The following is a 54,872-nucleotide window of genomic DNA, read 5'->3' as shown; positions in this document are numbered from 1 at the left end:
CTGGCCGAGGAGGCCGTCGGTGAGGTTCAGCAGCCGTGACAGCGCCTGCCCGGCGGTGTGCCGGGCCTCGCCGCGGATCAACTCGTCGCAGTCCTCCAGCAACAGCAGCCGCCAGCGGCTCTTCGCGGTGCCCTCGTCCTCGCCGATCGCGATGTCCATGAGGTAGCCGATGTCGTTGAACAGCCGCTCCGGGTCCAGTACGCAGTCCACCTGGCACCAGTCCCGCCAGGACCGGGCGAGCGTGCGCAGGGCGGAGGTCTTCCCGGTGCCCGGAGGACCGTGCAGCAGGAGCAGCCGGCCGGCGATGTCGTCCGGGGTGACCTTCATCAGCCGGTCCATCGCCCCGGCCACCGGAGCCGTGTAGTTGGGCCGCACCTCTTCCCAGGTGCCGGCCGCGATCTGCCGGGTCGTGCGGTAGGGGCCGCGGCGCGGGGAGACGTACCAGAACCCCATCGCGACGCTCGTAGGCTGCGGTTCGGGCTCGTCCTGCGCGCCTTCCGTGGCCTCGCCGAGCACACCGGCGGCGAGTTCCTCGCTGACCGCCGTCACCGTGACGTCCGCGCCGCGGCTCCAGCGGGAGACGAGCATGGTCCAGCCCTCGCCCTCGGCGAGCGTCGCGCTGCGGTCGCTGTCGCGGGCGGAGCGCAACACGGTTGCCCCGGACGGCAGCAGGGTCGCTCCCGGCTTGACCCGGTCGATCGACACGCTGTGCGAGTGGGGCTGCTCGCCGGACGCGAAGCGGCCGAGGAACAGCGCGTCGACGACGTCCGACGGGGAGTCGCTGTCGTCGACGTTGAGCCGGATCGGCAGCGCGTCTTGGGGGTTGGCTGGCATGGCGCCCATGATCCGGCACGAACTGCCCTCATGCACCCGTGTTTCGCCGGATCGGGTGGCGGGATTCCCTCTTCAAACGCCATGCGGGTGAAGATTCGCGCCGCATGTCCGCCCCGAACATTCTTGGCATGGACACTTCCAGCCGACCTCGGTTCCTTGTACCACGGACTCAGGAGTAACTCCGGAGTAACCCCCCACAAGGAGCCGCACACATGAGCATGAGAATGCCTCGTTTCGCCGCCTTGGCCTCTGCCCTGTTACTCGCCGCGGGCGCAGCCCTGTTCGGAGCCGGTCAGGCATCCGCCGCCGCCGACTTCGGCTACGTCGCCCTCGGCGACTCCTACTCCTCCGGCGTCGGCGCCGGCAACTACGACAGCGCAAGCGGGAACTGCAAGCGCACCACCCGCGCCTACCCGGCCCTCTGGGCCGCCGCACACGCCCCCCAGACCTTCTCCTTCGTCGCCTGCTCGGGTGCTCGTACGGGTGACGTGATGAGCGGCCAGCTCGCACCGCTGAACGCCGGCACCGACCTCGTCAGCATCACCATCGGCGGCAACGACGCCGGGTTCGCCGACGTCATGACCACCTGCGTCCTCCAGTCCGAATCCACCTGCGTGAGCCGCGTCAACCAGGCCAAGGCCTACGTCGACTCCACCCTCCCCGGCCAGCTCGACCAGGTCTACAACGCCATCCACAGCCGTTCCCCGGGCGCCCGCGTGGTCGTCATCGGCTATCCCCGCTTCTACAAGCTGAACGGCACCTGCGTGGCCGGGCTGTCGGAGGGCGAGCGCACCGCCATCAACGGCGCCTCCGACTACCTCAACGCCGCCATCGCCAAACGCGCCGCCAACCACGGCTTCGCCTTCGCCTCGGTCGCCGGCGCCTTCACCGGGCACGAGATCTGCTCCGGCAGCGCCTGGCTGCACAGCCTCAACTGGCTGAACATCGGCGAGTCCTACCACCCGACCGCCGCCGGACAGTCCGGCGGCTACTTGCCCGTCTTCACCGGCGCGGCCTGACGCGTCACGGACCGGCCGTCGGACCCGGGTTCGGTGACGGGGACGCGGTCGGTCCGGAAGTGCTCGGGGAGGAGGCCCCGCCCGTCGGGGTCTCCTCCTCGCACGTCACCGAGAACTCCAGCCAGGCCGAAGCCGCTTCCGAAGGCGCCCTGACCTCCAGCCGCACCGCGTCCTCGAAGGTGGCGTCCGGATAGTGCGTCAGCTCCGTGTGCTCCAGCCGTACGCTCCGCGGCCCGCCCGCCGGGTACGCGAGGGTCTGCCAGCCGGGGCTCGTGGTCTGCCCGCTGCGCGTGGCCCAGCGGTACTCCACCACCGCCGGGGTGCGGTCCACCGCGACGGTGGCGGTGAAGGCGGGCGCCTCGGCGGCGGGCGCCGGGCAGTTCCCGCTGTGGGTGTCCCGGACGGCCCGGACGGCGGACACCGTGATGCCGGCCGGCGGCGTGACCGAAGGGGAGGGTGAGGAAGAGGGGGAAGGGGAGGGCGAGGGGGAGCCGCTCGGGGAGGGCGTCGGGGAGGGCGAAAGGCTCTGCGTGACGGTCGGGGCGGGCGTCGCCCCGTCTCCGCCGTCTCCGCCCGTGTCGCGGTCCTTCAGCAGCAGCCACCCCAGCAGGACCACCACCGCGAGCAGGACGACGATCCCGCCGGTCAGCACCAGCCCGGCCCCGTTCCGCTCGGGCTCCTGGGGATGGGCCGGTGCCGGTCCGGCCCCGGGTCCGGGCGCCGGCAGCGGCGGGGTGGGGTGGCCGTACCGGTGCTGCGCCACGGAGGTCGGGCCGTCCGCCCCCGCCGCCCCCGCCGTCGGACCCGCTGCGGGACCCGACACCGGGCCGCCGGACGCCCGTACGGTCCCGCCCGCGCCGACGATGCGCAGCATCCGGGCCGCCTCCGTCGCGGACAGCCGTTCCTCGGGGTCCTTGACCAGCAGCCCGTCCAGGACGGGCGTCAGCGGCCCGGCCCGCAGCGGTGGCGGGAACTCCTCCTCCACCACCGCCCGCAGCGTGGCCACCGGGGACTCCCGGCGGAAGGGCGAAACCCCCTCCACGGCCAGGTACAGCGTCACCCCGAGCGCCCACAGATCCGACGCGGGGCCCGGCTCGCGCCCCAACGCCCGCTCGGGCGGCAGGAATTCGGGCGAGCCGATCACCTCGCCCGTCATGGTGATGGCGGTGGAGCCCTCCAGGCTCGCGATCCCGAAGTCGCCGAGCACCACCCGGCCGTCGTTGGCGATCAGCACGTTGCCCGGTTTGACGTCCCGGTGCAGCACCCCCGCCTCGTGCGCGGAGCGCAGCGCCGCCAGCACCTGCTCGCCGATGTGCGCGGTCCGCTGCGGGGTGAGCGGGCCGTCGCCCTCCAGGACCTCCGCGAGCGAGAGTCCCCGTACGATCTCCATCACGATCCAGGGCCGGCCGTCCTCGGTGGCCACGTCGTAGACGGTGACCACGCCCCGGTGCGAGACGCGGGCCGCGGCCCAGGCCTCCCGCTCGAGGCGCTGGTACATCCTGGCCACCTCGGCCTCGTCCATTCCGGCCGGTGCGCGCACTTCCTTGATGGCGACCTCGCGCCCCAGGACCTCGTCCCGGGCCCGCCACACCACGCCCATGCCGCCGCGGCCGAGCGGGCCCAGCAGGCGGTAGCGTCCGGCGATGACGCGGTCGCCGGCCCCGTCCCCGTTCGACGCGGACTCAGTCACCGAAAGCCTCATTCACGCGCGCCCCCAAGAGCGTTACCGGACGATCACTCCAAGTTAGCGCAGAGCGTGCGCCGTGGCTCCGGTCGCGATAGGAGTCACGCAGTCGGCGCCGATGCGGTTCCATGTCCCGCACGCCTCGCCGGATTTCGCGGAGAGTGACGATCGACTCCGCTGAGTAATCGTCAACTCCCGCTCGCCACAGGGGCAATTCACACGACCGGGATACCCGTGCGCGACGTGGGGACGATAGGGTTACCCTGCCCGGTGGGCCGGGTGCCCTCGTACGGGTGGGGAGAGACATGGAACAGATAGCAATGCGCAGCAGGCCGCCTCGCGTGCCTGCCATCACTTGCGGGAGCGGTGCGACCAGTTCGCGCCTCGACCGCCACCTCGCCGTGCTGGGCGGTCCCGCCGTCCCGCACCGCGAGACCGCCGAGGCGACGCTGCTCATGCGTGAGCTGACCTCGCGCGACCACACGCACCGGCTGCGGAGCCGGAGCGCGCGCGTTTCGCTCTTCGCGCCGCTGCGGAGGCTGCGGCGCACCCTTTTCGGCAGCCGCCGCTCGTAACCGTCCCCGTCCGGTTCCGGTCCCAGCAGCGCCGCCGCTTCGTCCCCGGCCTGATCAACCCTGCCCAGTCAGCGAACCACACCGTCCCGGCGCAGTGCCGTGATCTGTTCGCCCGTCATCCCCAGGGCGAGCAGCAGGGCTTCGGTGTGTTCGCCGAGCGCGGGCACCGCACCCATGTGCGGTGCCGCGCCGCCGGGCAGCCCGATCGGCGGCAGCAGGGCCCGCAGCGGGCCCGCGGGTGAGCCCACCTCCCGCCAGCGGTCCCGGGCCTCCAGTTGCGGGTGCGCGGCGAGCTGTGCCACCGAGTTCAGCCGTGCGCAGGCGATCCCCGCGGCCTCCAGCCGCTCGATGGCCGTGTCCGCGCGGAGCCGGCCCAGCGCTTCGGCGACCACCGCGTCGGTCTTCTCCCGGTTCGCGGTGCGCGCCGCGTTCGTCGCGTACCCCGAATCCTCGGCCAACTCCGGCTGCTCCAGCACCTGTTCGGCGAGCCGTCGCCACTCCCGGTCGTTCTGCACCGACAGCAGCACGCGGTCCCCGTCGGCCGTCGCGTAGGCGTCGTAGGGCGCGATCACGGCGTGCGCGAGGCCCGTCCGCACCGGCTGCTCCCCGCCGTGCATGGTGTGGTGCAGCGGATGCCCCATCCACTCGGCGAGCGCGTCGAGCATCGACACCTCCACCCTGCCGCCGCGCCCGGTGATCCCGCGCCGCAGCAGGGCCGCGAGCACGCCCGAGAAGGCGTACATGGCCGCCGCGATGTCCGCCGCCGGGATCCCCGCCTTCACCGGCTGCTCCGGGGTGCCGGTCACCGAGACCAGGCCGGCCTCGCACTGGACGAGCATGTCGTAGGCGCGCTTGTGGGCGTACGGCCCTTCGGGCCCGTAGCCGGAGACGTCCACGGCGACCAGCCGGGGGTAGCGGGCGCACAGCGCGGCGGAGTCGAGCCCGAGCCGGGCGGCGGCCCCCTGGGCGAGGTTCTGCACGAACACGTCGGCCCCGTCGAGCAGCCCGTGCAGGACCTCCCGGCCGCGCGGGTCCTTGAGGTCGAGCGCGATCGACTCCTTCCCCCGGTTGGCCCACACGAAGTGCGAGGCGAGACCGTGCGCGGCGGTGTCGTAGCCGCGCGCGAAGTCCCCGCCGTCGGGCCGCTCGACCTTGATCACCCGGGCGCCGAGGTCGGCGAGCTGACGGGTGGCGAAGGGTGCGGAGACGGCCTGCTCGACGGAGACGACGGTGATGCCGTCGAGGGGGAGGGGTTCGGCGGCGGGCGTGTCGTTCGTGTCGGGTTCCATGACGGCCTGCCTACCCGCCCCGGGCGGATCTGTCCACGATCTTCGGGTCCGGCCCGTCCGCCCACCCGTCCCGGACTCAGCCGAGGCCACGCGCGAACCGGCGCGTGGCGGCCGGCGCGAAGAGGGCCAGCAGGGCCAGGGACCACAGGAGCGCCCCGGCGACCGGGTGTGCGACCGGCCACGCGGCGCCCGCCACGGCCTCGCCTCCGGCGTTGCCGCACAGGGCGCGCACGGCGGTGGCGACGGCGCTGATCGGGTTCCACTCGGCGAGCGTGCGCAGCCACCCGGGCAGCCCGGCCGTCGGCAGGTACGCGCTGGAGAGCATCGGCAGGATGAAGGTGGCGCTGGCGAGCTGCCCCGCCGCCTCCTCGCTCTTGCTCAGCAGCCCCAGGTACGTCCCCACCCACGCGGTGGCGAAGCGGAACAGCAGCAGGACGCCGAAGGCCCCCAGCGCCCCCGGGAGCCCGTTCTCCGCCCGCCAGCCCATCGCCAGCCCCACCAGGATCAGCGGCACCATCGAGATGCCGGTGGTCAGCAGGTCCGCGGCCGTCTGCCCGAGCGGCACCGCGCTCCGGCTCATCGGCAGGGTCCGGAAGCGGTCCATCACCCCGCGGTGCGCATCCTGGGCGGCCGTGAACATGCCGGTCATCAGGCCGTTCGCGGCGGTGGCGGCGAGCAGTCCCGGGACCAGGAACTGCCGGTACTCGGAGCCCGGCATGGCGAGCGCGCTGCCGAAGACGTACCCGAAGAACAGCAGCATGGTGACGGGCATGGTCTGGGTGAGGATGAGCAGGGCCGGGGCGTGCCGGGCCTTTTGCAGCTGGCGGGTGAAGACGGCGCCGCCGTCGGACAGCAGGGTGCTCATACGGCCTTCTCCTTCTGGTCGTCGGCCACGGCGGGGTTCTCGGATGCCCGGGGGGCTCCGACGAGGCGCCGGAAGACCTCGTCGAGGGTGGGCGGGCGCAGGCTCGCGTCGGTGACGGCTATGCCGGCCGCGTCGAGCGCCCGGACGATCCGCGGCAGCGTGAGCCCGGGGTCGAGGGCGGTCGCGCCGACGGTGAGGCGCTCCCGGTCCAGGGTGGGCAGACCCCCGGTCAGCTGGTCGAGCACGGCGGCCGCGCCCTCGAGGGCGGCGGCCGTGTCGACGCAGACCTCGGCGTAGGAGCCGATCCGGGCCTTGAGTTCGGCCGGAGTGCCGGTGGCGGCGGCCCGGCCGTGGTCCACGACCACGATGTCGTCGGCGAGCCGGTCGGCCTCCTCCAGGTACTGGGTGGTGAGCAGCACGCTGGTGCCCTCGCGCGCGAGGGCGCGTACGGCCGTCCAGATCTGCTCGCGGGCTGTCGGATCCAGGCCGGTGGTGGGTTCGTCGAGGAACAGCACGCGGGGCCGGGTGACCAGTCCGGCGGCCAGGTCCAGCCGCCGGCGCATACCGCCCGACCAGGTGCTCGCCACCCGGCCGGCCGCCTCGGTGAGGCTGAAGGCGTCCAGTAGTTCGTCGGCGCGGTCCCTGGCCGCCCGGCCGCGCAGACCGGCGAGGCGGGCGAAGAGCCGGAGGTTCTCGGCGCCGGTCAGGTCCCCGTCGACCGAGGCGTATTGGCCGGTGGCCCCGATGGTGCGGCGGACGGCGGCCGGGTCCCGGGCGACGTCGTGTCCGGCGACGAGGGCGCGGCCGGCGGTGGGTGCGGTGAGGGTGGTGAAGATCCGGACGGCGGTGGTCTTGCCCGCGCCGTTGGGGCCGAGGAGGCCGCAGACGGTGCCCTCCGGGACGGTGAGATCCAGACCGCGCAGGGCGCGGACCTCGCCGTAACTCTTCTCCAGACCCTCACTAAGTACGGCGTACGTAGTAGTCATGCGGTCACCCTACCTCACTACGTACGCCGTACGTAACTACGATGGTGGGGATGGACGAGGTGATGAGTGATGACACCCAGCGGCCGCTCCGCTGAACCCGAAGTGATCTGGGCCCGCCCGCCGCGGGCCGGCCGCGGCCCCCGGCCCGCCCACAGTCGCGACTCCATCGCCGCCGAGGCGGTGCGGATCGCCGACGAGGAGGGGGTCGACGCCGTCTCGATGCGGCGCGTGGCGGCCGGGATCGGCGCGGGGACCATGTCCCTCTACAACTACGTGCCGCGCAAGGAGGACCTGTACGAGCTGATGGTCGACGCGGTCAGCGGGGAGTACGATTTCGCGCCGCCGGCCGGCGACTGGCGGGCCGACCAGCTCGCGCTGGCCCGCCAGACCCGGGCCGTCATGCACCGGCACCCCTGGCTGCCCCGGCTGCTGAGCCCCGTCTACGGATTCGGCCCGAACGCCCTGCGCTACCTCGAGCACAGCCTGGCGTGCCTGGCGCCGCTCGACGCTCCGGGCGGGGAGAAGCTGGAACTGATCGCCGCGATCAACGGCACGGTGGCCACGTTCGTCGCGGGTGAACTGGCCCTGGCCGAACGGGCCCGCCAACTCCCCTGGAGCGAGGCCGAAGAACAGGCCGTACGGGCGTCCTGGCTCGGCTCCCGACTGGCGACGGGGGAGTACCCGCTGCTGGCGGACGTGCTCGCGACCGCGCCGGGAGTCCCGGGCGAACTGCCCGACCCGGCGGCGGTCTTCGACCGCTCGATGTCGCGCCTGCTGGGGGCGTGGGGCCCCTGACCGCCCGCGCGGCCGCCGGGGCCAGGGGGCCGGCCGGCGCGGCACCGCCGCCGGGCTCCGCCCCCGACCCCGCGCCTCAAACGCCGGCGGGGCGGGATCTTGGGTCTGACGCCAGTCCCACCCCCCGGCCAATCCCAGCCTCGCCGGCGTTTGAGGCGCGGGGGCGGGGTCGGGGGCGGAGCCCCAGAGGGGTCCGGGCGGAGCCTGGTACCCCTTCCAGCCCGTCCGGCGTTTGAGGACCGGGTCAGGGCGGAGCCCTGGGAACGGTGGAAGGGTGGGTAGGGGACTTCGCCCCGCAGGGCCGAGCCAGCCGCACCATCGCGCCCACGCCCGCCCACGCCCGCCCGTGGGCGGCCCGCCACAGGACAGGCCCTGCCCAGGCGGGCCCTGCCCAGGCGGGCCCTGCCCAGGCGGGCCCCGCCCAGGCAGGCCCCGCCCAGGCGGGCCCCGCTCCGGGAGGCCCCGGCCCAAGGCGGGCCGCCCCCGTGAGGCCCCCGCGCCTCAGAGCAGCGCGAACTGCCCGCCCGGCCCCTCCTCCTGGTGATCCAGGACCGAGGCCGGCCGCCGGGCCCACCCGGGCGCCGGCAACACCCCGCCCGCACGCAGCTCCGCAGCGACCAGCACCGGCCCCACCTCGAACGCGGCCCGCTCCGGCTCCAGTTCGGCAAGCAGCGCCAGGGTCGTCACCAAACCGAGCAGCTCCGAGGTCCAGCCCTGCGGCCACTCCGCCGGCCCCACCGCGTCCAACCCCTCGGCCTCCGGGTCCCGGTGCGCGAGCCGTGCGGCGAACCAGGACTCCAGGACGCGCACGCCCTGGGCCTCGTACGCCCACGCCCCGGCCGGTACGGGCGACACGGTGCCGCTGCCCCCGCTCCCGGCCCCGCTCCCGGCCCCGGCCCCGGCCCCGGCCCCGGCGCCGATGGTCAGGGTCTCGCTCTCCGGGTCGTACGAGAGCTCGCTCGGCCACGCCGGCAGTGCCGAGCGGACGTACGGCCGGCGCCCGCCGGGCAGCCGGGGCGCCTCCCCGCCGCGGGCCCCGCGCAGCCGGACGGAGAGCAGCCGGTGGCCCAGCTCCAGCCCGGCCCGCCAGCGCGCGGCGTCGGCGGTGAGGGGGACCTCGTACCCCCGGGGGCCGGGGCGCCCGGCGGCGAGGATCCAGCAGACCACGTCCTCGGGGGTGACCCAGGTGCCGTAGCGCTCGCCGAGCAGGTGCTGCAGCCCGGGGGCGAGATTGGGCTCGGCGCCGCCCGGGCGGCGGTGCAGCGGGCGGATCCGGCCGAGCCGCCCGGCCGGCAGGTGCGCGGTGACCTGCAGCGCCGCCGGCTGCGCGTGCTCCACGACGAACAGCTGGTGCTCGTCCAGCACCCGCCACAGCTCCGGGCGGGCCAGGTCGATGAGCCGCTGATCGGGCAGCAGCCACTGCTCGTCGAAGGGCTCGCGCAGGATCCGTACGGGGTCGGGGCGCGGCCCGGGCACGTCCGCGAAGCGGGCCGTGGAACCGGCGCGCTGGCCCGGCAGCGCCGCCGCCCCGGCGCCCGTGGTGCGCGCCCGGGTCGGGCGGAACAACCGCTCCCGCTCGGGGCCCTCGGCGGCGGCCAGGGCGGCCCACCGGGCGCGCAGGGTGGCCGGATCGGGGGCCGCGACCCAGGACCGGCCCAGGCGCAGGGAGCCCACGGCCCAGGGCATCAGATCGTCCAGCAGCGGGTTCTGCGGGGATGCGTCAGCGCTCACCCGGCCGATGGTAGCGACGCCAACCGGTGACCGGGCCGCGTCCAGGCCGGAGAGTTAGGCTCGCTATGTAGGGATCTGCCCGGATCCGGACGGAGCCGGGCCGAACCGGGTGACCCGGGAGGCGGACATGAGCCAGTACGACGAGTACTCGACCCCGTCGCAGGCCGAGGGGGAACGGCTCGACGAGGACCTGGACGAGAAGCAGAAGAAGCTCCGCCACGTCCAGACGCAGCGGACCACGCCCTCCCAGGCGGAGGGCGAGCGCGGAACGGAGGACGACCAGAAGTAGCGGTCGAGCGGGAAGAAGCAGAGGCCGCCCGGAAGTCAGTGCGCGTCGACGGTGACGGTGAAGGAGAACCGGTCCCCGCGGTACCGGATCCGCGCCACGTCGACGACCCGGCCGGAGGCGTCGTACGTGACGCCCGTGTAGTGCAGGATCGGGCTCAGCAGGGGCACTTGGAGCAGCTCGGCCGTGAGCGGGTCGGCGAGCCGCGCCTCCACCGTGTCGGTGATCCGGCTGATGTCGACCTTCACGATGTCCCGCAGCACCTTGGTCATCGGCCAACGCTCCAGATCCGCCAGGTCGATGGAGTCGGCGAGCTCCGGACGCACCGCGTTCTCCGCCCAGTTGGTCGGCTCGCCGCTCTCGCTGTCGCGGCGGAGCCTGCGGTACGTGACCACCTCGGCGGTGTCCGGGAAGTGCTCCAGCAGCTCCCCGGGCACCGCCGTCCGCTCGTGCCCCAGGATCGTCGTACGGTCGCCCGACTGCTGCGCCACGATCGCGTCGACCGAGCCGAGCAGCTGGACGGGGGCCCCGCGCAGCGCCGTCGGCTCGATGAAGGTCCCGCGCCGCCGGTGGCGGCTGATGAGGCCCTCGGTCTCCAGCTCCTTGAGCGCCTGCCGCATGGTCAGCACGCTCACCCCGTAGTGCTCGGCGAGCTGCTCCTCGGTGGGCAGGCGCAGCGACGCCTCCGCGGTGCGCCCGAGTATGGAGGCGCGCAGCGACTGGGAGACCTGGTACCAGAGCGGCAGCTTCCGGTTCAGTACCAGCGAGTCGGGGGCGAAGGCGGTCACGGGTGGTTCTCCGTAGGACGGGGTGGGCGCCGCGGCGGCGCCGTGCGGCATGCTCGTGATGTTAGGCGCGGAAGTGGCGCTCGAGACCCTGCCAGACGTCGTCGTATCCGCCCTGGAGGTGCTCCGCGCCGGCCGCCTGGGCGGTCGCGGTGATCGGCCAGCGGGTCTCGAACATGAAGGCCAGGCCGTCGTCGATCTTCTGCGGCTTCAGTTCCGCGGCGCTCGCCCGGTCGAAGGTCTCCCGGTCGGGGCCGTGCGCGGACATCATGTTGTGCAGCGAGCCGCCGCCGGGCACGAAGCCTTCGGCCTTGGCGTCGTAGGCGCCGTCGATGAGCCCCATGTACTCGCTCATCACGTTCCGGTGGAAGTACGGCGGGCGGAAGGTGTCCTCGCCGACCAGCCAGCGCGGTGCGAAGACCACGAAGTCCACGCCCGCCAGGCCCGCCGTGTCGGAGGGCGAGGTCAGCACCGTGAAGATGGACGGGTCGGGGTGGTCGTAGCTGATCGAGCCCAGGACGTTGAAACTGCGCAGGTCGTAGACGTACGGGACGTGCGTGCCGTGCCAGGCGACCACGTCGAGCGGTGAGTGGTCGTAGGTGGCCGTCCAGAGGTTGCCGCAGAACTTGTTGACGACCTCGGTCGGACGCTCGGCGTCCTCGTACGAGGCCACCGGTGCGCGGAAATCGCGGGCGGCGGCGAGCCCGTTGGCGCCGATGGGGCCCAGGTCGGGGAGCTCGAAGGGCCGGCCGTAGTTCTCGCAGACGTACCCGCGGGCGGCCTCGTCCTGGAGCTCCACGCGGAAGCGGACCCCGCGCGGGATCAGCGCCATCTCGCCGGGACGGGCGCTCAGCAGGCCGAACTCGGTGCGCAGGAGCAGGCCGCCGCGCTCGGGGACGATCAGCAGCTCGCCGTCGGAGTCGCTGAACACCCGGTCGGTCATGTCGGCGTTCGCGGAGTAGAGGTGGATGGCCATCCCGGAGCGCTGGGTGGCGTCGCCGTTGCCGCCGAGGGTCCACAGGCCCGCCAGGAAGTCCGTGCCGGGGGCCGGGTCGGGCAGCGGGTTCCAGCGGAGCCGGTTCGGGTCGGCCGGGGCCTCCGTGAAGGGCGCGGAGCGCAGGGCGCCGTTGCCGGTCCGGGTGAAGGGCGGGTGCGCGGCGGAGGGGCGGATCCGGTAGAGCCAGGAGCGCCGGTTGTGGGAACGCGGCTCGGTGAACGCGCTGCCGCTGAGCTGCTCCGCGTAGAGGCCGAGGGGGGAGCGCTGGGGCGAGTTCCGCCCGATCGGCAGTGCACCGGGGACCGCCTCCGAGCTGTGCTCATTGCCGAAGCCGGTGAGGTACTCCAGTGCCTCCGCCGTCTTCCTGGCCTGCTCGCTGCCGCCGCTCATTGCACGCTCCCGGTCTGCCGAAGGAATCCTATGCCTGACAGTAGGATTCCTGGGCCCACGCGTCAACGGGGGATTCCGGTCGGTCGGCCGACAGGCCTGTCAGCGGTCTATTGCTGCGCGAGGGGATCCCAAAAGATGAACATTGCTCTACTCTCACGCGCATGTCGTGGACCCGCAGGTTTCCTGCCGTGCCGGCGGCGCTCCTCGCCGCCCTCCTGGCGCTTTTGTCACTCCTCGTCGCCGCGCCCGCCGCGAGCGCGCACGAGGAGCGCCCCGTCGAGCTCCCCGACGGCACCGGCTCCGTACCCGCCTACCGTGCGGGCGAGCCCGACCTGATCGTCTGCAAGACCGACCGCCCCGCCTTCGAGCGCCGGATATCCGCCTTCCCCGACGCCCTCAAGCAGCGCAACCTCGCCCTGTACGAGCGCTGCGAGAAGAACGGCTTCCGCGACCTCCAGGCGGCCGTCGACGCCGTGGACCGCCCGGGCATGAACATCGCGATCCTCCCCGGCCTCTACGAGGAGGAGCCCTCGCTCCCCGCGCCGACCGGGGAGTGCGCCTCGCTCAAGGCGCCCAACTCCTCGCTCGGCTACCAGATCCTCACGTACGAGCAGCAGGTGGCCTGCCGCCACAACCAGAACCTGGTCGCCATCCTCGGCAAGACCGACCTCCAGATCGAAGGCACCGGAGCCTCCCGCCAGGACGTGGTCATCGACGCCAAGTACCAGAAGCTGAACGCGATCCGCGCCGACAAATCCGACGGCGTCTACTTCCGGAACTTCACCGCCCAGCGCACCACCTTCAACTCGCTGTACGTCCTCGCGGCCGACGGCTTCGTCATCGACGACGTCCTGACCCGCTGGAACGACGAGTACGGCTTCCTGACCTTCGCCAGCGACCACGGGCTCTACAAGAACTGCGAGTCCTACGGCAACGGCGACTCCGGCATCTACCCCGGCAGCGCCTCCGACATCAACGAGGACCGCGGCTACGACGTCCCCCGCTACTCCATCGAGATCACCGGCTGCCGCAGCCACCACAACATGGTCGGCTACTCCGGCACCGCGGGCGACTCGGTGTGGGTGCACGACAACGAGTTCGACCAGAACATGGGCGGCGCCTCGATGGACAGCGCCTTCCCCGGCCACCCGGGCCTCCCGCAGAACCACGCCTTCTTCGAGCGCAACCTGATCCACGACAACAACGCCGACTACTACCACTACGTGGCGGACGGCACCTGCGCCAAACCGCCCGCCGAACGCGGCTACGAGCAGGGGGTGGTCTGCCCGCAGATCTCCATGCCCCCCGGCACCGGCATCATCACCGCCGGCGGCAACTGGAACCTCTACGAGGACAACTGGGTGTACGGGCACCAGCGCGCGGGCTTCTTCCTCTCGGCCGTGCCCGCCTTCATCCGCGGCGAGGAGGAGCTGTCCAAGCAGACCGACACCTCCCACCACAACCGCTACGCCGGCAACATCCTGGGCAAGGACAAGTCCGGTGCCTCCCGCCCCAACGGCATGGACGTCTGGTGGGACGGCCAGGGCCGGGGAAACTGCTGGCAGCAGGGCCCGGACGGCTCCACCCCGGGCACGCTCCCGCAGTGCGGCGAGCGCCGCGGCGCGGTCTCCGGTGCCTCGGCCCGGCTGGCCGGTGAACCGGTGAAGCTGGCCCAGCTCCTCGTCTGCGCCGACTACAGCGTCCAGGCGCGCAAACTCCCGGCCGGCTGCGACTGGTACGGCTCCCGGGGCCTCCAGCGGGTGGAGACCCAGCTCGCCCTCGCCGTCGCGGCGGTCCTCCTCCTGGTCGGCGGCCTCCTGTGGTGGCGCCGCCTGCGCGGCTCCCGCCCGGCTACGGTGGCCGCCCTGCTCGGCCTCGCGGGCCTGGCCCTGGACGTGGCCGGCTCCACGATGGGCCTGATCGGCACCTTCGTCCCGGCGCTGGCCCTGCTCTGCCTCGGCCTGTGGTGGACCGGCACCGGCCTCGCCCTGCGCCCCACCCGGCCCTGGCTGGCCCGCCTGACCCTGCTGCTGGGCGCGCTCACCCTCCTCGACGCCTTCGACAAGGCCGTCCTGATGATCCCCTGGGTCCCGCTCAGCCCCGCCTGGATACGGTCGCTCGTCGCGGTGGTCTGGATCCTCTGGGCCGTCATCGCCGCCGCCCGCCCGGGCGGCACCCCGGCCCGCCCGGCAGGCCCGGGCGACGACCCGGCCGGCGACCGGGTCCCCGTCCCCGCAGGCCCGGCCCCGACCCGCAGCGCCGAAGCCGAGGCCGAGGCAGAGGCCGAGGGCGGTACCGGCGCCGGCACGCAGCGAGGTGCGGCCAGGGGAGAGCAGCCGTGACGGGGCACCCGGGCCACCCCGGCGACCGCCCCGAACGCCGGACCTGGTGCGACGTGTGCGGCACGCCTCCGCGCAGGTCCCGCTGGTCCCGCCGGACGAGCCGGGCCACGGCACTGCTCGCCCTGGCCCTGCTCCTGGCCGGCGGCGCGGCGACGGGCTGCGGGGGCCGGGCCACCACCCACCACAAGCCCGGCACCACCCACGAGCAGGCCTCCGGGAAGGTCGGCACCCTGCTCACCGCCGACGACGGCGCGGGCCACCGGCTCCGCGAGGTCCCGGCCGAGGGCGCGCCGGAGGTCCGGCTCGCCGCCCGGCCGGACTCCGAGGACGGCTGGAACCTCCAGCTGACGGTGGCGAACTTCCACTTCACCCCCGACAGCACCGGCGGCGCCGCCCTCCCGGGTGCCGGGCACGCACACCTGGAGCTGGACGGCCGCAAACTGGCCCGCCTGTACGGCCCTTGGTTCCACCTGCCCGCCGCGCAGGTACCCGAGGGTGGCACGCGCACCCTGACCGTCCGCCTCTACGCGGACGACCACACGGCCTGGGCGGTGGCGGGCAAGCCGGTCGAAGCCACCCTCCAACTGGCCCCGGGATCCGCCCAGTCCACCCACTCCCACGCCCCGGCCGCACCGTCTCCCACGCCCCCCGAGGCGGAGCAGGCCGACCGCACGGTGACCATCACCGTGCGGGACGGCAAGGTCAGCCCGGCCCCGGGCCGGGTGGAAGTCAAACGCGGCGAACGCGTGGCCCTACGCGTCACCAGCGACCGTGCGGACACCCTGCACGTCCACGGCATCGACAAGGAACTCGCCCTGCCGGCAGGCCAGGAGGCCACCCTGATCCTGACGGCCGACCGCACGGGCCTCTTCGAGGTCGAGACCCACGAGTCCAACCTCGTCCTGACCCAACTCGTGGTCCGATGACCCCACCCCGACGCCCGGAACCGCCCCGGATCCCGACCACGTCCCTGCCTCCGACCGGGCCACCGGCCCAGGCCGGGGCACCGGTCCAGGCCGGGCCACCAGCCCCGACCGGGCCACCGGCCCCGACCGGGCCCCCAGCCCCGACCGGGCCCCCAGCCCCGACCGGGCCCCCAGCCCCGACAGTGGCACCGGCCCCGACAGGGTCTGTGGCCCCGACCAGGGCGGCGGCCCCGACCAGGGCGGCGGCTCTCAGTCAGGGCTGGGCCTCAGCCCTGGCCTCAGCCGTGGCCTCAGCCCTGGCCCCAGCCCGGGTCCCGGCCCTGGCCTCAGCCCGGGTCCCGGCGCCGGCGGTCCGGTGGTGACCGGGTACGGGCCGGCGGCGGTCCCGTTCGGAGCGTCCGGTGGCGGGTCTGGCCAGGGCGTGGTCCCTCACCCGGGCGATCCGCTCACCGTGCTCGCGCACGGGATCGGCTCGCAGCACGATCTGCCGATCTCTCCCTTCTACGCCTTCGCCGGCGCCTTCACCGCGCTCTTCGTCTCCTTCCTCGCGCTGGGTCTCCTCTGGTCCGCCTCCCGCTTCCGCGGCGATCGTTCCGGCCTCGCTCTGCCCGCCGGGTTCCAGCGGGTGGCCGACGCGCCGGCCACCCGCACCACCCTGCGCGGGCTCGGCCTCCTGGCCGCGCTCGCCGTCCTCCTGTACCTCCTCCTCGGCCCCGACGACCCCGCCCGAAACCCCGCTCCGGGTGCCGTCTACGTCCTGCTCTGGGTCGGCCTCGTCCCCGCCTCCCTCCTCTTCGGCCCCGTCTGGCGCCTCCTCAACCCGCTCCGTTCCCTGCACCGGCTACTCGCCAGGCTGTCGGCGAAGCTCCGTACGGCCCGCCCCTCGGCCGCAGTTACCGCCGCAGCCGCAGCCGCCGCAGCCGCATCCGCGCGCTCCTCCCGGAGTCCGCGAGTCCCTGCACCGCACCTCGCCGCGGTACCGGACCTCCCTGGCCCACAGCTCCCGCAGCCCCCGCGCCCGGAGCCCCGAAACCACCGCCCGCTCCCCGCCCGGCTGGGGCAATGGCCGGCCGCCGTCGGGCTCTTCGCCTTCACCTGGCTCGAACTCGTCTCTCCCGATCCCGCCTCCACCACCACCCTCCTGATCGCCCTGACCGGCTACGCCGCCGTCCAGCTCCTGCTCGCCGCCCGCTACGGCGAGCGCTGGTTCGCCGACGGAGACGCCTTCGAGGTGTACTCCGCTCTCCTGGCCCGGCTCTCCCCCCTCGGCCGTCGCAGCGACGGCCGCCTCGTTCTCCGTAACCCCTTCCACGGACTCGACGCGACGCCCGAGCGGCCCGGACTCGTCGCCACCGTCTGCGTCCTGCTCGGATCCACCGCCTACGACGGCTTCTCCGACAACCCCTCGTGGATCAACGCGATCCAGACCTCCCCCCTCGGCCGCACGGCCGCGGCCACCCTCGGACTCGCCGGAGCCGTCGCCCTCGTCGCCGCCCTCTACTGCCTCTGCGCGGCGGTCACCCGCCTCGTCTGCGGCCCGCACCCTGGCCCGCTGACCGCCTTCGCGCACTCACTCGTACCGATCGCTCTCGGCTATCTCGTCGCCCACTACTTCTCCCTCCTGGTGATCGAGGGACCACGCACAGTAACCATGGCACTGGGCACTGACAACGCCCCGGAACCCTTGTCGCCCTTGGGTCCCGGCGGCCTCGCCGCCCTCCAGGTGATCGCCGTCGTCACCGGCCACGTGCTCGGGGTGATCGCCGCGCACGACCGCTCCGTACGCCTCTTCCCGCCCGCGAAAGCCGTCGCCGGGCAACTGCCCCTGCTCGCGCTGATGATCACGTACACGGTGGGCGGCCTCAGTCTGCTGCTGAACTGAGGCGGCCGAGCCGGTACCGCCGCCCACCCGTGAACCCAGGAGCGGCATGATGGACCCCGTGCCCCCAGCCCATCCCCTGCGCCGGACGCCGATCCAGCAGCGCAGCGCCGACCGCCTCGCCCGGATCCTCGACGCCTGCGCGGAGCTCCTTGACGAGACCGGGTACGAGAACCTCAGCACCCGGGCCGTGGCCCTGCGGGCCGGCGTGCCGATCGGTTCGGTCTACCGGTTCTTCGGCAACAAGCGGGCCATGGCCATCGCCCTGGCCCACCGCAACCTCGACCGTTACGCCGACGGCATCGAGCAGCGGCTGGCGGAGCTACCGGACACCGACTGGCGTCCGGTCGTCGACGCGGTGCTGGACGAGTACCTGGTCATGAAGCGCAGCGTGCCCGGCTTCGCCCTCGTCGACTTCGGGGTGCCGGCCCCGCCGTCCGAGGGCCCCGCCTCCGACCCCAACCACCTGGTCGCCGTCCGCCTGACCGAACTCCTCGGCGCCCACCTCGCCCTCACCCCGGACGCCACCCTCGAACGGGCCGTCCTGGTCGCGGTAGAGGCCACCGACGCCCTGATCCAGCTCGCCTTTCGCAACGACCCGTCCGGCGACCCCGACATCGTCGCCGAAACCCGCGCGATGATGCACGCCTACCTCGCACGCGTCCTGGACTGACGGGACTGACGGGACTGACGGACGGACCGGACTGACGGGGCCGGCCGGGCCGGCCGGACGACCCACGCCCGTCGGGTCGTGACGGCGGCCTCCCGCCCCGGGGGAGACCGCCGTTCCATCACGCGAGGCCTACAGGCGGCCGGTCACCACCAGGTTGCCGTCCGGCGTGCGCAGCGCGAGGGCGCCGGTGCGCAGGTAACCGTCGGGGGTGAAGGAGCGTGCGTTGAGGCCGGGCGAGCGGTAGTAGCCGCGCGCCGTGTAGGGGCCGCGGGCCAGGAGCTCGCCGGGCTCCCCGTCGGGGACCTCCTTGCCGTCGGCGTCGACGACGCGGATCTGATCGTCGGGGGAGAGCGGACGGCCCTGCGTCGTGAGCACCGTCTCGTCCGGATCGTCGGTCCGGGTGAGGGTGAGCAGCCCCTCGTCCGTGCCGAAGACCTGCTGGAGGCGGCAACCCCAGGCGGAGCCCACCCGTTCGGCGGTCGCGCGGTCCAAGGGCGGGGTGCTGCCGCCGACCTGTACGAGACGCAGGCTGCTCACGTCGGCCCGGACCGCGGACGCGGGGTGCGCGTCGAGGAAGAGCCGGGCGGTGGCCGGCGTCACCGAGGCGACGGTGACCCGCTCGCGCTCGACGGCCGCCAGGAACGCGGCGGGTTCCGGGTCCTCGACCAGGACGACGGTGCCGCCGACGGTGAGGGTGCCGATGATGCCGGGGCCGCCGAAGGCGAGGTTGAGGTCGGCGGGCAGCGCGGCGAGGTACACGTCGTCCTGGGTGAGCGACACCAGCTCGGCGGCGGCCCGCGCCTGGTAGGCGTAGTCGTTGTGGGTGCGCGGAACCAGCTTCGGCGCCTCTCCGGCGCCGCCGGAGAGCAGGAAGAGCGCCACTTGACCGGCGCTCAGCGTGAGCGCCGGCTCGGCCGGGGAGTCGAGGGAGTTCAGCGGGAAGTAGTGGCAGCCCGCGGTGTCGGTCGTGAAACCGCCGTACGGGGACGAGGTGCCAGGCGGCTCGTAGGTGAACACCCGGCGCAGGAAGGGGCCCTGGGTCGCGATGTCGGCCGCCATCGCCGTGTGGTCGAAGCCCCGGTAGGTCGGGGGGCCGATGTAGCCGGTGGCCTCGGAGACCTGGACGACGTGGGACACCTCGGCCGCGCGGTGCGAGATCGGGCAGAGCACGGGGACCGCGCCGGCGCGCATCAGCGCGAACGTGGCGACGACGAGCTCGGGGATGTCGGGGAGCTGGACGACGACCCGCTGCCCGGGCCGCAGGCCGCGCAGCCGGAACCCGGCGGCCATCCGGCTCACGCGGCGGTTCAGGGCCGCGTACGTGAGGCGGGTGCCGCCGTGGACGAGCGCGGTCCGCGGTCCGTACTGCACGGCCCAGCCGCGCAGCAGGTTGTCCAGCGTATTGCCCCGCCAGTGGCCGGACGCCCAGTAGTAGTCGACGAATTCCTCGGGCCAGGGCGTGCAGCCGTCGAGCATGGATGTCATTCGGCAATCCAATCCGCCCCTCTCCGTAGGGGCAATGTGCTTTCCCGACCAAGGGTGCTGAAATGCGTCAGCAGAAGGACCAATGGGCGGCGCTGACCAGGGAGAACGGTCGGGGAGTGCGGGGGCCGGCGGGAATGTGCGGCGGGGTGGAGAGGTATTCGAGGGGTGCCCGGCTTCTTGGGGCGCGTTCAATTGCCCCTAGGGCGTGTCCGCAAAGTCCCGCCTGCCTCGCGACGCCCGGCACGTGCTCTCGGCGCACCGGGCGAAATCCCGAGTACGTCCAGTACACGGGCTTCCGCCCGGCACGCCGAGAGCACGCACCGAACGCCGCGAGGGCGCCCTCCGGGCGCACGGCGCTACTTTGCGGACACGCCCTAGGTCCGCGCAGTTCCCGGAGCCGGGCTCCGAGTACGGCCCCGGCCCTGGACCCGGCCCTGGACCCGGCCCCGGCCCCGGCCCCGGCTCCGAGCCCGGCCCTGGCCCCGCCACCGAAGCCCGGCTCCGAGCTCGGCCCCGGCCCTGGCCCGATCCGCCACCCCAACCCGCCTCTCAAGCCAGGCCCCGCCCCCCGCCCCCTCCAGGCGGAGCCGTCCCGGATCCGTGTGGCGCGGACCCTCCCCACCGTGCCTACCGGTCGGTATGCTCGTGCCGCCCGCGCGGGTCCGGCGCCCGTGCCCCGTGTCGCAGCCAGCTGCCCCTGGAGGGCCCATGCCCCGCACCGCCCTGCGCATCTGCCCCCTGTGCGAAGCCACTTGTGGCCTCACGCTCACCATCGAAGGCACCGCCGTCACCGGGGCCCGGGGGGACCGCGACGACGTGTTCAGCCGCGGTTTCATCTGCCCCAAGGGTGCCGCCTTCGGCGGCCTCGACGCCGATCCCGACCGGCTGCGGACCCCCCTCGTACGACGCGACGGCCGACTCGTGGAGGCCACCTGGGAGGAGGCCTACCAGGCCATCGCCGACGCGGTCCCCGCGCTCGTGAGTGCGTACGGTCCCCAGTCCGTCGGCGTCGTCCTCGGCAACCCGAACGTCCACACCATGGCCGGCCAGCTCTACCCTCCCCTGCTCCTCAAGGCGCTCGGCACCCGCAACCTCTTCACGGCCAGCACCCTCGACCAGATGCCCAAACACGTCTCCAGCGGGCTGCTCTTCGGGGATCCCTTCGCCATCCCCGTCCCGGACCTCGACCGCACGGACTTCCTCCTGCTCCTGGGGGCGAACCCGGTCGAGTCCAACGGCTCCCTGTGCACCGCACCCGACTTCCCCGGCCGGCTCAAGGCGCTGCGCGCACGGGGCGGCACCCTCGTCGTCGTCGACCCGCGCCGCACCCGCACCGCCAAGCTCGCCGACCGCCACCTCGCGCCGCGCCCCGGCAGCGACGCGCTGCTGCTCGCCGCCCTGGCCCAGACGCTGCTCGCCGAGGAGCTGGCCGATCCGGGCGTGCTCGCGGAACACACGCAGGGAATCGGGGAACTCGCCGAAGCGCTCGGTAGTTTCACTCCCGAGGCCGTCGCACCCGCCTGCGACCTCACGGCCGAAGAGATCCGCGACCTCGCCCGCGATCTCGCGGCCGCGCCGACCGCCGCCGTCTACGGGCGGATCGGCAGCTGCACCGTCGAGTACGGCACGCTCGCCAGCTGGCTGGTCGACGTGCTGAACGTCCTGACCGGCAATCTCGACCGGCCGGGCGGAGCCCTGTTCCCGCTGTCCGCGACCGACCGCGCACCCCGGCCGGCCGGACCCGGCAAGGGCTTCAGCCTCGGGCGCTGGCACAGCCGGGTCAGCGGTCACCCCGAGGCCAAGGCCGAACTGCCCATGGCCGCGCTGGCGGAGGAGATCGAGACCCCGGGGGACGGGCGGATCCGCGCCCTCGTCTCCATCGCGGCGAACCCCGTGCTGTCCGCCCCCGACGGCCGGCGCCTCGACGCGGCCCTGGCCGGGCTCGACTTCATGGTCAGCATCGATCCCTATCTCAACGAGACCTCACGCCACGCCCACGTGGTCCTGCCTCCCGCGCCGCCCTCCCAGAGCGCCCACTTCGACTTCTCCTTCAACACCTTCGCCATCCGCAACCAGGTCCGCTATTCACCGCCCGCCGTCCCGCTCGAAGACGGGCGCATGGACGAGTGCGAGATCCACGCCCGTCTCGTACTCGCCGTCTCCGGCATGCACGGAACCGACCCGGTCGCCGTGGACGACCTCGCCATCGGGACCACGCTGGCCAGGGAGTGCGCCGACCCGGAATCTCCCCTGCACGGACAGGACCCGGTACGCCTCGCCGGGCTGCTCGCGGGCGACGGCGGCCCCGAGCGCCGCCTCGACATGATGCTCCGGCTCGGCCCCTACGGAGACCGGTTCGGCGCGGCTCCGACCCTGCCCGGAAGCGCCGCTACGGGGACCAGCCCGGGCGCGCCCGACGGCGCGGCGGAACCGGGCACCGCCCCTGCCCCCGCCCCCGGCGGCCTCGGCCTGGAGCAGCTGCGCGCGCACCCGCACGGAATCGACCTGGGCCCGCTGCAGCCCCGGCTCCCGGACCTGCTGAAGACGCGCAGCGGCAGGATCGAGCTCCTGCCGGACCCGATCGCGGCCGAACTCCCCAGGCTGCGCAGGGCGCTCGCCGACAGCCCCGCCGCCCTGGTGCTCGTGGGCCGCCGCCACCTGCGGTCCAACAACAGCTGGTTGCACAACGTTCCGGCCCTTGCCGGAGGTTCCAACCGCTGCACCCTCCAGGTCCACCCGGACGACGCCGCCCGGCTCGGTCTCACCGACGGGCACCCGGCCCGGATCACCGCCGACGGCGGCAGCCTGGAGGTTCCCGTCGAGGTCACCGACACCCTGCGCACCGGAGTCGTGAGCCTCCCGCACGGCTGGGGCCACGACCGCCCCGGCACCCGCCTCTCCGTGGCCGCGGCCGTGCCCGGGGTCAACGTCAACCAGCTCCTCGACGGCAGCCGGCTCGACCCGCTCTCCGGTACGGCCGTGCTCAACGGCTTCCCCGTCCAACTGACACCCATCCCCTGAGCTGGGGTTTTGCTCGTATTGCTCACGCGTTGACGTCTTGTTGGCCCCCAGAGGAGGCACCTAGGTTCCCCCCATGCTGACCTTCCTCGGCTTCGCCATGATCGCGACCTTCCTGGTCCTGATCATGCTGAAGAAAATGTCGCCCATCGCGGCGCTCGTCCTCATCCCCGCGCTCTTCTGCGTGTTCGCCGGACAGGGCGCGCAGCTCGGCGGCTACGTCATCGACGGAGTCGGCAAGCTCGCGCCGACCGCCGCCATGCTCATGTTCGCCATCGTCTACTTCGGCGTGATGATCGACGTCGGCCTCTTCGACCCGATCGTGCGCGGCATCCTGCGCTTCTGCAGGGCCGACCCGATGCGCGTGGTGGTCGGCACCGCCGTCCTCGCCGCCATCGTCTCGCTCGACGGCGACGGCTCGACCACCTTCATGATCACTGTTTCTGCGATGTACCCGCTCTACAAGCGCCTCGGCATGAGCCTGGTGGTGATGACCGGAGTCGCGGCCACCGCCAACGGCGTCATGAACACCCTGCCCTGGGGCGGCCCCACAGCCCGCGCTGCCACCGCGCTCAAGCTCGACGCCGCCGACATCTTCGTACCGATGATCCCCGCGCTCGCCGTGGGCCTGCTCTTCGTCTTCGCCCTGGCCTACGTCCTCGGCCTCAAGGAACGCCGCCGCCTCGGCCTGCTGACCCTCCCCGCCGACACCGAGCGGTCGGCGGAGCCGGCCGGGGAACTCCTGGTCGCGGCCGGCAAGGCCACGACCGCCGCCGGGAGCGCAGGGGGTTCCCAAGCGCCCACCGGTTCCGAGGCGTCCACCCCGCCCACCCCCACCGAGGGCGCCACCCCCACCGGGGACACCACCCCCGGCGAAGAGGGCTTCCAGGGCCTGGACCCGAACCGCCCGACCCTGCGGCCCCGCCTCTACTGGTTCAACGCGAGCCTCACCGTCGCCCTGCTCACCGCCATGATCATGGAACTGCTCCCGATCCCGGTGCTCTTCCTCCTCGGGGCCGCCCTCGCCCTCACCGTCAACTTCCCCCACATGCCGGACCAGAAGGCCCGGATCGCCGCCCACGCCGAGAACGTCCTGAACGTCGCCGGCATGGTCTTCGCCGCCGCCGTCTTCACCGGCGTCCTCACCGGCACCGGCATGGTCAAGCACATGGCCGACTGGCTCGTCGGCGCCATCCCCGAGGGCATGGGCCCGCACATGGCCCTGGTCACCGGCCTGCTCAGCCTGCCCCTCACCTACTTCATGTCCAACGACGGCTTCTACTTCGGCGTCCTGCCGGTCCTCGCCGAGGCCGGCGCCGCCCACGGGGTCTCCCCGCTCGAGATCGCCCGCGCCTCCCTGGTCGGGCAGGCCCTGCACATGTCGAGCCCGCTCGTGCCGGCCGTCTACGTCCTCGTCGGCATGGCCAAGGTCGAGTTCGGCGACCACACCCGGTTCACCGTGAAATGGGCGGCGCTGACCTCCCTGGTGGTCCTGGCGGCAGGGATGCTTTTCGGCATCATCTGATCCCCTCCGCCCCTGGCGCACACAAAACTACCGACGCTAGTTTGTAGGGTGGTGGCGACGTCAGATCCACAGCGCTCCACCGGTCCATCGGTCTACAGGTCCACGCGCTCGCGCGTGCTCGGGAGGATTGCCATGAAGGCCCATGACGGGATGTACATCGGCGGCGAGTGGCGGGCCGCCCTCGGCCAAGGCCGCATCGAGGTCCTCAACCCGGCCGACGAGCAGCCCATCGCCTCGGTTCCGGCCGGCACGGCCGAGGACGTGGACGCGGCCGTACGAGCGGCCCGCGCGGCCTTCCCGGCCTGGGCGGCCACCGCTCCGGCCGAGCGGGCCGCCCTCATCGGGGCCCTGCGCGACGTGCTGGTCGCCCGCAAGTCCGAGATAGCCGAGACGATCACCGCCGAGCTGGGCTCGCCGCTGGGGTTCTCGGAGATGGTCCACGTCGGGGCGCCGATCGCCGTGGCCTCCTCGTACGCCGAGCTCGGGGCCTCGTACGCCTTCGAGGAGCGGATCGGGAACTCGACCGTGCTGCTGGAGCCGGTCGGCGTCGTCGGGGCGATCACCCCCTGGAACTACCCGCTGCACCAGATCGTTGCCAAGGTGGCACCCGCTCTCGCCGCAGGCTGCACCATCGTCCTCAAGCCCGCCGAGGACACCCCGCTGACCGCACAGCTCTTCGCCGAAGCCGTGCACGAGGCGGGGATCCCGGCCGGGGTCTTCAACCTGGTGACCGGCACCGGCGTGGTCGCCGGCCAGGCCCTGGCCGCGCACGAGGAAGTCGACCTCGTCTCCTTCACCGGTTCCACCGCCGTCGGCAAGCAGATCGGTGCCACCGCCGGCGCCGCCGTCAAGCGGGTAGCCCTGGAACTGGGCGGCAAATCGGCCAATGTCATCCTGCCCGGCGCCGACCTCGCCAAGGCCGTCGCCTCGGGCGTGGGCCACGTCATGAACAACTCCGGCCAGAGCTGCAACGCGCTCACCCGCATGCTCGTCCACCGGGACGACTACGAGGAGGCGGTCTCCCTCGCGGCCGCCGCCGCGGCCAAGTACGCCTCCGGTGACCCCCTCGACCCGGGCACCCGCCTCGGCCCGGTCGTCAGCGCCAAACAGCGCGACCGCGTCCGCGGCTTCATCACCCAGGGCGTGGAGGAGGGCGCGCGCCTCGTCGCGGGCGGGCCTGAGGCCCCGCACGAGCAGGGGTACTTCATCGCCCCGACCGTGTTCGCCGACGTCACGCCCGACATGACCATCGCCCGGGAGGAGATCTTCGGCCCGGTGCTGTCGATCCTTCCCTACGGAGACCAGGACGAGGCCCTGGCCATCGCGAACGGCACCGACTACGGGCTGGGCGGGGCGGTCTGGGCGGCGGACGAGGAGACGGCCGTCGCGTTCGCCCGCCTGATGGACACCGGCCAGGTGGACATCAACGGCGGCCGCTTCAACCCGCTCGCGCCCTTCGGCGGGTACAAGAAGTCGGGCGTGGGCCGCGAGCTTGGCCCGCACGGCCTCGCCGAGTTCCTGCAGACCAAGTCCCTGCAGTTCTAGACCCGCAACCGCACAGTCCGGCCCCGCAACCGCACAGCCCGGCCCCGCAACCGCACAGTCCAGCCCCGCAACCGCACACACGGAGACGACGATCATGGTTCGCGCCGCCATCCTGCCCGCCGTCGGAGCCCCCCTGGAGATCCGGGACATCGTGCTGCCCGAGCCCGGCCCCGGCCAGGTCCGGGTGCGGCTCGCCGCCGCCGGGGTCTGCCACTCCGACATCTCCCTCACCAACGGGACCATGAAGGTGCCCGTACCCGCAGTCCTCGGCCACGAGGGCGCGGGCACGGTCCTCGCCGTCGGCGAAGGGGTCACCCACGTCGCGCCCGGCGACGGGGTGGTGCTCAACTGGGCCCCGTCCTGCGGGCAGTGTCACCACTGCACGATCGGCGAGGTCTGGCTCTGCGCCAACGCGCTCGCCGGGATCGGGGCGGTGTACGCCCACGACGCCCAAGGGGTCGAGCTGCACCCCGGGCTGAACGTGGCCGCCTTCGCCGAGGAGACGGTCGTCGCGGCCAACTGCGTCCTGCCCGCCCCCGCGGGGATCCCGCTCGCCGAGGCCGCATTGCTCGGCTGCGCGGTCCTCACCGGCTACGGAGCCGTCCACCACAGCGCCCAGGTCCGCCCCGGCGAGTCGGTGGCCGTCTTCGGAGTCGGCGGCGTGGGTCTGGTCGCCCTTCAGGCGGCCCGGGTCGCGATGGCGGGCCCGATCGTGGCCGTGGACGTCTCCCCGGACAAGGAGGAACTGGCCCGGGCGGCCGGTGCCACGGAGTTCCTGCTCACCTCCGAGAACACGGCCAAGGACATCCGCGCACTCACCGGCGGCCACGGCGTGGACGTGGCCATCGAGTGCGTCGGCCGGGCGCAGAGCATCCGGGGCGCCTGGGGATCCACCCGGCGCGGCGGCCGCACGACGGTCGTCGGTATCGGTGGCAAGGATCAGCAGGTCACCTTCCACGCTCTGGAGATCTTCCACTTCGCCCGCACCCTCACCGGCTGCGTCTACGGCAACAGCGACCCCGCCCGCGACCTCCCGGTGATCGCCGCACACGTCCGCGCGGGCCGCCTCGACCTCGGAGCCCTGGTCACCGACCGGATCACCCTCGACGGCATCCCGGCGGCCTTCGACGCGATGCTGGCGGGCAAGGGCGGCCGCTCGCTGGTGGTCTTCTAGCCGCCTGCCCGTACGGGAGGCCCGCTCGGTGCGGGCCTCCCGTCAGGCGGCGTCAGGCCGTCTCCCGCAGCGCCGCGTACTGGAGGGCCAGGCCGTCCAGCAGCGCCGCCAGGCCCGTCTCGAAGGCGCCCTCGTCCACCTCGCGCTGCCGCTCCGCCAGCAGGTGGGCCTGGCCCAGGTGCGGGTAGTCGGCCGGGTCGTATGCCGTCTCGTCGTCCACGAAACCCCGGGCGAAGGAACTCACGGCCGAGCCGAGGATGAAGTACCGCATCAGCGCCCCGATCCGGGTCGCCTGCGCCGGCGGCCAGCCGGCCGCCGTCATGGCGCCGTACACGGCGTCCGCGACCCGCAGACCGGCCGGCCTGCGGCCCGGGCCGCGCGCCAGCACCGGCACGATGTTCGGATGGTCGGACAGGGCGGCCCGGTAGGAGTGTGCCCAGTCGCGCAGCGCGACCTGCCACTCCCGGCCGTCCTCTGCCTCGAACATCGACAGGTCGACCCGCGCGCTCACCGCGTCCGCGACCGCGTCCAGGATCTCGTCCTTCGTGCGGAAGTGGTTGTACAGAGAAGGCCCGCTGACCCCCAGCGCCGCCGCCAGCCGCCGCGTCGAAACGGCCTCCAGCCCCTCGGCGTCCACCAGTGCACCCGCCGCCTCGACGATGAGCGATCTGCTGAGAAGGGGCTTGCGCGGTCTGGCCATGCGCCACATAGTAAGGCCTGCCAGATTTAAACTAGCAGTGGTAATTAACCCCGTCCGATCCCGTCCCCACCAGGAGGTGCCCGGTGAATCTGGAACTCAGCGAGGAGCAGTCAGCCGTCCGTGATCTCGCCCGCGCGTTCACGGAGCGCGAGATCGCTCCGTACGCCGCCGAGTGGGACCGCGCCGAGAGCGTGGACCGGGCCGTCGTGAAGAAGCTCGGCTCCGTCGGCTTCCTCGGCCTGACCGTCCCCGAGGAGTACGGCGGCTCCGGCGGAGACCACCTCTCCTACGTCCTGGTCACCGAGGAGCTCGGCCGCGGGGACTCCGCCGTGCGCGGCATCGTCTCCGTCTCCCTGGGCCTGGTCGCCAAGACCGTCGCCGCCTGGGGGAGCGAGGAGCAGAAGCGCGCCTGGCTGCCCCGCCTGTGCTCCGGCGAAGCCCTCGGCTGCTTCGGCCTCACCGAGCCCGGAACGGGCTCCGACGCCGCGGCCCTGACCACCCGAGCCCGGCGCGAGGGCGACTCGTACGTGATCAGCGGCAGCAAGATGTTCATCACCAACGGCACCTGGGCCGACGTGGTCCTGCTCTTCGCCCGCACGAACGAGGACCCCGGCCACCGCGGAATCTCCGCCTTCCTCGTGCCCACCGACTCGCCGGGCCTGACCCGCCGCGAGATCCACGGCAAGCTGGGCCTGCGCGGCCAGGCCACCGCCGAACTCTCCCTCGACGGCGTGCGCGTGCCGGCCTCCGCGATGCTCGGCCCCGAGGGGAAGGGCTTCTCCGTCGCCATGTCGGCCCTCGCCAAGGGCCGGATGTCCGTCGCCGCGGGCTGTGTCGGCATCGCCCAGGCCGCGCTGGACGCGGCCGTCTCCTACGCCGCCCAGCGCGAGCAGTTCGGCAAGCCGATCGCCCACCACCAGCTGGTCCAGGAGCTGATCGCCGACATCTCCGTCGACGTGGACGCGGCCCGGCTGCTGACCTGGCGGGTGGCCGATCTGATCGACCGCGGACTGCCCTTCGCCACCGAGTCCTCCACCGCCAAGCTCTTCGCCTCCGAAGCCGCCGTCCGCGCCGCGAGCAACGCCCTGCAGGTGCACGGCGGTTACGGCTACATCGACGAGTACCCGGCCGGCAAGCTCCTGCGCGACGCCCGCGTGATGACCCTGTACGAGGGCACCAGCCAGATCCAGAAACTCCTCATCGGCCGTGCCCGCACCGGGGTTTCGGCTTTCTGAGGCCCTGAAGCTCCTGTGGCCTTGAAGCTTCTGAGCCCCTGAAGCTTCTGAGCCCCCGAAGTTTCTGAGTACGTACGTGAGTACGCGCGCGGATGTGCCGGGGCCCGGCCCGCCCGATGCTGGACCCATGAACGAGACACCGGTCAAGCAGCAGAACACGGGTGCCTACTACGGCCAGGCCGTCGCCTCCTTCGGCGTCGCCATCGGCGCGGTCGCCCTGGGGATCTACAACATGGAGGCCGACGGCTGGGTGCGCGCCTTCCTCGGCATCGCCGTCCTCTACCTCACCACCTCGGCCTTCACCCTCGCCAAGGTGATCCGCGACCGCCAGGAGGTCACCCAGATCGTCACCCGGGTCGACCAGGCCCGGATGGAGAAGATCATGACGAGCTACGACCCCTTCGCCGCCCCGAGCAGCCCACCTCCCAGGATCGCTAAGCGCTTGCTCACCCTCAGGTAAGGTGTTCATTCCTACCGGCCGAAGAGGGTGAGCGAGCGATGGACAGCGTGGAGGAGACCGGCGGCTACCGGCCGTGGTCGGAGGTCACCCCCGACGCCGCGCGGCGGCTGCTCGTCGCCGCAGTGGAGGCCTTCGCCGAGCGCGGGTACCACGCCACCACCACGCGGGACATCGCGGGACGGGCCGGCATGAGCCCGGCCGCGCTCTACATCCACTACAAGACCAAGGAAGAGCTGCTCCACCGGATCAGCCGGATCGGCCACGACAAGGCCCTGGAGATCCTGGACACCGCCGCCGGTGGCCCCGGCAGCGCCGCCGAGCGGCTCGACGCGGCCGTACGGTCCTTCGTGCGCTGGCACGCGGCACACCACACCACCGCGCGCGTGGTCCAGTACGAGCTCGACGCCCTCGCTCCGGAGCACCGCTCCGAGATCGTGGCCCTGCGCCGGCAGAGCGACGCGGCCATCCGCCGCATCCTCGCCGACGGTGTCGCGTCCGGGGAGTTCTTCGTCCCGGACGTCCCCGGCACCACCCTCGCCGTGCTGTCGCTCTGCATCGACGTCGCCCGCTGGTTCAGCGCGGACGGCCGCCGTACGCCCGACGAGGTCGGCGCGCTCTACGCCGGCCTCGTGCTCCGCATGGTGGGCGCGGGCTCCGGCGCGGCCGATGCGCCGGGCACGGCCCGGTAGTGGGTCGCGAGCAGTAGCTGCGCAGTGGCTCAGAAGTAGTAGCGGGACACCGACTCCGCCACGCACACCGGCTTCGCGCCGCCCTCGATCTCGACGGTCACGGTGGCCGACACCTGCACGCCGCCGCCCGCCTCCACGACCTCGGTGATCAGTGCGGTCGCTCGCAGCCGCGACCCGACCGGCACCGGCGCAGGGAAACGCACCTTGTCGAGCCCGTAGTTGATGCCCATCTTCATGCCCTCGACCCGCATGATCTGCGGCACCAGGCTCGGCAGCAGCGACAGCGTGAGGTATCCGTGCGCGATGGTGGAGCCGAAGGGTCCGGACGCCGCCCGCTCCGGGTCCACGTGGATCCACTGGTGGTCCCCGGTGGCGTCCGCGAAGAGGTCGATCCGCTTCTGGTCCACCTCCAGCCACTCGCTCGGGCCGAGCGGTGCGCCGATCCCGGCGGTGAGCTCCTCGGCGGACGTGAAGATCCTCGGCTCGGACATACCCGTACCTCTCCCTGGCGAATAAGCGCTTGCTCAGCATGCTGGGGCCGTCATGGATCTGTCAACGACGTGCCCGGCCCCGAATCCCGGCCCGGCCGATTACCCTCGGCGGTGTGCCGCAGATTCCCGAGAAGGTCCACGAGCTCACCGTCGGCCAGCTGTCCGCCCGCAGCGGCGCGGCCGTCTCCGCGCTGCACTTCTACGAGGCCAAGGGCCTGATCAGCAGCCGCCGCACCTCCGGCAACCAGCGCCGCTACACCCGCGACGCGCTGCGCCGCGTGGCGTTCGTGCGGGCCGCCCAGCGCGTCGGCATCCCCCTGGCCAGCATCCGCGACGCCCTCGCCCAACTCCCCGAAGGGCGCACCCCCAACCGCGAGGACTGGGCCCGGCTCTCCGAGAGCTGGCGTGGCGAGCTCGACCGTCGCATTGCCCAACTCGGTCGCCTGCGCGATCACTTGACCGACTGCATCGGCTGCGGATGCCTCTCCCTGGAGAACTGTGCGCTCTCCAACCCGGACGACGTCTTCGGCGAACGCATCACCGGCTCCCGGCTGTTGTGACCTCCCGCGCGCGGGCGGCCGCCGCGACCAGTTCGGCGTTCGAGCGTGCCGCCCGGCCGTCCGGCAGGTGCAGCACGTCTCCTACGCCGATCCGCGCCCCGGTGCCGTACCGAGCGGCCAGCCGCAGCGCGGGCCAGGCGGCCTCCTCCCGCCCGAACAGCAGCACCGGCACGGGCGGCAGCCGGCGCAGCAGCTCGGCGACCGGACCCGGGTCGGCGGAAGCCAGCTCGACCGCCAGCCGGACCCGCGCGGGCTCCCGTACCGGCCAGGCGAGAAACCGAGCGACCGAGCCGGCACCCCCGCCCACGGCGCCCACCGCAGGCCGGCCCATCGCATCCTCGGCGTCCACCGTCGGCCCGTCCGCCGCGCCCCCTGCATCCCCTGCCGGCCCGCCCTCGGCGACCCCCGCATCCCCTGCCGGCCCGCACACCGCGCCCCCGGCGCCCATGGCCGGCCGGCCCATCGCGTCCTGAGCATCCACCGCCGGCCCGTCCGCCGCGACCTTGACGTCCACCGCCAGCCCGTCCGCCGCGGCCTCGGCGTTCACGGCCAGCCTGCGCAACGCAGCCCCGGCGCCCACCGCCGCTCCGCGCACCGCGACCTCGGCGTCCACCGCCGGCCCGCGCTCCAGCAGCGCCTCGGCCAGCTCCCGCGCTCCCGGCTCCGCGAAACGCACCACCGCCCGGTCGGGCAGTACCGTCCAGCTCCGCACCCGCGCCAGCCGCCCCGCGTGATCCGGCTCGGCCCCCACGCTCACGGCCACGGAGAGCGCCACCCCGTCACCGGGCCCGGGACCGCCCCGGACCCTGCCGCCGGCCCCGAGGCCCGCGTCGCGCAGGGCCTCCAGCAGCGGCCCGACCACCCGGGGGGAGAGGCTCTCGCGCCCGCACGGGGTGCGGGGATGGACCAGCACCTCCCGGGCCCCGGCAGCCACCGCCGCCAGCGCGGCGTCCACCAGGTCCTCGGGGCTCATCGGGACGGCCGAGCCGTCGGCGGCGCTCCGGGAACCGTTCAGCGACACCACCAGGGTCGGCCCCGCCCCCGCCCTGCTCACGCGCCCGCCCTGCTCACGCCGCCACCGATCGCGCCGCCCCCGCTCGCGCCGCCACCGGTCATGTCGCCGTCGCTCACGCCGCCCCCGCCAGATCCGCCGCCTGTAGCGCCGTGTCCGCGAGCGCCGGTCTAGGCACCACGATTCCGCAGCCCGCGCACACCGGCCCGTCCCACGCCCACCCGACGGCCGAAGCCCCGGCGGGCCCGCCACCGGCCCCGCCTGTCCCACCGCCCGTCCCGCCACCCGGCCCGACGGCCGAAGCCCGGGCTGCCGCCCCCGACGGCGCCGGCCAGTGCAACTCCCGCGCCCCGCACACCGGGCACCCCGTCCCCGGCTCCGATTCCAGTGCCTCCACCAGCCGTCTGAGCACCTCGCCCAGCGCCCCCTGCGGCCGCACGCCCGGATCGGCGCACCGCACCACCGCGTCCCCGCTGCCGCTCCACGCCCACTCGGGCCGGCGCAGCCCGTCGTGCTTCTCGCGCCGCCGACGCTCCGCGAACTGCCGTTCGTACTCCAGCCAGACCGCCCGCGCCTCCTCCAGCTCATCCAGCGCGGCCACCAGCCGCGAGGGGTCCGCCGCCCGGTCCTCGGGGCCGATCCCGTGCCGGTCGCACAGGTGCCACCAGGTCGCGCGGTGCCCGTACGGGGCGAACCGCTCCAGGCAGCGCCGCAGCGAATGGCGCCGCAGCGCCCCGTCGTTGCGTGTGTCGCGCACCTGATGGGCCAGACTCCGGAATCCCGCCATCACACCTTCACCTCCGCCGGGCGCCCAGCACCGGGCGCCGTGCCCGACGCGCTGTGTTCGCCACAGGACCGGCGCCGTGTGCCCAACATGCCCGGCCCGGTGCGGGCGCATGCGGGGGCGGTCGAGGCGTACGGGTGGCACGTGGCCGGAACTCAGCGCCCCATGCGCCCCGCGGCCACCACCAGCCGGGCCAGCTCCTCGTGGCAGATGTCGCTGTGCGCCCCCGAGGGGGCTCCGCCGCGCCGGACCACGGAGCCCGCGTCCACGCTCACGCAGCCCGCCGCGGGCAGGCCGTCCCGCAGCGCCGCGTCCAGCGTCAGCCGGGGGGTTCCCGGCACCCCCCGTACGCCGTCGTGCCCGATCGCGCCCCACCGCTCGTCGAAACCCAGCAGACCGGCCGAATCGCCGGCCATCCGGGAGGCCAGCGGGTAGAACACCTTGAGGGAGGAGTCGTAGGGGGAATGGCAGGCCGTCAGCGGTCCGTCGACCCGGCCCTGCAGTCCGCGCAGGGCGCCTGCGCGCCCCCGGTCGTGCGGCAGGCTGTCGGCGAACGCGTAGTGGGAGAAGGCCCCTTGGAGGATGGTCAGGGACTTCACGTTCCGCGCTCCGGACGGCAGCGCGCGCAGCGAGAAGGAGACCACCCGGCCGCCGAAGCTGTGCCCGATGAGGTGCACCCGCAGGGCCGGGCGGCGACCGGCCAGCTCCGCCAGCAGCGGCCCGAGGCCGTGCTCGCCGACCACCCCGGCCCGCGCCTTCATCTGGTAGTACGTGGCCTGGCGCAGCACCTCCTTGGCGCCGTTCCACAGCGTCCGCGCCCCACCGCCGGCCGAGGCCCCACCGCCGGCCGAGGCCCCTCCGTCCGAAAGTCCCCGGGGGGAGTCCGGCCGGTCCCCGGGGAGCGTGGCGCCCGCCTCTGCCAGGGCCTCGGTGAATTCCCGGCACACCCGCAGCACGTCCCCGCTGAGGAAGTCCGGCACCTCGCGCGGGGCGAAGGCCGCCGCCAGATCGTCGCCGGTGCCCACCCCGTCGACCCCGGCCAGCTCCCGTACGAGCGCGCCGAACTCGGTGAAGTCGCCCTCCCGCGTGGGCCGTTCCTCCAGCAGCTCGGCGATCCGGTCCAGCTCCGCCGCCCGGCCCGGCCAGAACGCCCCGAGGGCCCGCCGAGTGGCCGGGTCCAGGGCCGCTCCGTGGCCCGGCTCCCCGCCACCGCCTCCGGCACCGTCCAGAGCGCCCCGGGCCTCGAAGTCGGGTATCGGCTCGTCCGAGAACCGGATCGAGGGCCACACCACCCCCACGTACCCCAGCCGTACCCCGGTCCCCACCAGATTCGCGAAGGGGGCGTAGAACCGGTCGAAGAGCCGGATCGCGGTGGACCGGTCGGAGTTCCATCCGTGGGCGAAGACCAGCAGGTCCGTGGCCTCGATGCCGAAGACCGCCTCCCGCGCGCCCGGGCCCGCGTCGCCCTGCGCGTCGAAGGTCAGCTCCACGTACGGCCGGGCCCCGATCCCCACCGCCGTCCTCGTCGCCGCCGCAGGCACCGCCCCGCCGATGTGCACCATGACGTCCCCCTCCACGCCGTGTCCCTGCCCCGCAGCATCCTGCGGAACGGGCCGCCCGGCCAGCCCCTGCGCACCCACCGGTTCACGGATACAGCAGGTACTCCTCCCGTACCGCCGCGAAGGCGGCCAGCCCCGCTGCCCAGTCACCCGCGACCTCCTCGACGCCCGCCCCGGCGTCGACCATCCGCCGGACCCGGTCCGAGCCCGTGAGCCGGTCGATCCACTGGTCGGAGCGCCACGCGAAGCCGCTCCACGCGCGCCGCGCGGTGACCAGCAGCCCGATCCCGGCCCGTACCGGATCGAAGGCCTCCCGGTCGTGGACGAGCAGCCGGACCCCGCCGCAGGTCCTGCCGGCGTGCTTGGAGAAGGAAGGCGTGAAATAGGCCTCCCGGAACCACACTCCGGGCAGCTCCAGCGCGTTCGCCGCCTCCGCCCACCGCCGGTCCACACCCTCCGCGCCGACCAGCTCGAAGGGGGTGGTGGTACCGCGTCCCTCCGACAGGTTCGTCCCCTCGAACAGACAGGTCCCGGCGTACGCCAGGGCCGTGCCCGGCGTCGGCATGTTCGGGCTCGGCGGCACCCAGGGCAGCCCGGTCTCCTCGAAGAAGGACTCCCGCCGCCACCCCGCCATCCGCACCACCTCCAGCCGCGGGGCGGCGCCGGCCGCCCGCAGGAACTCGCCCGCGAAGAGCCCGGCCAGCTCGCCCGCCGTCATCCCGTGCGCCAGCGCGATCGGCTCCCGGCCCACGAAGCTCGCGTACGGGCGCTGCAGGACGGGCCCGGCCGCCCGCCGGGCGCCGACCGGGTTGGGGCGGTCCAGCACCACCACCGCCTTGCCGGCGAGCGCGGCCGCACGCATGCAGTCGTAGAGGGTCCAGATGTACGTGTAGAAGCGGGCGCCGACGTCCTGGATGTCGAAGACGACGGTGTCGACCCCGGCCGCCGTGAAGACGTCCGCGAGCCGCTGCCCGCTCTTGTCGTACGTGTCGTACACGGGCAGCCCGGTCGCAGGATCCCGCCCGGCCCCCTCCGAACCGCCCGCCTGGGCCGTACCCCGGAAGCCGTGCTCGGGTCCGAACACCGCGACCAGGTTCACGCCCGCGTCCGCGTGCAGTACGTCGACCAGGTGGCGGGCGTCCGCGGTGATCCCCGTCGGGTTGGTGACCACCCCGACCCGCTGCCCGGCCAGTACGGCGTACCCGTCCGCGGCGAGCCGCTCGAACCCGGTCCGCACCCGCCCGGCGGCCACGCCCGGCGACGGCATCGCCGCAGCTCCCGTCCCCGCAGCTCCCGTCCCGGGGACTCCCGCCCCCAGGGCGCCCGCGGCCCCCGCCGCTCCGGCCAGACCCAGCAACCCGCGTCGCGACAGCGTCATCGCGCCAAAGTAGGGCTCCGCACTCTTCCACCCGGACATACCGACTGGTTAGTCTGCCGGTGTTCCGGCAGGCGGCGCAGCGCCACAGGGCGCCGAGGCACCCAAGGCACCACCACACGAAGGGCGGACCCGTGAACGCGTTCCAGGACCAGCGAGTCGTCGTCACCGGCGCGGGCGGCGGCATCGGAGCCGCCCTCGCGCACCGCTTCGCCGCCGAGGGGGCGACCGTCGCGGTCAACGACCTCGACCCCGTCAAGGCCGCCTCCGTCGCCGAGGCGATCGGCGCCCGCGCCGTCGCGGTGCCCGGGGACGCCTCGGCCGTGGTCGCGCAGGCCCGCGAGGCGCTCGGCGGCACCGTGGACGTCTACTGCGCCAACGCGGGCCTCGCCTCCGGCGGCGACGCCTTCGCCGACGAGGCCGTCTGGGAGGCGGCCTGGGACACCAACGTCATGGCCCACGTCCGTGCCGCCCGGCTGCTGCTGCCCGACTGGCTGGAGCGCGGGAGCGGCCGGTTCGTGTCCACCGTCTCGGCCGCAGGGCTGCTGACCATGATCGGAGCGGCCCCGTACAGTGTCACCAAGCACGGCGCGCTCGCCTTCGCGGAATGGCTCTCGCTGACCTACCGCCACCGCGGGCTCCAGGTCCACGCCATCTGCCCGCAGGGGGTCCGGACCGACATGCTCACCGCCGCCGGATCGGCGGGCGAGCTGGTCCTCGCGCCGACCGCGATCGAGCCGGAAGCGGTCGCGGACGCACTGTTCGACGGCATGGAGAAGGGCCGGTTCTTGATCCTCCCGCACCCCGAGGTCGCGGACTTCTACGCGTCCCGCGCCACTGACCCGGACCGCTGGCTGAGCGGCATGAACCACCTCCAGCGCAAGTGGGAAACCCGGTGACCGCAGACCCGACACCCCCGGCCGCGCCCGCCCCGCCCTCCCGCTACGCCGCCAAGCCCTGGCTGGGCCTGCTCTCCCCGGTCCAGCGGGCCCCGATCGAGCCCCCGCCCAGCGTGCTGCACGCCTTCCGGGCAGCCGTCGCCCGCGCCCCCGGGCACACCGCGCTCGCCTACTTCGACGGCCGCCTCACCTACGCCGAGGCCGACGCGCTCTCCGACTCCCTCGCCGGTCACCTCGCCGCCGACGGCATCCGCCGCGGGGACCGGGTCGCCGTCATGCTCCAGAACACCCCGCACTTCGTGCTCGCCGTCCTGGCCGCCTGGAAGGCCGGGGCGGTCGTGGTCCCGCTCAACCCCATGTACAAGTCCGGCGAGGTCGGCCACATCCTGCGCGACTCCGGGGCCACCGCCCTGGTCTGCGAGGCCCGCGCCTGGTCCGCGTACGTGCGCGGGGCCGCACGGGGGACCGCCGTACGCACCGTCCTGACCGCCTGCGACCTGGACTTCCAGACCCGCGACGACGTACGGGTCCTCGCGCCGGGCCGCCCGGAGCAGGCGGCCGACGCCGCCGACCTCCACGCCGTGGCCCACCGGGGCCGCCCCGCCCCGCCCGTTCCGGAGCTCAAGGCCGCCGACACCGCCCTCATCAGCTACACCTCCGGCACCAGCGGCACCCCCAAGGGCGCCATGAACCCCCACGGCGCGCTCACCCACAACGCCGTGCGCCAGGTGACCGGGCACCCCCTCCCCGAAGGCGCCGGCTACTTCGCGCTCGCCCCGCTCTTCCACATCACCGGCATGGTGTGCGAGCTCGCCGCCTGCTTCGTCAACGCCGGCACCCTGGTCCTGGCCCACCGCTTCGACGCCGGAGCCGTCCTCGACGCCTTCCTCGAACACCGCCCCGCCTACACCGTGGGCCCGGCCACCGCCTTCATGGCGCTCGCCGCCCACCCCGCGGCCACCCCGGACCACTTTGCCTCCTTCCAGGTGGTCTCCTCCGGCGGCGCCCCGCTGCCGCCCGCCCTGGTCGAACGCCTGCGCGCCACCTACGGCTTCTACCTGCGCAACGGCTACGGCCTCACCGAGTGCACCGCCCCCTGCGCCTCCGTGCCCGTGCACCACGAAGCCCCCGTGGACCCCGCCTCGGGCACCCTCTCGGTGGGCGTGCCCGGCGCCGACACCCTCGTACGGATCCTCGACGAGAGCGGCGCCGAGGTCCCCTTCGGGGAGACCGGGGAGATAGCCGTACGCGGACCGCAGGTCGTCCCCGGCTACTGGGGCCTGCTCGCCGACACCGCCAAGGCCTTCCCCGGCGGAGAACTGCGCACCGGAGACGTCGGGTTCATGGATCCCGAGGGCTGGCTCTACGTGGTCGACCGCAAGAAGGACATGATCAACGCCTCCGGTTTCAAGGTCTGGCCGCGCGAGGTCGAGGACGTGCTCTACACCCACCCCGCCGTGCGCGAAGCGGCCGTCGTCGGCATCCCGGACCCCTACCGCGGGGAGAGCGTGAAGGCCTACGTCAGCCTGCGCCCCGGGACCGCGGCCGACCCCGCGGAACTGTCCGCGTACTGCGCCGAGCGACTCGCCGCGTACAAATACCCGCGCCGGGTGGAGATCCTGCCTGTCCTTCCCAAGACGACCAGTGGCAAGATCCTGCGACGGGAGCTGCGCGACCTGAACCACGGCTGAAAACGGCCGGACCACGTCCGCACGGCACCCCACACGCGAGAACCACGAAAGGGAGGCGACAGCCATGGCCGCCAAGACCACGACGGAGACCGTCGGGGCGCACGAGGCCCCGGTACCGCGCCGGCTGCTCGCCGTCGCGACCAGGCTGTTCGCCGAGCAGGGCTACGACCGGACCTCGGTCCAGGAGATCGTCGAGGCGGCCGGGGTCACCAAGGGCGCGCTGTACCACTACTTCGGATCCAAGGACGACCTGCTGCACGAGGTGTACGCGCGCATGCTGCGGCTCCAGCAGCAGCGGCTCGACGCGGTGGCCGGTTCCGACGCACCGGTGGAGGAGCGGCTGCGCGCCGCGGCCGCCGACGTCGTGGTCACCACGATCGAGAACCTGGACGACGCGGCGATCTTCTTCCGCTCCATGCACCAGCTCAGCCCCGAGAAGTTCAAGCAGGTCCGCGCGGAGCGCCGGCGCTACCACGAGCGCTTCCGCGCCCTGGTCGAGGAGGGCCAGGCCGCCGGGGTCTTCTCCGACGCCACCCCGGCCGACCTGGTGGTGGACTACCACTTCGGCTCCGTCCACCACCTGTCGACCTGGTATCGCGAGGACGGCCAGCTCACGCCGCAGCAGGTGGCCGACCACCTCGCGGACCTCTTGATGCGGGCGCTGCGCCCGTAGCGGGCCGAACAGCGGAACGGGACCGGATCGACCGGCTGATCGCCGATCTCCTCCGGTCCCGTGAGGTGCTGGACGGGACGTCCTAGCCGAGCGGTGCGACCTCGCGGCCCCAGGTCTCCTTGGCGATCACGGCGAAGGAGATGTACCAGGCGACGCCCGCGGTGAAGAGGCCGAGGAAGCCGCCGGTGTGGCCCAGCGCCGTGCTCTGCGCCAGGTCACCGAGGGCGAGGAACAGGAAGGTCAGCGCCAGCGAGACGAACAGCACGCGGTGCGCGACGTCCAGCTTCATGGCGGCGATCGACATGTACGCGGTGAAGATGAACCAGGCCACGAGGAACCAGCCGGTCGCCACGTGCGCCTGGTCGGCCGGCAGCGTCGGGACGACGAACTTCACGTAGCCCGCGAAGGACATCCAGAACGCGCCGTACGAGACGAACGCCGTGGTCCCGAAGGTGTTGCCGCGGCGGAACTCCATGATGCCCGCGACGAACTGCGCGAGGCCGCCGTAGAACAGTGCCAGCGGCAGTACGACGGCGCTGAGCGCGGCGTTCGAGATCAGCCCCGAGTTGAAGAGGCTGAGCACGAAGGTGGTGAGGGCGAACGCCGCCAGGCCGAGCGGGCCGGGGTTGGCCATGACCTGCGGCGCGGTGACGGGGGAGGCCGTGGCGTGCGGCGCGGCGGCGGGGGCCAGGGTGGAGCTGGGCATGGCGGAGGGCACTTTCACTGGGGGAAATACCGAATATATCGGACTCCCCGAGTGGTCTGGACCATTAAAGGTCCGCTCCCGTGGGACCGAAGTCCCCCGCCATGCCCGCCATGCCCGCCGGAGGCTACCGGTACTGCTTCAGCTCCCGGTGTGCGAGCGACCGCTGGTGCACCTCGTCCGGCCCGTCCGCCAGCCGCAGCGTCCGCGCCGCCGCCCACAGCTCCGCCAGCGGGAAGTCCTGGCTCACCCCGCCCGCGCCGTGCAGCTGCACCGCGTCGTCCAGGATCCGCACCACCGCCCGCGGGGTCGCGATCTTGATGGCCTGGATCTCGGTGTGCGCGCCCCGGTTGCCGGCCGTGTCCATCAGCCAGGCCGTCTTCAGCACCAGCAGCCTCAGCTGCTCCACGGTCACCCGGGCGTCCGCGATCCAGTTCTGTACGACGCCCTGCGCGGCCAGCTCCTTGCCGAAGGCGGTACGGCCCACCGCGCGCCGGCACATCAGCTCGATGGCCCGCTCCGCCATGCCGATGAGCCGCATGCAGTGGTGGATCCGCCCCGGCCCGAGGCGGGCCTGGGCGATGGCGAAGCCGCCGCCCTCCTCGCCGATCAGGTTCCCCACCGGGACCCGGGCCCCGTCGAAGACGACCTCGGCGTGGCCGCCGTGGTCGTGGTCCTCGTACCCGTACACGGTCATCGCGCGCCGGATCTCGACCCCCGGAGTGTCCCGGGGCACCAGGATCATGGACTGCTGGCGGCGCGGGTCGGCGCCCCCGGGATCGGTCTTGCCCATGACGATGAAGATCTTGCAGTCCGGGTTCATGGCCCCGGAGATGAACCACTTGCGGCCCGTGATCACGTACTCGTCCCCGCTCGCGGAACGCTCGGTGCGGGTCTCGATGTTCGTGGCGTCCGAGGAGGCCACCTCCGGCTCGGTCATCGCGAACGCGGACCGGATCTCCCCGGCCAGCAGCGGCTCCAGCCACTGCTTCTTCTGCTGCTCGCTCCCGAACTGCGAGAGCAGCTCCATGTTCCCGGTGTCCGGGGCCGCGCAGTTCGTGGCCGTCGGCGCCAGGTGCGGGCTGCGCCCGGTGATCTCGGCGAGCGGGGCGTACTGGAGGTTGGTCAGCCCGGCGCCGTACTCGGCGTTCGGAAGGCCGTGCTGGTTCACGAAGAAGAGGTTCCACAGCCCCTGACGGCGCGCCTCGGCCTTCAGTTCACCGAACACGGCCGGGGTGTCCCAGGGCGAGGCCAGCCGCGCGCGCTGCTCGGCGGCGACGGGTTCCGCCGGGTAGACGTACTCGTCCATGAACGCGAGGAGCCGTCCGCGGAGTTCCTCGGTGCGGGCGTCGAATGCGAAATCCATGGGGTTCCTCAGCCTTCCTGGAGGGTGGTCAGGCCGTGCTCGATGAAGACCGGGACCAGCTCGCCGATCCGGTCGAAGCCCGGGCCGACGGTCTGCCCGAGCGTGAAGCGGTAGTGGATGCCCTCGAGAATCACCGCGAGCTTGAACCAGGCGAAGGCCGTGTACCAGGAGACCTGCGAGGCGTCCCGGCCCGAGCGGGCCGCGTACCGCTCGATCAGCTCGGCGGGCGCCGGATGGCCGGGGGCCGCGCTCGTCGTGCTGACCGGGGAATCGGTCAGCCCCAGGTCGGAGCTGTACATCACCAGCAGCCCGAGGTCCGTCAGCGGATCGCCGAGCGTGGACATCTCCCAGTCCAGCACCGCCCGGATCCGGTCGTCGGGGCCCCCGATGAGCACGTTGTCCAGCCGGAAGTCCCCGTGCACCACGGTGGGTGCGGGCGACTCGGGCAGGGCGCGCCCGAGGGAGCCGTGCAGTTCGTCGATGCCGGCGAGCTCACGCCCCCGGGAGGCGGCCAGCTGCTTGCCCCAGCGGCGCAGCTGCCGGTCCAGGAAACCTTCGGGCCGCCCGAAATCGCCCAGGCCGACCGCCTCGGGGTCCACCGCGTGCAGGTCGACCAGGGTGTCCACCAGGCCCAGCACCGCGCGCCGGGTCCGCTCGGGGCCGAGCGCGGCGAGCTCGCCGGCGGTCCGGTATGGCACCCCGTCCACGTACTCCATCACGTAGAACGGCGCCCCCAGCACAGCCTCGTCCTCGCACAGCAGCAGCGGCTCGGGCACCGGCACGGCGGTGCCGTGGAGCGCCGCGATGACCCGGTGTTCGCGCCGCATGTCGTGCGCGGTGGCCAGTACGTGCCCCAGCGGCGGCCGGCGCACCACCCACCGGGAGCTCCCGTCGCCCACCTCGTACGTGAGGTTGGAGCGGCCGCCTTCGATCAGCCGGCCGGTCAGCGGCCCGGCCACGAGGCCCGGCCGCGCCCGGTCGAGATGATCACGCAGCCGCTCCAGGTCGAGGCCCCGCGGACCGGAGGCGGCGGCGGAGGGGTCCGCGGCGGGATCCGCGGACGGATCCGCGGACGGATCCGCGGACGGATCCGCGGACGGATCCGGGGCGGGGGCCGGGTCCGGGGCTGAGGTCATGGTGCGCGCCTCCGTACGGGGTTGACGACGACGGAACGATCGCGACCCATGATGCCGACCAGTCGGTATGTCGTCCAGTGCCTGAGCCGAAGCGGCGTCCATCCCGCCCCACCCTCAGCCCGTTCTTCGCTCCCCCCGTCCGGTCAGGCGTGGCAGAGGATCGGCGTCCCGCCGTTCATCACCGTCATGTCCCGCAGCACCGTGAGGAAGTCCAGCGGAGCCCCCTCGGGCTCCCCGGCCAGTTCCGCGTAGGCCCGGTGCAGGTTGGCCACCAGCCGCTCGCTCTCCCGCCAGGCGGCGAACTCCCCGAGGTCGGCCTGCCGGGCCGCCTCCAGCGGGGTCAGCCCCTTCCCGCGGCCCTCCCGGGCCAGCTCGGCCACGTACCGCAGATAGCGCTCGGTGGCCTCGTACGCGCCGGGATCCGTCAGCGGCCCGTGTCCCGGTACGACCGTCTCCGCGCCGAGCGAGCGCAGCAGCTCCATCGCCCGGAGCGAACCGGCCAGCGAGCCCATCGGCAGGAACGGCGTGCCCTCCGCGAAGACCAGGTCGCCGGTGAAGACGACCCGCTGCTCGGGCAGCCACACGATGGAATCGCCCGTGGTGTGCGCGACGCCCGGGTGGATGACGTGCACCTCGGTCTCGCCGACGTGCAGGGTCATGCGGTCGCTGTAGGTCAGATCGGGTGCGGTGATCTCTACGGCGCCGAAGTCGGTCGACGGCCAGATGAGCTCCAGCTGGTGCCCGGCGGCGAGTTGCTCGGAGCGTGCGTTGTCGTGCCCCAGGATCAGCGCCTCGGGGGCGAACACGCCGTTGCCGTAGGTGTGGTCGCCGTGGTGGTGGGTGTTGACCACCGTGCGGGGGAGCGGCGCGCCCGCGGCCAGTACCGCGGCGCGCAGGGCCAGCGCCCGCCGTTCGGTGGCCGCCGTGTCGACGAGCAGGGTCCTGCCGCCGCCGGTCACGAAGCCGGCGTTGTTGAGGCACCAGCCGCCGTCCGGCTGCACGTAGGCGTACACCCCGTCGGCGGGCTGGACGAGGTACGGCTCTTGCACGGTCATCTGCGCTCTCCCCGGGTCGCGGTGACGGGCTTTCGGCATCCTGCCAGTCACCGTGCCGCGGGGGGAGGGGAAGGGGGAAGGGCGGGGAAGGGCGGGGAGCGTCAGTGGTCGTCGTAGTGACCGTCGTGCGCGGCGTGCCGGTGCCCGTCGTGCAGGTAGTCGACGTGGTCACCGTGCCGGACGGCGTCGTGCCCGCAGTCCGTGCCGTGCGCGTGCGCGTGGGCGGCGTGCTCGGCGTGACCGGAGGGCTCGCACTCGTCCCAGTGGCCGGAGTGCTCGCGGTGCAGGTGTCCGTCGTGCGCGTAGTCGACGTGGTCACCGTGCTGGACCGGGGTGTGCCCGCAGTCCGCGCCGTGGGAGTGCTCGTGCGTGGGGTGTTCCTGATGCATGGTGGTCATGACGCCCGAGGGTAGTCCAGATCGACCCGCAATATCCGCTCTGTACCCCATTAGGGGGGTGTGCCCCAGGTGTGCCCCTAAGGGGTGGCCCTACGGCCGCCGGGCCGGGAGCCGGACGCCCGCGGGCGCGGGGCCGATCGCCCCGAGGGCCGCGGACTCACACCATGACGGCCATCGCGAACACCGCCAGGCCCACCGTGCACGCCGTAGCGGCCAGCGCCGCACCCGCCGAGAACCCGGCCGGCCGCGCCGCGGCAAGCTCCCGTACCCGCCGGTGCGCCACCCACATGAACGCCAGCCAGAACAGCGCGATCACCGCGACCCCCGTGACCGCCACGGGGGAGCCGCCCGCCGCGTTCAGGGCCTGGCGCAGCGCCAGTACGGCCACCACCGCGCACGACAGCGTCGTACGCCGCCACGCGAGCCGGGTCCGCTCGGGCTGCAGCCCCGCGTCGCGGCCTTCGGGGCCCTCGCGGTCCGCGGCGTCGGCCGGAGCGCTCACCGCCCCTTCGTCCAGCCCAGCAGGACGACCACCACCATCGCCACCGCGACCAGCCCCACCCCCAGACTCAGCACCACCGGGAACCGGGACATCGGCAGGTCCTCGCCGCGCCGCATGGCCCGCTCGCACCGCACCCAGTGGTTCACCGCGCGCAGCGCACACGCCGCGCCCACCGCGAGCAGCGCGATGGCCATCCCCACGCGCACCGCCCACCGCAGGTCGGGCAGGAACTGGTCCACGGCGAACCCGCCGCCGATCAGGGCCAGCGCGGTCCTGATCCAGGCCAGGAAGGTCCGCTCGTTGGCCAGCGAGAAGCGGTAGTCGGGGGTCTCGCCCTCGTCCCTCACCCGAGCCGGCGCGAACCACAGCCGCACGTCCTTGACGAAGTCGATCACCCGCCCAATCTACTGGCGTCCCGCCCCACCGGCCCCCGGAGCGGATCCGCGGAACTCCAGCAGCCTGCGGTACGCCTCCAGCCCGTCCGGCACCCACGGCCAGGAGCCGTCCGCGACCCGCCGCGCCACCTCCTCCTCGGGCAGCCACGCGTGCCAGGCCACCTCGGAGGTCTGCGGCCGGACCGGCAGCTCGCAGCGCACCTCGTGCACATGGCTCCACCAGGCCCCGCCCGGCCCCTCGTACAAGAACTTGAACAGCGGCTCGGGCTGCCCCAGCCCCGTCACCCCCAGCTCCTCCTCCGCCTCCCGCAGGGCGGCCTCCGCGTAGCTCTCGCCCGCGCCGACCACCCCGCCCACGAACATGTCGTAGTGCGAGGGGAAGACCAGCTTCGAATCCGTCCGCCGGTGCGTGAAGATCCGCCCCTGCCCGTCCCGGGCCAGCACGAAGACACAGCGGTGGATCAGCCCGGCCGCGTACACCTCGCCGCGCGGCGCGCGCCCCGTCACCCGGTCCTCCCGGTCCACCACGTCCAGTACCTCGTCGGCCGCGCTCATACGGTGATCCCTCCGCTCCTGTTGACTGGTTACCGCTCCGTAGCAAAGGATCGCCCCACCATCGACGGAGGACGGGTTCCACATGACGTACGACGCAGACGTGATCGTGATCGGGGCCGGGCTGGCGGGCCTCGTGGCCACCGCCGAGCTCGTCGACGCCGGCCGCAAGGTCATCCTGCTCGACCAGGAGCCCGAACAGTCCATAGGAGGCCAGGCCCACTGGTCCTTCGGCGGCCTGTTCTTCGTCGACTCGCCCGAGCAGCGCCGCATGCGCATCAAGGACACCCGCGAGCTGGCCCTCCAGGACTGGGCCGGCACCGCCGGCTTCGACCGCGAGGAGGACGCCTGGCCGCGCCGCTGGGCCGAGGCCTACGTGGACTTCGCGGCCGGCGAGAAGCGCCCCTGGCTGCACGCCCAGGGCGTCCGCTTCTTCCCCGTCGTCGGCTGGGCGGAGCGCGGCGGCTACGACGCCAACGGCCACGGCAACTCCGTCCCCCGCTTCCACATCACCTGGGGCACCGGCCCCGGCCTCGTGGAGCCCTTCGAGCGCCGCGTACGGGCCGGGGTGGCCCGCGGGCTGGTCCAGCTGAAGTTCCGCCACCGGGTCACCGGGCTCTCCCGTACGGCGGGCACCCTCGACACCGTGACCGGCGAGGTCCTGGCCCCCTCCGACGCCGTACGCGGCACCGCGAGCGGCCGCGAGGCCACCGGGGAGTTCTCCCTGCGCGCCCAGGCCGTGATCGTCACCAGCGGCGGCATCGGCGGCAACCACGACCTCGTACGGGCCCAGTGGCCGGCCCGCCTCGGCACCCCGCCCGCACGGCTGCTCTCCGGGGTCCCGGCCCACGTGGACGGCCTGATGCTGGGCATCGCGGAAGGCGCGGGCGCCAGCCACATCAACAAGGACCGGATGTGGCACTACACCGAGGGCATCGAGAACTGGAACCCGATCTGGTCCAAGCACGGCATCCGCATCCTGCCCGGCCCGTCCTCGCTCTGGCTGGACGCCACCGGCAAGCGGCTGCCCGTACCGCTCTTCCCGGGCTTCGACACCCTCGGCACGCTCGACCACATCATGAAGACCGGCCACGACCACACCTGGTTCGTCCTCAACCAGCGCATCATCGGCAAGGAGTTCGGACTCTCCGGGTCCGAGCAGAACCCGGACCTGACGGGCAAGTCGGTCCGCGGGGTCATCGACCGGGCGCGCCAGGCCGTCCCCGGACCGGTGCAGGCCTTCATGGACAACGGCGCCGACTTCGTGGTCGAGAAGGACCTCTCCGCGCTGGTGCGCGGCATGAACGCGATCACCAAGGACGGACTCCTCGACGAGGAGACCGTCCGCCGCGAGATCGTCGCCCGCGACCGTGAGATCGCCAACCCCTTCACCAAGGACCTCCAGGTCACCGCGATCCACGGCGCCCGCAAGTACCTCGGCGACAAACTGATCCGCACCGCCGCCCCGCACCGGATCCTGGACCCCGCGGCGGGCCCCCTGATCGCCGTCCGCCTCTCGATCCTGACCCGCAAGTCCCTGGGCGGTCTGGAGACCGACCTCTCCTCCCGCGTCCTGACCGCCACGGGAGAACCCCTCCCGGGCCTCTACGCGGCGGGCGAGGCGGCCGGCTTCGGCGGCGGCGGCGTCCACGGCTACCGGGCCCTGGAGGGCACCTTCCTCGGCGGCTGCATCTTCTCGGGCCGCGCCGCGGGCCGCGCGGCGTCCGCGGCCGTCTCCTGACCGCTGCGCCCGCCCCTGCCCTGCCCTTGGCCTGCCCCTGCCCCTAGGGCAGGGGCAGTCGGGTCACCAGGCGGAACCGCTCCGCCACGACCGGGGTGTCGTCGTCGACCGTGAAGTGCGGGTCGCCGATGGCCTCCCGCATCTGCGGGCCGTGCCAGAACTCCTCGTGTCCGGAGCGCCATTCGGCCACTGACGTGAATCCCTCGCCCTCGTCCAGCGCGTGCCGCAGCCCCACGTCCGCCAGCCGCAGCACCTGTACGTCCGTCACCTCCAGGACACCCACCGGACGCTCGGCGGAGTCCACGATCACCATCATCTCGCCCGCCACCGGCAGCGGGTCCCCCGCTGCCTCGTAGTCGGCGAGGACTCCCGTGGTCGTCGTCTTGGCGCCGCTCAGGACCGCCGCCACCAGCAGGTCGCGCAGCGGCCCGGGAAAGGCGAACTCGATGGGCGGGAGATCTTCGTAGGCCGTCATGGATCCCACCCTACGGTCCCGCGGGCGAGCCGGCCCGAACGGGGACGCGCCCTGCCGGCACCTGCCGACAACCTGACACGAACCGGAACAACCGAGTCAACTCACCTGTCGCAAAGACCAGTTGAAACGAGCCACGCAGTGGACTGGACCTTGACTCGGAGCTGTGCGTACCGCTTTGCTGTGCGTGATCTTCCGGCCACACCGTCCAACCGCCCGCGTCCTGGAGGGAAACCCGCGGATGTCGCCCCCTCCGCCGCCCCTCGGCCGCGCCCGCAAGCGGGACGCCCAGCTCTTCGACTCCGCCCTCTGCGACACGGAACTCGTCGACGTCCGCGCGCAGTTCACCCAGGGGCGTTGGGCCAAGGCCCGCACCCTGCTCGTCGCCACCGGCGACGACTGGGACCGCCGCGGGCACCGCCTCGTCGTCCTCGGCGAAACCCCGGCCGCCACCGCGTGGGCGCGCGAGTGGCTCCTCGCCGAACCGGAGAGCTCCGACGCCGTCACCCTCCTCGCCTGCGCGGCCGTCTTCGCCGCCCTGCGCCGCAAGGGCACCCCCGAGGCGGCCGAGGAGGCCTGCCGCCGCGCCGCGGCCCTGCTCCCGGCCGACCCCACCCCCTGGCTCGGCCTGCTCCTCCTCACCCGCGCCTTCGGCACCGAAGAGGAGTTCAGCCGCCACTTCGACCAGGTCCGGGCCCGCCACCGCGAACACCACCACGCCCACCACCTGATGGTCTCCCGCCTGGCAGAACGGGCCCCCGCCGCCGGCCGCGACCCGCTCCACGAGGTCTACGACTTCGCCGCCTGGGCCGCCGAGGAATCCCCGGCCGACTCCCCGCTCGCGGTCCTCCCCGTCATCGCCCACGCCGAGCGCTACCGCGTCCTCGCCGCCGGGCAGGGCCACGCCCCCGACGCCGGAGCGGAGCACTGGTCCGGCCGCCGCGCCCGCCAGGTGCTGCGCGCCGCCTTCGACTGGTGGCTGGAGTGGGAGCGCGAGGACCACCCCCGCAACCGGGTGGACCTCAACTTCCTCGCCCACGCCAAACTCTGCGAGGGCCGCCCCGCCGAGGCCGCCGCCCTCTTCCAGCGCATCGGCAGCCACGCCACCCAGGCCCCGTGGTCCTACCCGGACCTCGATCCCCACAAGGCCTTCCTCGCCGCACGCAGCGCCGCGCTCGGCACCGCCTGACCCCGGACCGGCGGCCGCAACCCGGTCGCCACCGCTCGGAAGGTACCGCTCGGCCGCTCAGTTCAGAACGTCCGCCCAGACCAGCCCAGCCAGCACCAACACTCAGCCAGCACCAACGCCCCGCCAGCACCAACGCCCCGCCAGAACGGCTCAGCCAGCACCGCCCAGCAAGCACCGCTCAGTCCCCGCCCCGAAAGGACACCCCGCCATGCCGACGGGCAGATCCACCACGCTCAACGACCCGGCCGGCCAGGCCGAGATCCGTACGTACAAGGGCCAGGACCGCGCCCTGCGCGCCGACCGCCTCGGCACCGCCGGCCTGCTGCTCTCCGTGCTCGCCGCGAGCGCGCCCCTGATGGTCGTCGCCGGTGTCATGCCCACCACCTTCGGGGTCATGGGCATCGTCGGACAGCCCCTGCTGTTCGTGATCCTCGGCGCCGTCCTCGCCCTCTTCAGCGTCGGCTACGCAGAGATGAGCCGGCACGTCCACAACGCCGGCGCCTTCTACGCCTACATCGCCCGCGGACTCGGCCCCACCGCCGGCGCCGGCGCCTCGCTCGTCGCCCTCGTCGCCTACAGCGCCATGCAGGTCGGCGTCTACGGCATCCTCGGCTTCGAGATCTCCGGCCTCTTCGCCACCTACCTCGACACCGAACTCGCCTGGTGGATACCGGCCCTGGCCGCCGTCGTCCTCACCGGCGCCCTCGGCTGGCTCAAGATCGACCTCAACGCCAAGGTCCTCGGCGTCCTCCTGCTCATCGAGGTCCTCCTCGTCGTCGTCTTCGACGTCGCCGCCCTCGGCAAGCCCGGCCCCGAAGGCCTCTCCCTCCACGCCTTCAACCCCGAGACCCTCACCGGCGCGGGCCTCGGCACCGCCCTGTGCTTCTGCATCGCCGCCTTCGTCGGCTTCGAGCAGTCCCCGGTGTACGCCGAGGAGACCAGCAAGCCGCACATCGTCGTCTCCCGGGTGATGTTCCTCGCCGTCGGCTTCGTCGCCCTCTTCTTCGCCCTCAGCGCCTGGGCCCTCAGCGTCGCCACCGGCCCCGCCGAGGTGGTCAAGGCCTCCGCCGAAGCCGGCCCCGGACTGCTCTTCCAGCTCACCGAGAGCCGCCTGGGCGCCACCTTCACCGACGTCCTGCACATCCTCTTCGTGACCGGCATGTTCGCGGCGATGCTCAGCTTCCACAACGTCGTCTCCCGCTACGCCTTCGCCATGGGCCGCGAGGGCCTGCTCCCGGCCGCCTTCGGCCGCACCAACGCCGGCACCGGCGCCCCCGCCACCGGCTCGCTCCTGCAGACCGTGATCTCCGTCGTGGTCGTCCTGGCCTTCGCCCTGACCGACGACACGCCGACCGGCGACCCCACCGTGCCCGTCCTGCACCTGTTCACCTGGATGGGAAGCGTCGGCGCCCTCGGCGTGACCCTCCTCATGGCCACCGCCTCCATCGCGGTCATCGCCTTCTTCGTCCGCCGCGGCACCGCCGGAGCCCAGCTCTGGCGGCTCGGCGCGGCGGGCCTGGCCGGCCTCGCGCTGCTCGCCATCGCCGTCTACACGGTCAAGGACTTCGGCGTCCTCGTCGGCGCCGCGGAGGGCTCCGCACTGAGCTGGGCCCTGCCCGGCATCATCGCCGTCGCCGCCGTCGTGGGCCTGGCGTACGGGCTCTTCCTGCGCTCCGCCCGCCCCGCGGTGCACGCCCGCATCGGCCTGGGCAACGAGGCCTTCCGCCTCGACCAGGCGGCGGAGTCGGAGTCGGACCCGGCCGGGGCCACGGTCCCGGCCCCGCGCGGCTGACCCGTACCGCACGTACGAAGAGGGACCCCGCCACGGCGGGGCCCCTCTTCGCACACCGAGCGGCGCTCAGGCCTTCTTGACCACGCTGGACTTCAGCTGCATGGCCCCGAAGCCGTCGATCTTGCAGTCGATGTCGTGCCCGTCGACCCCGTCGATGAGCCGGATGTTGCGCACCTTGGTACCGGCCTTGATCCCCGAGGGGCTGCCCTTGACCTTGAGCGCCTTGACGACGGTCACGGTGTCGCCGTCGTTCAGCACGTTCCCGACGGCGTCCTTCACGACCTGCTCGCCGGCGTCCCCGCCGCTCTCGCCGTCGCTCTCGGCGGGCACCCACTCGTGACCGCACTCGGGGCACACCACGAGCGCGTTCATCTCGTAGGTGTACTCACAGGAGCATTTCGGACAGGGAGGAAGATTCTCGTTCACCGGCCCAGAATATCCCGAACCCGCGCGGCGGGGCTCGCCGCGCGATGCTCCCCAAACGCAGAAAACCCCACGTGAAGTGGGGTTTTCGCTTGGTGTCCGAGGGGGGACTTGAACCCCCACGCCCGATAAAGGGCACTAGCACCTCAAGCTAGCGCGTCTGCCATTCCGCCACCCGGACAAGGTGTCTGTCTCGCGTCCCTCGCGGGCCGTTCCGACGTGGAAAACATTACCAAACATTCCGGGGTCCTCGATCACACCCCCCGTCGGCCGGGGATCGCCCTTGGGGGAAGCGGCCCGGGGCGCGAGGATGGAGTCAGTTCGGTACTGATCAGTGGGAGGAAGCAGCGTGAGCGAATCGGGCGCGGGCAGGACCGTCTCCGGCGAGGACGAGGTCGTCGACCTCTGCCGGGATCTCATCCGGATCGACACCAGCAACTACGGGGACCACTCGGGGCCCGGCGAGCGCAAGGCGGCCGAGTGGGTCGCCGAGCAGCTCGCCGAGGTCGGGCTGGAGCCGCAGATCTTCGAATCGCACAAGGGGCGCGCCTCGACCGTGGCGCGGATCGAGGGCGAGGACCCCTCGCGGCCGGCCCTGCTGATCCACGGGCACACCGACGTGGTCCCGGCCAACGCCGCCGACTGGACGTACGACCCCTTCGCCGGCGAGATCGCCGACGGCTGCGTCTGGGGCCGCGGCGCGGTCGACATGAAGGACATGGACGCGATGACGCTGGCCGTCGTACGCGACCGCATGCGCAGCGGCCGCAAGCCCCCGCGCGACATCGTGCTGGCCTTCCTCGCAGACGAGGAGGCGGGCGGCACCTACGGCGCCCGGTACCTCGTCGACAAGCACCCCGGCCTCTTCGAGGGGGTGACGGAGGCGATCGGCGAGGTCGGCGGCTTCTCCTTCACCGTGAACGAGAACCTGCGGCTGTACCTGGTGGAGACCGCCCAGAAGGGCATGCACTGGATGCGCCTGACGGTCGAGGGCACCGCCGGCCACGGGTCCATGACCAACAACGACAACGCCATCACCGAGCTCTGCGAGGCCGTCGGGCGCCTGGGCCGCCACACCTGGCCCGTACGGGTCACCAAGACCGTCCGGCACTTCCTGGACGAGCTCTCGGACGCGCTGGGCACCCCGCTCGACCCGGACGACATGGACGCCACGCTCGCCAAGCTCGGCGGCATCGCCAAGATGGTCGGCGCGACCCTGCGCAACTCCGCCGCCCCGACCATGCTCGGCGCCGGCTACAAGGTCAACGTCATCCCCGGCCAGGCCACCGCTCACGTGGACGGCCGCTTCCTGCCGGGCTACGAGGACGAGTTCTTCGCCGACCTCGACCGGATCCTGGGGCCGCGCGTGAAGCGGGAGGACGTCCACGCGGACAAGGCACTGGAGACGGGCTTCGACGGCAAGCTCGTGGACGCCATGCAGACCGCCCTGAAGGCGCACGACCCGATCGCCCGCGCGGTCCCGTACATGCTCTCCGGCGGTACGGACGCCAAGTCCTTCGACGACCTCGGCATCCGCTGCTTCGGCTTCGCTCCGCTCCAGCTTCCGCCGGAGCTCGACTTCGCCGGGATGTTCCACGGGGTGGACGAGCGGGTGCCGGTGGAGGGTCTGAAGTTCGGCGTACGGGTGCTCGACCGGTTCATCGACGAGTCCTGAGACGGGCGGGAACGGGCGGGGGACGCAACGCGGCGTAGCTAACGCCCGGGAATCGGGAAGGTGTGCGGAATCCACTGAGAAGAGTGAATGCGCTCATACGCTCGTAGCCCCGGTGATCCCTCCTCGTTACAGGTGGTGCGGTCCGCGGCTGGGACCGCGCTTGCCTACTAGGAGGAACAATGCTCAAGAAGGTTGCCGCCGCTGCGGCTGTCACCGGTGGTCTGGTTCTCGCGGGTGCGGGTCTGGCTGTCGCCGACGCGGGTGCCCAGGGTGCGGCCATCGGCTCCCCCGGTGTCCTGTCCGGCAACGTCGTCCAGGTTCCGGTCCACGTTCCCGTGAACGTCTGCGGTAACACGATCTCCGTGATCGGCCTGCTGAACCCGGCTTTCGGCAACACCTGCGTCAACGCCTGACGTTTCTGAAGGTCTCGGCCCCGGAGCGCATTCCAGCGCTCCGGTGCTGCCGGGTTTTCAGGACCCGATGACGATCTTTCGGCGTGCCGGGCGGGGGAGCCCGTGCGGCCGGTGCGCCGACCGGGCGTGCACGTGCGTGCGCGTGCACGACGCACACACCAGGGGACGAAGTACAGATGCGACGACAGGTACAGGTCACCGGCAGGAAGACCTTGATCACCATGGCGGCCGCGGGGGGTCTGCTCGCGCTCGGAGGGGGCTACGCACACGCGGACTCCGGTGCCCAAGGCCGCGCCGGGCACTCACCGGGACTGCTGTCCGGGAACGCCCTCGAGGCGCCCGTGGACGCGCCGCTGAACGCCTGCGGGAACACGGTGACGGTGGTGGGGGCCCTGAATCCGGCCTTCGGAAACCGCTGCGCCAACCTCCCGGACCGACCCGGACATCCGCAGCACCCACAACATCCGCAGCACCCGCAGCACCCGCAGCACCCGCAGCACCCGGACCACCCCGAACACCCGGGCAACCCGGACGAGCCGTGCGACGAGGACACCGGCCCGGGGCACCCGGAACACCCGGACGGCCCCGGGGGCCACGAGAACCCCGGAGGTCCCGGCGGCGATGGCAACCCCGGCAGCCCCGGCGGCAATGGCAGCCCCGGGGGTCCTGGGGGTCCTGGGGGCAACGGGAATCCGGGCGGTCCCGGCGGTGACGGGAACCCCGGGGGTCCGGGCAACGAGGGCAACCCCGGCAGCGGTGGCAATCCCGGCGGTCCGGGTGCCGGGCAGCAGCCCTGGACTCCCGGCGGCACCGGAGCGGGTACCGGTACGGGGCCCGGCACAGGATCGGTGACCCCCGTGACGCATCCCGCCCAGGGGGCGGGCGCCACTCCCGGTGCTGCGACCTCGGTCGGGGGACTCGCCGCCACGGGCTCCGGTGACGTCCTCACCGTCGGAGTGCCCCTGGCCGCGGGCATGCTGCTGGCCGGCGCCGTGCTCTACCGCCGGGCGCGCAGCGCGGCCTGACGGTTCCTCAGTGCGCGGGCCCCGCCCCAGGGGCCCGCGTCACCAGGTCGCGCGGACCTGGCGGATGATCCGGCGGCGCAGTCGCACGCGGCGACTGCCGTCCCGAAGCAGGGTCAGCCGATCGAGCTCCCAATGCCCGTACTCGGCGTGTTCTGTCAGCAGGCGGGTCGTTTCCTGACGTGGAACCCCGCGGGGCACGTACAAGTCGACAAATTCGTATTCCGGCATCGCATCTATTGTGCCGCGAGAGCCCCGCTACGGATAGCGTCTGCACTATGTCTGATGCCGCTCTGCCCACTGTTGCCGAGGTACGCGCCGCCGCCGAGGCGGTCAAGGCCGCGCTCGACCGTCACCTCGCCGCGGTCGAGAGCAGGATCGGGGACGATGATCCGGACGTCTACGCCGCGTTCAACGAACTCGCCGCCGCCGCCGAGGAGTACGACGAGCTCCTCTACGACCGCTACGACGAGGTCACCCCGTTCGAGATCCCCACCCCCGAGGACGGGCTCCCGTACACCGGCCCCGCCGAACCCGCCGCGTTCAGCGTGCTCATCCGCCGCGACTACGCCGTCGCCGAGCCGGCCCGCCTGATCGCCCAGGCCGAACGCGTCGTTGCGCACGACCGCGAGGCCGAACTCGACCACGACGGCGGCACCGCCGACGCCCTCGGCGTTCTCTTCGGCGAATACGAGCCGGACGAAATCGCCTCCCGCGCCAAGGACTTCGGGCTGGAGGAGGGCGATTCCACACTGTGGATCGCCGCTTCGGAAGAGGTCGCGGAACCGGGGGAGTGGCTCGGCACGCCCTTCGCGCACATCGATCCGCAAGACGTGATGCACCGCTTCGACGTCAGCTCGGTCTTCGACGAGGAAGACGACGAGGGTGAGTACGCCGAGGACGCAGAGGACGCCGAGGGGGCCGGGGACGGCACGCCGGCAGAGCGGGGCCTGACCCCGGCCTGACTCCGGCCCGACCCGCCCATCGCGACACCTCGTACGGAACGCACCGCGGCCCCCGTCCCACCCAGAAGAAAGGAGGGGGAGTTGGTGTGGGGGGGGATGGGGGAGTGGTTCCGCTCGGGGGGTATTCCCTACGGCGTCGCCG

At 73.2% G+C, this 54,872-nt stretch carries 52 protein-coding genes and 1 tRNA gene (1 of these 53 cut by a window edge); 26 read left to right on the top strand and 27 right to left on the bottom strand.

Annotated features, from left to right (window positions below):
• Window positions 1-834: the 5' portion of a DUF5925 domain-containing protein gene (locus tag ACFWBW_RS18430; RefSeq protein WP_385373631.1), read on the bottom strand. 267 nt of this gene lie to the left of the window's left edge; the window shows 834 of its 1,101 coding nt (coding positions 1-834); the start codon lies at window positions 832-834; the stop codon falls past the left edge of the window.
• Between the two features lie 218 nt (window positions 835-1,052).
• On the opposite strand from ACFWBW_RS18430, the gene ACFWBW_RS18425 reads away from it, so the two are divergent.
• Window positions 1,053-1,853, top strand: a complete 801-nt coding sequence (locus ACFWBW_RS18425) for an SGNH/GDSL hydrolase family protein (protein WP_385373655.1) — start codon at window positions 1,053-1,055, stop codon at window positions 1,851-1,853.
• 4 nt (window positions 1,854-1,857) lie between these two features.
• Here the strand turns inward: ACFWBW_RS18425 and ACFWBW_RS18420 are convergent, their stop codons facing one another.
• Window positions 1,858-3,555: a serine/threonine-protein kinase gene (locus ACFWBW_RS18420; protein WP_385373629.1), complete on the bottom strand. Its 1,698-nt coding sequence runs from the start codon at window positions 3,553-3,555 to the stop codon at window positions 1,858-1,860.
• 287 nt (window positions 3,556-3,842) lie between these two features.
• On the opposite strand from ACFWBW_RS18420, the gene ACFWBW_RS18415 reads away from it, so the two are divergent.
• Window positions 3,843-4,112, top strand: a complete 270-nt coding sequence (locus ACFWBW_RS18415) for a hypothetical protein (protein ID WP_030720225.1) — start codon at window positions 3,843-3,845, stop codon at window positions 4,110-4,112.
• Between the two features lie 68 nt (window positions 4,113-4,180).
• Here ACFWBW_RS18415 and ACFWBW_RS18410 read toward each other — a convergent pair whose 3' ends face one another.
• The 3 genes from ACFWBW_RS18410 to ACFWBW_RS18400 all read right to left on the bottom strand — a co-directional run bounded on the left by ACFWBW_RS18410 (window position 4,181) and on the right by ACFWBW_RS18400 (window position 7,252).
• A complete protein-coding gene (locus ACFWBW_RS18410; protein ID WP_385373628.1) occupies window positions 4,181-5,401 on the bottom strand; it encodes a CaiB/BaiF CoA transferase family protein in 1,221 nt (406 codons plus the stop codon).
• A 76-nt stretch (window positions 5,402-5,477) separates the two neighbouring features.
• Window positions 5,478-6,266 (bottom strand): ABC transporter permease, encoded by a 789-nt coding sequence (locus ACFWBW_RS18405; RefSeq protein WP_385373626.1) that lies wholly within the window; start codon window positions 6,264-6,266, stop codon window positions 5,478-5,480.
• Window positions 6,263-7,252: an ATP-binding cassette domain-containing protein gene (locus tag ACFWBW_RS18400; protein WP_385373624.1), complete on the bottom strand. Its 990-nt coding sequence runs from the start codon at window positions 7,250-7,252 to the stop codon at window positions 6,263-6,265. The genes ACFWBW_RS18405 and ACFWBW_RS18400 overlap by 4 nt, the downstream gene beginning before the upstream one ends.
• Before the next feature lie 69 nt (window positions 7,253-7,321).
• On the opposite strand from ACFWBW_RS18400, the gene ACFWBW_RS18395 reads away from it, so the two are divergent.
• Window positions 7,322-8,047: a TetR/AcrR family transcriptional regulator gene (locus ACFWBW_RS18395; protein ID WP_385373622.1), complete on the top strand. Its 726-nt coding sequence runs from the start codon at window positions 7,322-7,324 to the stop codon at window positions 8,045-8,047.
• 501 nt (window positions 8,048-8,548) lie between these two features.
• Here the strand turns inward: ACFWBW_RS18395 and ACFWBW_RS18390 are convergent.
• Window positions 8,549-9,733: a type ISP restriction/modification enzyme gene (locus ACFWBW_RS18390; protein WP_385373653.1), complete on the bottom strand. Its 1,185-nt coding sequence runs from the start codon at window positions 9,731-9,733 to the stop codon at window positions 8,549-8,551.
• A gap of 172 nt (window positions 9,734-9,905) precedes the next feature.
• On the opposite strand from ACFWBW_RS18390, the gene ACFWBW_RS18385 reads away from it, so the two are divergent.
• Window positions 9,906-10,067 carry a hypothetical protein gene (locus tag ACFWBW_RS18385; RefSeq protein WP_385373620.1) on the top strand — a complete coding sequence of 54 codons (162 nt, stop codon included), beginning with the start codon at window positions 9,906-9,908 and terminating at the stop codon, window positions 10,065-10,067.
• A gap of 35 nt (window positions 10,068-10,102) precedes the next feature.
• On the opposite strand, the gene ACFWBW_RS18380 is transcribed toward ACFWBW_RS18385, so the two are convergent.
• Together ACFWBW_RS18380 and hmgA are read right to left on the bottom strand one after the other, a co-directional pair.
• Window positions 10,103-10,903 carry a GntR family transcriptional regulator gene (locus ACFWBW_RS18380; RefSeq protein WP_385373618.1) on the bottom strand — a complete coding sequence of 267 codons (801 nt, stop codon included), beginning with the start codon at window positions 10,901-10,903 and terminating at the stop codon, window positions 10,103-10,105.
• Window positions 10,904-10,913: 10 nt separating this feature from the next.
• Window positions 10,914-12,236 (bottom strand): homogentisate 1,2-dioxygenase, encoded by a 1,323-nt coding sequence (gene hmgA / locus ACFWBW_RS18375; RefSeq protein ID WP_385373616.1) that lies wholly within the window; start codon window positions 12,234-12,236, stop codon window positions 10,914-10,916.
• Window positions 12,237-12,397: 161 nt separating this feature from the next.
• Between hmgA and ACFWBW_RS18370 the strand changes: the two genes are divergently transcribed.
• The 4 genes from ACFWBW_RS18370 to ACFWBW_RS18355 all read left to right on the top strand — a co-directional run bounded on the left by ACFWBW_RS18370 (window position 12,398) and on the right by ACFWBW_RS18355 (window position 18,056).
• On the top strand, window positions 12,398-14,578 hold the full coding sequence (locus ACFWBW_RS18370) for a right-handed parallel beta-helix repeat-containing protein (RefSeq protein WP_385373614.1): 2,181 nt from the start codon (window positions 12,398-12,400) through the stop codon (window positions 14,576-14,578).
• A 113-nt stretch (window positions 14,579-14,691) separates the two neighbouring features.
• Window positions 14,692-15,504 (top strand): cupredoxin domain-containing protein, encoded by an 813-nt coding sequence (locus ACFWBW_RS18365; protein ID WP_385373651.1) that lies wholly within the window; start codon window positions 14,692-14,694, stop codon window positions 15,502-15,504.
• A 421-nt stretch (window positions 15,505-15,925) separates the two neighbouring features.
• The gene (locus ACFWBW_RS18360; protein WP_385373613.1) at window positions 15,926-17,386 is read left to right on the top strand and encodes a hypothetical protein; all 1,461 of its coding nucleotides are present in this window, start codon (window positions 15,926-15,928) and stop codon (window positions 17,384-17,386) included.
• Window positions 17,387-17,435: 49 nt separating this feature from the next.
• Window positions 17,436-18,056, top strand: coding sequence for a TetR family transcriptional regulator (locus ACFWBW_RS18355; protein WP_385373649.1), 621 nt, complete (start codon window positions 17,436-17,438; stop codon window positions 18,054-18,056).
• A 129-nt stretch (window positions 18,057-18,185) separates the two neighbouring features.
• Here ACFWBW_RS18355 and ACFWBW_RS18350 read toward each other — a convergent pair whose 3' ends face one another.
• Window positions 18,186-19,541 carry an AMP-binding protein gene (locus ACFWBW_RS18350; RefSeq protein ID WP_385373611.1) on the bottom strand — a complete coding sequence of 452 codons (1,356 nt, stop codon included), beginning with the start codon at window positions 19,539-19,541 and terminating at the stop codon, window positions 18,186-18,188.
• Between the two features lie 708 nt (window positions 19,542-20,249).
• Between ACFWBW_RS18350 and ACFWBW_RS18345 the strand changes: the two genes are divergently transcribed.
• The 4 genes from ACFWBW_RS18345 (at window position 20,250) to ACFWBW_RS18330 (ending at window position 26,803) form a co-directional block, all read left to right on the top strand.
• Window positions 20,250-22,562 carry a molybdopterin oxidoreductase family protein gene (locus ACFWBW_RS18345; RefSeq protein ID WP_385373609.1) on the top strand — a complete coding sequence of 771 codons (2,313 nt, stop codon included), beginning with the start codon at window positions 20,250-20,252 and terminating at the stop codon, window positions 22,560-22,562.
• Between the two features lie 73 nt (window positions 22,563-22,635).
• Window positions 22,636-24,084 (top strand): CitMHS family transporter, encoded by a 1,449-nt coding sequence (locus ACFWBW_RS18340; RefSeq protein WP_385373608.1) that lies wholly within the window; start codon window positions 22,636-22,638, stop codon window positions 24,082-24,084.
• 132 nt (window positions 24,085-24,216) lie between these two features.
• Window positions 24,217-25,629: an aldehyde dehydrogenase family protein gene (locus tag ACFWBW_RS18335; protein ID WP_385373606.1), complete on the top strand. Its 1,413-nt coding sequence runs from the start codon at window positions 24,217-24,219 to the stop codon at window positions 25,627-25,629.
• Window positions 25,630-25,723: 94 nt separating this feature from the next.
• A complete protein-coding gene (locus tag ACFWBW_RS18330) occupies window positions 25,724-26,803 on the top strand; it encodes a zinc-binding dehydrogenase (RefSeq protein WP_385373604.1) in 1,080 nt (359 codons plus the stop codon).
• Between the two features lie 52 nt (window positions 26,804-26,855).
• Here the strand turns inward: ACFWBW_RS18330 and ACFWBW_RS18325 are convergent, their stop codons facing one another.
• Window positions 26,856-27,512: a TetR/AcrR family transcriptional regulator gene (locus ACFWBW_RS18325; RefSeq protein WP_385373602.1), complete on the bottom strand. Its 657-nt coding sequence runs from the start codon at window positions 27,510-27,512 to the stop codon at window positions 26,856-26,858.
• 74 nt (window positions 27,513-27,586) lie between these two features.
• Here ACFWBW_RS18325 and ACFWBW_RS18320 point away from each other — a divergent pair, with 74 nt between their 5' ends.
• From ACFWBW_RS18320 to ACFWBW_RS18310, 3 genes are all read left to right on the top strand, one after another.
• Window positions 27,587-28,738, top strand: a complete 1,152-nt coding sequence (locus ACFWBW_RS18320) for an acyl-CoA dehydrogenase family protein (RefSeq protein ID WP_385373600.1) — start codon at window positions 27,587-27,589, stop codon at window positions 28,736-28,738.
• 127 nt (window positions 28,739-28,865) lie between these two features.
• Window positions 28,866-29,198 carry a YiaA/YiaB family inner membrane protein gene (locus ACFWBW_RS18315; RefSeq protein ID WP_385373598.1) on the top strand — a complete coding sequence of 111 codons (333 nt, stop codon included), beginning with the start codon at window positions 28,866-28,868 and terminating at the stop codon, window positions 29,196-29,198.
• A 38-nt stretch (window positions 29,199-29,236) separates the two neighbouring features.
• Complete coding sequence (locus tag ACFWBW_RS18310; RefSeq protein ID WP_385373596.1) at window positions 29,237-29,887, top strand: TetR/AcrR family transcriptional regulator; 651 nt, start codon at window positions 29,237-29,239, stop codon at window positions 29,885-29,887.
• Between the two features lie 29 nt (window positions 29,888-29,916).
• Here ACFWBW_RS18310 and ACFWBW_RS18305 read toward each other — a convergent pair whose 3' ends face one another.
• The gene (locus tag ACFWBW_RS18305) at window positions 29,917-30,378 is read right to left on the bottom strand and encodes a MaoC family dehydratase (protein ID WP_385373594.1); all 462 of its coding nucleotides are present in this window, start codon (window positions 30,376-30,378) and stop codon (window positions 29,917-29,919) included.
• A 113-nt stretch (window positions 30,379-30,491) separates the two neighbouring features.
• Between ACFWBW_RS18305 and soxR the strand changes: the two genes are divergently transcribed.
• Window positions 30,492-30,938 carry a redox-sensitive transcriptional activator SoxR gene (gene soxR, locus ACFWBW_RS18300; RefSeq protein ID WP_385373592.1) on the top strand — a complete coding sequence of 149 codons (447 nt, stop codon included), beginning with the start codon at window positions 30,492-30,494 and terminating at the stop codon, window positions 30,936-30,938.
• Here soxR and ACFWBW_RS18295 read toward each other — a convergent pair.
• The 4 genes from ACFWBW_RS18295 to ACFWBW_RS18280 form a co-directional block, all read right to left on the bottom strand.
• The gene (locus tag ACFWBW_RS18295) at window positions 30,916-31,992 is read right to left on the bottom strand and encodes a 3-keto-5-aminohexanoate cleavage protein (protein ID WP_385373590.1); all 1,077 of its coding nucleotides are present in this window, start codon (window positions 31,990-31,992) and stop codon (window positions 30,916-30,918) included. The genes soxR and ACFWBW_RS18295 overlap by 23 nt on opposite strands.
• Window positions 31,993-32,065: 73 nt before the next feature.
• Window positions 32,066-32,737 (bottom strand): hypothetical protein, encoded by a 672-nt coding sequence (locus ACFWBW_RS18290; protein ID WP_385373588.1) that lies wholly within the window; start codon window positions 32,735-32,737, stop codon window positions 32,066-32,068.
• A gap of 152 nt (window positions 32,738-32,889) precedes the next feature.
• Window positions 32,890-34,311, bottom strand: a complete 1,422-nt coding sequence (locus tag ACFWBW_RS18285; RefSeq protein ID WP_385373586.1) for a serine-threonine protein kinase — start codon at window positions 34,309-34,311, stop codon at window positions 32,890-32,892.
• Window positions 34,312-34,378: 67 nt separating this feature from the next.
• Window positions 34,379-35,671, bottom strand: a complete 1,293-nt coding sequence (locus ACFWBW_RS18280; RefSeq protein ID WP_385373584.1) for an exo-beta-N-acetylmuramidase NamZ domain-containing protein — start codon at window positions 35,669-35,671, stop codon at window positions 34,379-34,381.
• 131 nt (window positions 35,672-35,802) lie between these two features.
• Here ACFWBW_RS18280 and ACFWBW_RS18275 point away from each other — a divergent pair, with 131 nt between their 5' ends.
• The 3 genes from ACFWBW_RS18275 to ACFWBW_RS18265 all read left to right on the top strand — a co-directional run bounded on the left by ACFWBW_RS18275 (window position 35,803) and on the right by ACFWBW_RS18265 (window position 38,931).
• A complete protein-coding gene (locus tag ACFWBW_RS18275; protein ID WP_385373582.1) occupies window positions 35,803-36,567 on the top strand; it encodes an SDR family oxidoreductase in 765 nt (254 codons plus the stop codon).
• Complete coding sequence (locus tag ACFWBW_RS18270; protein WP_385373580.1) at window positions 36,564-38,258, top strand: class I adenylate-forming enzyme family protein; 1,695 nt, start codon at window positions 36,564-36,566, stop codon at window positions 38,256-38,258. The genes ACFWBW_RS18275 and ACFWBW_RS18270 overlap by 4 nt, the downstream gene beginning before the upstream one ends.
• A gap of 64 nt (window positions 38,259-38,322) precedes the next feature.
• A complete protein-coding gene (locus ACFWBW_RS18265; RefSeq protein WP_385373578.1) occupies window positions 38,323-38,931 on the top strand; it encodes a TetR/AcrR family transcriptional regulator in 609 nt (202 codons plus the stop codon).
• A gap of 82 nt (window positions 38,932-39,013) precedes the next feature.
• Here ACFWBW_RS18265 and ACFWBW_RS18260 read toward each other — a convergent pair whose 3' ends face one another.
• The 8 genes from ACFWBW_RS18260 to ACFWBW_RS18225 form a co-directional block, all read right to left on the bottom strand.
• The gene (locus tag ACFWBW_RS18260; protein ID WP_385373576.1) at window positions 39,014-39,637 is read right to left on the bottom strand and encodes an acetate uptake transporter; all 624 of its coding nucleotides are present in this window, start codon (window positions 39,635-39,637) and stop codon (window positions 39,014-39,016) included.
• A gap of 124 nt (window positions 39,638-39,761) precedes the next feature.
• The gene (locus ACFWBW_RS18255; protein WP_385373575.1) at window positions 39,762-41,000 is read right to left on the bottom strand and encodes an acyl-CoA dehydrogenase family protein; all 1,239 of its coding nucleotides are present in this window, start codon (window positions 40,998-41,000) and stop codon (window positions 39,762-39,764) included.
• A gap of 8 nt (window positions 41,001-41,008) precedes the next feature.
• Complete coding sequence (locus ACFWBW_RS18250) at window positions 41,009-42,136, bottom strand: phosphotransferase family protein (RefSeq protein ID WP_385373572.1); 1,128 nt, start codon at window positions 42,134-42,136, stop codon at window positions 41,009-41,011.
• A 143-nt stretch (window positions 42,137-42,279) separates the two neighbouring features.
• Window positions 42,280-43,191 (bottom strand): MBL fold metallo-hydrolase, encoded by a 912-nt coding sequence (locus tag ACFWBW_RS18245; protein WP_385373571.1) that lies wholly within the window; start codon window positions 43,189-43,191, stop codon window positions 42,280-42,282.
• A 101-nt stretch (window positions 43,192-43,292) separates the two neighbouring features.
• Window positions 43,293-43,589 carry a hypothetical protein gene (locus ACFWBW_RS18240; protein WP_385373569.1) on the bottom strand — a complete coding sequence of 99 codons (297 nt, stop codon included), beginning with the start codon at window positions 43,587-43,589 and terminating at the stop codon, window positions 43,293-43,295.
• Window positions 43,590-43,746: 157 nt separating this feature from the next.
• The gene (locus tag ACFWBW_RS18235; protein ID WP_385373567.1) at window positions 43,747-44,091 is read right to left on the bottom strand and encodes a DUF202 domain-containing protein; all 345 of its coding nucleotides are present in this window, start codon (window positions 44,089-44,091) and stop codon (window positions 43,747-43,749) included.
• Window positions 44,088-44,486 (bottom strand): YidH family protein, encoded by a 399-nt coding sequence (locus ACFWBW_RS18230; RefSeq protein ID WP_385373565.1) that lies wholly within the window; start codon window positions 44,484-44,486, stop codon window positions 44,088-44,090. The genes ACFWBW_RS18235 and ACFWBW_RS18230 overlap by 4 nt, the downstream gene beginning before the upstream one ends.
• 9 nt (window positions 44,487-44,495) lie before the next feature.
• Window positions 44,496-45,041, bottom strand: coding sequence for an NUDIX domain-containing protein (locus ACFWBW_RS18225; protein WP_385373563.1), 546 nt, complete (start codon window positions 45,039-45,041; stop codon window positions 44,496-44,498).
• An 82-nt stretch (window positions 45,042-45,123) separates the two neighbouring features.
• On the opposite strand from ACFWBW_RS18225, the gene ACFWBW_RS18220 reads away from it, so the two are divergent.
• The gene (locus ACFWBW_RS18220; protein WP_385373561.1) at window positions 45,124-46,779 is read left to right on the top strand and encodes an FAD-binding dehydrogenase; all 1,656 of its coding nucleotides are present in this window, start codon (window positions 45,124-45,126) and stop codon (window positions 46,777-46,779) included.
• 43 nt (window positions 46,780-46,822) lie between these two features.
• On the opposite strand, the gene ACFWBW_RS18215 is transcribed toward ACFWBW_RS18220, so the two are convergent.
• On the bottom strand, window positions 46,823-47,254 hold the full coding sequence (locus ACFWBW_RS18215; protein WP_266910076.1) for an ASCH domain-containing protein: 432 nt from the start codon (window positions 47,252-47,254) through the stop codon (window positions 46,823-46,825).
• Between the two features lie 238 nt (window positions 47,255-47,492).
• Here ACFWBW_RS18215 and ACFWBW_RS18210 point away from each other — a divergent pair, with 238 nt between their 5' ends.
• Together ACFWBW_RS18210 and ACFWBW_RS18205 are read left to right on the top strand one after the other, a co-directional pair.
• Window positions 47,493-48,440, top strand: coding sequence for a hypothetical protein (locus ACFWBW_RS18210; RefSeq protein ID WP_385373559.1), 948 nt, complete (start codon window positions 47,493-47,495; stop codon window positions 48,438-48,440).
• Between the two features lie 208 nt (window positions 48,441-48,648).
• Window positions 48,649-50,232: an APC family permease gene (locus ACFWBW_RS18205; protein WP_385373557.1), complete on the top strand. Its 1,584-nt coding sequence runs from the start codon at window positions 48,649-48,651 to the stop codon at window positions 50,230-50,232.
• A gap of 66 nt (window positions 50,233-50,298) precedes the next feature.
• Here the strand turns inward: ACFWBW_RS18205 and ACFWBW_RS18200 are convergent, their stop codons facing one another.
• Together ACFWBW_RS18200 and ACFWBW_RS18195 are read right to left on the bottom strand one after the other, a co-directional pair.
• Complete coding sequence (locus ACFWBW_RS18200; protein ID WP_385373555.1) at window positions 50,299-50,658, bottom strand: zinc ribbon domain-containing protein YjdM; 360 nt, start codon at window positions 50,656-50,658, stop codon at window positions 50,299-50,301.
• 90 nt (window positions 50,659-50,748) lie between these two features.
• A tRNA-Leu gene (locus ACFWBW_RS18195) sits at window positions 50,749-50,836 on the bottom strand.
• Between the two features lie 168 nt (window positions 50,837-51,004).
• Here ACFWBW_RS18195 and ACFWBW_RS18190 point away from each other — a divergent pair.
• From ACFWBW_RS18190 to ACFWBW_RS18180, 3 genes are all read left to right on the top strand, one after another.
• A complete protein-coding gene (locus ACFWBW_RS18190; protein WP_385373553.1) occupies window positions 51,005-52,330 on the top strand; it encodes a M20/M25/M40 family metallo-hydrolase in 1,326 nt (441 codons plus the stop codon).
• 179 nt (window positions 52,331-52,509) lie between these two features.
• Window positions 52,510-52,743 carry a chaplin ChpH gene (chpH, locus tag ACFWBW_RS18185; protein ID WP_250740333.1) on the top strand — a complete coding sequence of 78 codons (234 nt, stop codon included), beginning with the start codon at window positions 52,510-52,512 and terminating at the stop codon, window positions 52,741-52,743.
• Between the two features lie 176 nt (window positions 52,744-52,919).
• Window positions 52,920-53,768, top strand: coding sequence for a chaplin (locus tag ACFWBW_RS18180; RefSeq protein ID WP_385373551.1), 849 nt, complete (start codon window positions 52,920-52,922; stop codon window positions 53,766-53,768).
• Between the two features lie 39 nt (window positions 53,769-53,807).
• Here the strand turns inward: ACFWBW_RS18180 and ACFWBW_RS18175 are convergent, their stop codons facing one another.
• Window positions 53,808-53,996, bottom strand: coding sequence for a DUF5703 family protein (locus ACFWBW_RS18175; protein ID WP_243333977.1), 189 nt, complete (start codon window positions 53,994-53,996; stop codon window positions 53,808-53,810).
• 47 nt (window positions 53,997-54,043) lie between these two features.
• Here ACFWBW_RS18175 and ACFWBW_RS18170 point away from each other — a divergent pair, with 47 nt between their 5' ends.
• The gene (locus ACFWBW_RS18170) at window positions 54,044-54,730 is read left to right on the top strand and encodes a hypothetical protein (RefSeq protein ID WP_385373549.1); all 687 of its coding nucleotides are present in this window, start codon (window positions 54,044-54,046) and stop codon (window positions 54,728-54,730) included.
• Window positions 54,731-54,872 lie beyond the last annotated feature (142 nt).

Origin of the sequence: Streptomyces sp. NPDC059957, from assembly GCF_042730015.1 — a bacterium.
Classification (GTDB): Bacteria; Actinomycetota; Actinomycetes; order Streptomycetales; family Streptomycetaceae; genus Streptomyces.
The sequence above is the reverse complement of the archived record's forward strand: the minus strand, read 5'-3'. Positions and strand labels throughout refer to the sequence as shown.

What these genes read in the sequence shown, in the direction of transcription:
- ACFWBW_RS18425 (WP_385373655.1), top strand. Translation starts at nt 1,053, where the DNA reads ATGAGAATGCCTCGTTTCGCCGCCTTGGCCTCTGCCCTGTTACTCGCC.
- ACFWBW_RS18420 (WP_385373629.1), bottom strand. Translation starts at nt 3,555, where the DNA reads ATGAGGCTTTCGGTGACTGAGTCCGCGTCGAACGGGGACGGGGCCGGC.
- ACFWBW_RS18415 (WP_030720225.1), top strand. Translation starts at nt 3,843, where the DNA reads ATGGAACAGATAGCAATGCGCAGCAGGCCGCCTCGCGTGCCTGCCATC.
- ACFWBW_RS18410 (WP_385373628.1), bottom strand. Translation starts at nt 5,401, where the DNA reads ATGGAACCCGACACGAACGACACGCCCGCCGCCGAACCCCTCCCCCTC.
- ACFWBW_RS18405 (WP_385373626.1), bottom strand. Translation starts at nt 6,266, where the DNA reads ATGAGCACCCTGCTGTCCGACGGCGGCGCCGTCTTCACCCGCCAGCTG.
- ACFWBW_RS18400 (WP_385373624.1), bottom strand. Translation starts at nt 7,252, where the DNA reads ATGACTACTACGTACGCCGTACTTAGTGAGGGTCTGGAGAAGAGTTAC.
- ACFWBW_RS18395 (WP_385373622.1), top strand. Translation starts at nt 7,322, where the DNA reads ATGACACCCAGCGGCCGCTCCGCTGAACCCGAAGTGATCTGGGCCCGC.
- ACFWBW_RS18390 (WP_385373653.1), bottom strand. Translation starts at nt 9,733, where the DNA reads ATGCCCTGGGCCGTGGGCTCCCTGCGCCTGGGCCGGTCCTGGGTCGCG.
- ACFWBW_RS18385 (WP_385373620.1), top strand. Translation starts at nt 9,906, where the DNA reads ATGAGCCAGTACGACGAGTACTCGACCCCGTCGCAGGCCGAGGGGGAA.
- ACFWBW_RS18380 (WP_385373618.1), bottom strand. Translation starts at nt 10,903, where the DNA reads ATGCCGCACGGCGCCGCCGCGGCGCCCACCCCGTCCTACGGAGAACCA.
- hmgA (WP_385373616.1), bottom strand. Translation starts at nt 12,236, where the DNA reads ATGAGCGGCGGCAGCGAGCAGGCCAGGAAGACGGCGGAGGCACTGGAG.
- ACFWBW_RS18370 (WP_385373614.1), top strand. Translation starts at nt 12,398, where the DNA reads ATGTCGTGGACCCGCAGGTTTCCTGCCGTGCCGGCGGCGCTCCTCGCC.
- ACFWBW_RS18355 (WP_385373649.1), top strand. Translation starts at nt 17,436, where the DNA reads ATGGACCCCGTGCCCCCAGCCCATCCCCTGCGCCGGACGCCGATCCAG.
- ACFWBW_RS18350 (WP_385373611.1), bottom strand. Translation starts at nt 19,541, where the DNA reads ATGACATCCATGCTCGACGGCTGCACGCCCTGGCCCGAGGAATTCGTC.
- ACFWBW_RS18345 (WP_385373609.1), top strand. Translation starts at nt 20,250, where the DNA reads ATGCCCCGCACCGCCCTGCGCATCTGCCCCCTGTGCGAAGCCACTTGT.
- ACFWBW_RS18340 (WP_385373608.1), top strand. Translation starts at nt 22,636, where the DNA reads ATGCTGACCTTCCTCGGCTTCGCCATGATCGCGACCTTCCTGGTCCTG.
- ACFWBW_RS18335 (WP_385373606.1), top strand. Translation starts at nt 24,217, where the DNA reads ATGAAGGCCCATGACGGGATGTACATCGGCGGCGAGTGGCGGGCCGCC.
- ACFWBW_RS18330 (WP_385373604.1), top strand. Translation starts at nt 25,724, where the DNA reads ATGGTTCGCGCCGCCATCCTGCCCGCCGTCGGAGCCCCCCTGGAGATC.
- ACFWBW_RS18325 (WP_385373602.1), bottom strand. Translation starts at nt 27,512, where the DNA reads ATGTGGCGCATGGCCAGACCGCGCAAGCCCCTTCTCAGCAGATCGCTC.
- ACFWBW_RS18315 (WP_385373598.1), top strand. Translation starts at nt 28,866, where the DNA reads ATGAACGAGACACCGGTCAAGCAGCAGAACACGGGTGCCTACTACGGC.
- ACFWBW_RS18310 (WP_385373596.1), top strand. Translation starts at nt 29,237, where the DNA reads ATGGACAGCGTGGAGGAGACCGGCGGCTACCGGCCGTGGTCGGAGGTC.
- ACFWBW_RS18305 (WP_385373594.1), bottom strand. Translation starts at nt 30,378, where the DNA reads ATGTCCGAGCCGAGGATCTTCACGTCCGCCGAGGAGCTCACCGCCGGG.
- ACFWBW_RS18290 (WP_385373588.1), bottom strand. Translation starts at nt 32,737, where the DNA reads ATGGCGGGATTCCGGAGTCTGGCCCATCAGGTGCGCGACACACGCAAC.
- ACFWBW_RS18280 (WP_385373584.1), bottom strand. Translation starts at nt 35,671, where the DNA reads ATGACGCTGTCGCGACGCGGGTTGCTGGGTCTGGCCGGAGCGGCGGGG.
- ACFWBW_RS18265 (WP_385373578.1), top strand. Translation starts at nt 38,323, where the DNA reads ATGGCCGCCAAGACCACGACGGAGACCGTCGGGGCGCACGAGGCCCCG.
- ACFWBW_RS18260 (WP_385373576.1), bottom strand. Translation starts at nt 39,637, where the DNA reads ATGCCCAGCTCCACCCTGGCCCCCGCCGCCGCGCCGCACGCCACGGCC.
- ACFWBW_RS18255 (WP_385373575.1), bottom strand. Translation starts at nt 41,000, where the DNA reads ATGGATTTCGCATTCGACGCCCGCACCGAGGAACTCCGCGGACGGCTC.
- ACFWBW_RS18250 (WP_385373572.1), bottom strand. Translation starts at nt 42,136, where the DNA reads ATGACCTCAGCCCCGGACCCGGCCCCCGCCCCGGATCCGTCCGCGGAT.
- ACFWBW_RS18245 (WP_385373571.1), bottom strand. Translation starts at nt 43,191, where the DNA reads ATGACCGTGCAAGAGCCGTACCTCGTCCAGCCCGCCGACGGGGTGTAC.
- ACFWBW_RS18240 (WP_385373569.1), bottom strand. Translation starts at nt 43,589, where the DNA reads ATGACCACCATGCATCAGGAACACCCCACGCACGAGCACTCCCACGGC.
- ACFWBW_RS18225 (WP_385373563.1), bottom strand. Translation starts at nt 45,041, where the DNA reads ATGAGCGCGGCCGACGAGGTACTGGACGTGGTGGACCGGGAGGACCGG.
- ACFWBW_RS18220 (WP_385373561.1), top strand. Translation starts at nt 45,124, where the DNA reads ATGACGTACGACGCAGACGTGATCGTGATCGGGGCCGGGCTGGCGGGC.
- ACFWBW_RS18215 (WP_266910076.1), bottom strand. Translation starts at nt 47,254, where the DNA reads ATGACGGCCTACGAAGATCTCCCGCCCATCGAGTTCGCCTTTCCCGGG.
- ACFWBW_RS18210 (WP_385373559.1), top strand. Translation starts at nt 47,493, where the DNA reads ATGTCGCCCCCTCCGCCGCCCCTCGGCCGCGCCCGCAAGCGGGACGCC.
- ACFWBW_RS18205 (WP_385373557.1), top strand. Translation starts at nt 48,649, where the DNA reads ATGCCGACGGGCAGATCCACCACGCTCAACGACCCGGCCGGCCAGGCC.
- chpH (WP_250740333.1), top strand. Translation starts at nt 52,510, where the DNA reads ATGCTCAAGAAGGTTGCCGCCGCTGCGGCTGTCACCGGTGGTCTGGTT.
- ACFWBW_RS18180 (WP_385373551.1), top strand. Translation starts at nt 52,920, where the DNA reads ATGCGACGACAGGTACAGGTCACCGGCAGGAAGACCTTGATCACCATG.
- ACFWBW_RS18175 (WP_243333977.1), bottom strand. Translation starts at nt 53,996, where the DNA reads ATGCCGGAATACGAATTTGTCGACTTGTACGTGCCCCGCGGGGTTCCA.
- ACFWBW_RS18170 (WP_385373549.1), top strand. Translation starts at nt 54,044, where the DNA reads ATGTCTGATGCCGCTCTGCCCACTGTTGCCGAGGTACGCGCCGCCGCC.